This is a genomic window from Enterobacter sp. CP102 (genome assembly GCF_025152625.1).
GTDB lineage: Bacteria > Pseudomonadota > Gammaproteobacteria > Enterobacterales > Enterobacteriaceae > Enterobacter > Enterobacter soli.
Genome location: NZ_CP104014.1, coordinates 572,535 through 630,046 on the forward strand (window position 1 = coordinate 572,535; position 57,512 = coordinate 630,046).

At 54.9% G+C, this 57,512-nt stretch carries 54 protein-coding genes (2 of these 54 cut by a window edge); 11 read left to right on the forward strand and 43 right to left on the reverse strand.

All coding sequences use genetic code 11. The features are described from left to right. On the reverse strand, positions 1–403 hold the 5' portion of the coding sequence (locus N1249_RS02710; protein ID WP_259834324.1) for a DUF445 domain-containing protein. 869 nt of this gene lie to the left of the window's left edge; only the first 403 of its 1,272 coding nucleotides appear in the window; it begins with the start codon at positions 401–403; its stop codon lies off the left edge, out of view. Between the two features lie 171 nt (positions 404–574). Between N1249_RS02710 and N1249_RS02715 the strand changes: the two genes are divergently transcribed. Together N1249_RS02715 and N1249_RS02720 are read left to right on the forward strand one after the other, a co-directional pair. Continuing rightward, entirely contained in the window at positions 575–724 is a 150-nt protein-coding gene (locus tag N1249_RS02715) for a hypothetical protein (RefSeq protein WP_259834326.1), read from the forward strand. Beyond that, entirely contained in the window at positions 711–1,013 is a 303-nt protein-coding gene (locus N1249_RS02720) for a BrnA antitoxin family protein (protein WP_259834328.1), read from the forward strand. The genes N1249_RS02715 and N1249_RS02720 overlap by 14 nt, the downstream gene beginning before the upstream one ends. Before the next feature lie 35 nt (positions 1,014–1,048). Here the strand turns inward: N1249_RS02720 and N1249_RS02725 are convergent, their stop codons facing one another. The 8 genes from N1249_RS02725 to hsdR all read right to left on the reverse strand — a co-directional run bounded on the left by N1249_RS02725 (position 1,049) and on the right by hsdR (position 10,809). Further along, positions 1,049–1,687 (reverse strand): LysE family translocator, encoded by a 639-nt coding sequence (locus N1249_RS02725; protein WP_259834330.1) that lies wholly within the window; start codon positions 1,685–1,687, stop codon positions 1,049–1,051. 47 nt (positions 1,688–1,734) lie between these two features. Beyond that, positions 1,735–2,478: an AraC family transcriptional regulator gene (locus N1249_RS02730; protein ID WP_259834331.1), complete on the reverse strand. Its 744-nt coding sequence runs from the start codon at positions 2,476–2,478 to the stop codon at positions 1,735–1,737. Positions 2,479–2,657: 179 nt separating this feature from the next. Then, a complete protein-coding gene (locus N1249_RS02735) occupies positions 2,658–3,203 on the reverse strand; it encodes a YfaZ family protein (protein WP_259834332.1) in 546 nt (181 codons plus the stop codon). A 487-nt stretch (positions 3,204–3,690) separates the two neighbouring features. Further along, on the reverse strand, positions 3,691–3,825 hold the full coding sequence (locus N1249_RS02740; protein ID WP_259834333.1) for a hypothetical protein: 135 nt from the start codon (positions 3,823–3,825) through the stop codon (positions 3,691–3,693). 14 nt (positions 3,826–3,839) lie between these two features. Beyond that, positions 3,840–4,025: a SymE family type I addiction module toxin gene (locus N1249_RS02745; RefSeq protein WP_259834336.1), complete on the reverse strand. Its 186-nt coding sequence runs from the start codon at positions 4,023–4,025 to the stop codon at positions 3,840–3,842. A gap of 227 nt (positions 4,026–4,252) precedes the next feature. Beyond that, positions 4,253–5,605 (reverse strand): restriction endonuclease subunit S, encoded by a 1,353-nt coding sequence (locus N1249_RS02750; RefSeq protein ID WP_259834337.1) that lies wholly within the window; start codon positions 5,603–5,605, stop codon positions 4,253–4,255. Beyond that, positions 5,602–7,221, reverse strand: coding sequence for a type I restriction-modification system subunit M (locus N1249_RS02755; protein ID WP_259834338.1), 1,620 nt, complete (start codon positions 7,219–7,221; stop codon positions 5,602–5,604). The genes N1249_RS02750 and N1249_RS02755 overlap by 4 nt, the downstream gene beginning before the upstream one ends. Positions 7,222–7,287: 66 nt before the next feature. Then, complete coding sequence (gene hsdR, locus N1249_RS02760) at positions 7,288–10,809, reverse strand: type I restriction-modification system endonuclease (protein WP_259834340.1); 3,522 nt, start codon at positions 10,807–10,809, stop codon at positions 7,288–7,290. A 316-nt stretch (positions 10,810–11,125) separates the two neighbouring features. Here hsdR and N1249_RS02765 point away from each other — a divergent pair, with 316 nt between their 5' ends. Continuing rightward, positions 11,126–11,860 carry a Fic family protein gene (locus tag N1249_RS02765; RefSeq protein WP_259834342.1) on the forward strand — a complete coding sequence of 245 codons (735 nt, stop codon included), beginning with the start codon at positions 11,126–11,128 and terminating at the stop codon, positions 11,858–11,860. 46 nt (positions 11,861–11,906) lie between these two features. Here N1249_RS02765 and yjiA read toward each other — a convergent pair whose 3' ends face one another. The 14 genes from yjiA to hpaG form a co-directional block, all read right to left on the reverse strand. Continuing rightward, complete coding sequence (gene yjiA, locus N1249_RS02770; RefSeq protein ID WP_259834344.1) at positions 11,907–12,860, reverse strand: GTPase; 954 nt, start codon at positions 12,858–12,860, stop codon at positions 11,907–11,909. A gap of 10 nt (positions 12,861–12,870) precedes the next feature. Further along, positions 12,871–13,074, reverse strand: coding sequence for a YbdD/YjiX family protein (locus N1249_RS02775; RefSeq protein ID WP_003856610.1), 204 nt, complete (start codon positions 13,072–13,074; stop codon positions 12,871–12,873). Positions 13,075–13,170: 96 nt separating this feature from the next. Next, a complete protein-coding gene (locus N1249_RS02780; RefSeq protein WP_014068741.1) occupies positions 13,171–15,324 on the reverse strand; it encodes a carbon starvation CstA family protein in 2,154 nt (717 codons plus the stop codon). Positions 15,325–15,532: 208 nt separating this feature from the next. Next, on the reverse strand, positions 15,533–16,432 hold the full coding sequence (locus N1249_RS02785; RefSeq protein ID WP_259834347.1) for a YafY family protein: 900 nt from the start codon (positions 16,430–16,432) through the stop codon (positions 15,533–15,535). A gap of 181 nt (positions 16,433–16,613) precedes the next feature. After that, positions 16,614–17,126 (reverse strand): 4-hydroxyphenylacetate 3-monooxygenase reductase subunit, encoded by a 513-nt coding sequence (locus N1249_RS02790; RefSeq protein WP_014068743.1) that lies wholly within the window; start codon positions 17,124–17,126, stop codon positions 16,614–16,616. Between the two features lie 17 nt (positions 17,127–17,143). After that, entirely contained in the window at positions 17,144–18,706 is a 1,563-nt protein-coding gene (gene hpaB, locus N1249_RS02795; RefSeq protein ID WP_166717783.1) for a 4-hydroxyphenylacetate 3-monooxygenase, oxygenase component, read from the reverse strand. A 218-nt stretch (positions 18,707–18,924) separates the two neighbouring features. Beyond that, complete coding sequence (gene hpaA / locus N1249_RS02800) at positions 18,925–19,815, reverse strand: 4-hydroxyphenylacetate catabolism regulatory protein HpaA (RefSeq protein WP_259834351.1); 891 nt, start codon at positions 19,813–19,815, stop codon at positions 18,925–18,927. After that, positions 19,787–21,133, reverse strand: a complete 1,347-nt coding sequence (gene hpaX, locus N1249_RS02805) for a 4-hydroxyphenylacetate permease (RefSeq protein WP_259834353.1) — start codon at positions 21,131–21,133, stop codon at positions 19,787–19,789. Before hpaX ends, hpaA begins: the two co-directional genes overlap by 29 nt. 21 nt (positions 21,134–21,154) lie before the next feature. After that, positions 21,155–21,952 (reverse strand): 4-hydroxy-2-oxoheptanedioate aldolase, encoded by a 798-nt coding sequence (gene hpaI, locus N1249_RS02810; protein WP_259834355.1) that lies wholly within the window; start codon positions 21,950–21,952, stop codon positions 21,155–21,157. A 9-nt stretch (positions 21,953–21,961) separates the two neighbouring features. Continuing rightward, a complete protein-coding gene (hpaH, locus tag N1249_RS02815) occupies positions 21,962–22,765 on the reverse strand; it encodes a 2-oxo-hept-4-ene-1,7-dioate hydratase (protein ID WP_259834357.1) in 804 nt (267 codons plus the stop codon). 67 nt (positions 22,766–22,832) lie between these two features. Beyond that, entirely contained in the window at positions 22,833–23,213 is a 381-nt protein-coding gene (locus tag N1249_RS02820; protein ID WP_259834359.1) for a 5-carboxymethyl-2-hydroxymuconate Delta-isomerase, read from the reverse strand. Positions 23,214–23,222: 9 nt separating this feature from the next. Beyond that, a complete protein-coding gene (gene hpaD / locus N1249_RS02825) occupies positions 23,223–24,074 on the reverse strand; it encodes a 3,4-dihydroxyphenylacetate 2,3-dioxygenase (protein WP_259834361.1) in 852 nt (283 codons plus the stop codon). A 1-nt stretch (position 24,075) separates the two neighbouring features. Then, positions 24,076–25,542 (reverse strand): 5-carboxymethyl-2-hydroxymuconate semialdehyde dehydrogenase, encoded by a 1,467-nt coding sequence (hpaE, locus tag N1249_RS02830; protein ID WP_259834363.1) that lies wholly within the window; start codon positions 25,540–25,542, stop codon positions 24,076–24,078. Next, on the reverse strand, positions 25,539–26,816 hold the full coding sequence (gene hpaG, locus N1249_RS02835) for a 4-hydroxyphenylacetate degradation bifunctional isomerase/decarboxylase (RefSeq protein ID WP_259834365.1): 1,278 nt from the start codon (positions 26,814–26,816) through the stop codon (positions 25,539–25,541). The genes hpaE and hpaG overlap by 4 nt, the downstream gene beginning before the upstream one ends. A gap of 268 nt (positions 26,817–27,084) precedes the next feature. On the opposite strand from hpaG, the gene hpaR reads away from it, so the two are divergent. Beyond that, positions 27,085–27,528 carry a homoprotocatechuate degradation operon regulator HpaR gene (hpaR, locus tag N1249_RS02840; RefSeq protein WP_259834367.1) on the forward strand — a complete coding sequence of 148 codons (444 nt, stop codon included), beginning with the start codon at positions 27,085–27,087 and terminating at the stop codon, positions 27,526–27,528. A 1-nt stretch (position 27,529) separates the two neighbouring features. Here hpaR and N1249_RS02845 read toward each other — a convergent pair whose 3' ends face one another. Genes N1249_RS02845 through N1249_RS02860 form a run of 4 tightly spaced genes read right to left on the reverse strand, consistent with a single transcriptional unit; the run spans position 27,530 to position 31,065 of the window. Then, complete coding sequence (locus N1249_RS02845) at positions 27,530–28,786, reverse strand: FAD/NAD(P)-binding oxidoreductase (RefSeq protein WP_259834370.1); 1,257 nt, start codon at positions 28,784–28,786, stop codon at positions 27,530–27,532. Continuing rightward, positions 28,773–29,027: a (2Fe-2S)-binding protein gene (locus tag N1249_RS02850; RefSeq protein WP_166717793.1), complete on the reverse strand. Its 255-nt coding sequence runs from the start codon at positions 29,025–29,027 to the stop codon at positions 28,773–28,775. Before N1249_RS02850 ends, N1249_RS02845 begins: the two co-directional genes overlap by 14 nt. Then, entirely contained in the window at positions 29,024–30,127 is a 1,104-nt protein-coding gene (locus N1249_RS02855) for an FAD-binding oxidoreductase (protein ID WP_259834373.1), read from the reverse strand. Before N1249_RS02855 ends, N1249_RS02850 begins: the two co-directional genes overlap by 4 nt. Further along, positions 30,124–31,065 (reverse strand): 4-hydroxyproline epimerase, encoded by a 942-nt coding sequence (locus N1249_RS02860; RefSeq protein ID WP_259834376.1) that lies wholly within the window; start codon positions 31,063–31,065, stop codon positions 30,124–30,126. The genes N1249_RS02855 and N1249_RS02860 overlap by 4 nt, the downstream gene beginning before the upstream one ends. Before the next feature lie 308 nt (positions 31,066–31,373). On the opposite strand from N1249_RS02860, the gene N1249_RS02865 reads away from it, so the two are divergent. Beyond that, positions 31,374–32,189, forward strand: coding sequence for an AraC family transcriptional regulator (locus N1249_RS02865; protein ID WP_166717796.1), 816 nt, complete (start codon positions 31,374–31,376; stop codon positions 32,187–32,189). A gap of 133 nt (positions 32,190–32,322) precedes the next feature. On the opposite strand, the gene N1249_RS02870 is transcribed toward N1249_RS02865, so the two are convergent. From N1249_RS02870 to N1249_RS02880, 3 genes are read right to left on the reverse strand one after another with little or no spacing between them, the layout of a single operon-like run. Next, positions 32,323–32,532, reverse strand: a complete 210-nt coding sequence (locus N1249_RS02870; RefSeq protein ID WP_259834380.1) for a KTSC domain-containing protein — start codon at positions 32,530–32,532, stop codon at positions 32,323–32,325. 8 nt (positions 32,533–32,540) lie between these two features. Further along, complete coding sequence (locus N1249_RS02875) at positions 32,541–34,400, reverse strand: ATP-binding protein (RefSeq protein WP_259834383.1); 1,860 nt, start codon at positions 34,398–34,400, stop codon at positions 32,541–32,543. Next, the gene (locus N1249_RS02880) at positions 34,393–35,601 is read right to left on the reverse strand and encodes an SIR2 family protein (RefSeq protein WP_259834386.1); all 1,209 of its coding nucleotides are present in this window, start codon (positions 35,599–35,601) and stop codon (positions 34,393–34,395) included. Before N1249_RS02880 ends, N1249_RS02875 begins: the two co-directional genes overlap by 8 nt. A gap of 491 nt (positions 35,602–36,092) precedes the next feature. On the opposite strand from N1249_RS02880, the gene N1249_RS02885 reads away from it, so the two are divergent. The 5 genes from N1249_RS02885 (at position 36,093) to tsr (ending at position 43,052) form a co-directional block, all read left to right on the forward strand. Next, on the forward strand, positions 36,093–37,013 hold the full coding sequence (locus tag N1249_RS02885) for a dihydrodipicolinate synthase family protein (protein WP_259834388.1): 921 nt from the start codon (positions 36,093–36,095) through the stop codon (positions 37,011–37,013). 14 nt (positions 37,014–37,027) lie between these two features. Further along, positions 37,028–38,635: an aldehyde dehydrogenase (NADP(+)) gene (locus tag N1249_RS02890; protein WP_259834391.1), complete on the forward strand. Its 1,608-nt coding sequence runs from the start codon at positions 37,028–37,030 to the stop codon at positions 38,633–38,635. Positions 38,636–38,646: 11 nt separating this feature from the next. Next, complete coding sequence (locus N1249_RS02895) at positions 38,647–40,248, forward strand: APC family permease (RefSeq protein ID WP_259834394.1); 1,602 nt, start codon at positions 38,647–38,649, stop codon at positions 40,246–40,248. Positions 40,249–40,259: 11 nt separating this feature from the next. Further along, positions 40,260–41,270: an Ldh family oxidoreductase gene (locus N1249_RS02900; RefSeq protein WP_259834396.1), complete on the forward strand. Its 1,011-nt coding sequence runs from the start codon at positions 40,260–40,262 to the stop codon at positions 41,268–41,270. Between the two features lie 117 nt (positions 41,271–41,387). Further along, a complete protein-coding gene (gene tsr / locus N1249_RS02905; protein WP_259834398.1) occupies positions 41,388–43,052 on the forward strand; it encodes a methyl-accepting chemotaxis protein in 1,665 nt (554 codons plus the stop codon). Between the two features lie 112 nt (positions 43,053–43,164). On the opposite strand, the gene N1249_RS02910 is transcribed toward tsr, so the two are convergent. The 3 genes from N1249_RS02910 to N1249_RS02920 all read right to left on the reverse strand — a co-directional run bounded on the left by N1249_RS02910 (position 43,165) and on the right by N1249_RS02920 (position 46,198). Beyond that, entirely contained in the window at positions 43,165–43,674 is a 510-nt protein-coding gene (locus N1249_RS02910; protein WP_259834401.1) for a GNAT family N-acetyltransferase, read from the reverse strand. 30 nt (positions 43,675–43,704) lie between these two features. After that, on the reverse strand, positions 43,705–45,066 hold the full coding sequence (locus N1249_RS02915) for an MFS transporter (RefSeq protein ID WP_259834404.1): 1,362 nt from the start codon (positions 45,064–45,066) through the stop codon (positions 43,705–43,707). Positions 45,067–45,283: 217 nt separating this feature from the next. Then, complete coding sequence (locus tag N1249_RS02920) at positions 45,284–46,198, reverse strand: GntR family transcriptional regulator (protein ID WP_259834407.1); 915 nt, start codon at positions 46,196–46,198, stop codon at positions 45,284–45,286. A 139-nt stretch (positions 46,199–46,337) separates the two neighbouring features. On the opposite strand from N1249_RS02920, the gene N1249_RS02925 reads away from it, so the two are divergent. Next, entirely contained in the window at positions 46,338–47,360 is a 1,023-nt protein-coding gene (locus N1249_RS02925; RefSeq protein WP_259834409.1) for a zinc-binding alcohol dehydrogenase family protein, read from the forward strand. A 62-nt stretch (positions 47,361–47,422) separates the two neighbouring features. On the opposite strand, the gene N1249_RS02930 is transcribed toward N1249_RS02925, so the two are convergent. From N1249_RS02930 to N1249_RS02975, 10 genes are all read right to left on the reverse strand, one after another. Beyond that, positions 47,423–47,896 (reverse strand): hypothetical protein, encoded by a 474-nt coding sequence (locus N1249_RS02930; RefSeq protein ID WP_259834411.1) that lies wholly within the window; start codon positions 47,894–47,896, stop codon positions 47,423–47,425. 2 nt (positions 47,897–47,898) lie between these two features. Further along, on the reverse strand, positions 47,899–48,639 hold the full coding sequence (locus tag N1249_RS02935) for a helix-turn-helix domain-containing protein (RefSeq protein ID WP_259834414.1): 741 nt from the start codon (positions 48,637–48,639) through the stop codon (positions 47,899–47,901). 131 nt (positions 48,640–48,770) lie between these two features. Beyond that, positions 48,771–49,724 (reverse strand): spore coat U domain-containing protein, encoded by a 954-nt coding sequence (locus tag N1249_RS02940; RefSeq protein WP_259834418.1) that lies wholly within the window; start codon positions 49,722–49,724, stop codon positions 48,771–48,773. Continuing rightward, entirely contained in the window at positions 49,715–52,009 is a 2,295-nt protein-coding gene (locus tag N1249_RS02945) for a fimbria/pilus outer membrane usher protein (RefSeq protein ID WP_311202524.1), read from the reverse strand. The genes N1249_RS02940 and N1249_RS02945 overlap by 10 nt, the downstream gene beginning before the upstream one ends. Further along, complete coding sequence (locus N1249_RS02950; RefSeq protein WP_259834421.1) at positions 51,918–52,694, reverse strand: molecular chaperone; 777 nt, start codon at positions 52,692–52,694, stop codon at positions 51,918–51,920. Before N1249_RS02950 ends, N1249_RS02945 begins: the two co-directional genes overlap by 92 nt. A 2-nt stretch (positions 52,695–52,696) precedes the next feature. After that, positions 52,697–53,194 carry a spore coat protein U domain-containing protein gene (locus N1249_RS02955; RefSeq protein WP_259834424.1) on the reverse strand — a complete coding sequence of 166 codons (498 nt, stop codon included), beginning with the start codon at positions 53,192–53,194 and terminating at the stop codon, positions 52,697–52,699. 12 nt (positions 53,195–53,206) lie between these two features. After that, on the reverse strand, positions 53,207–53,758 hold the full coding sequence (locus tag N1249_RS02960) for a helix-turn-helix transcriptional regulator (RefSeq protein WP_259834427.1): 552 nt from the start codon (positions 53,756–53,758) through the stop codon (positions 53,207–53,209). After that, a complete protein-coding gene (locus N1249_RS02965; RefSeq protein WP_259834430.1) occupies positions 53,759–54,394 on the reverse strand; it encodes an EAL domain-containing protein in 636 nt (211 codons plus the stop codon). It abuts the gene before it with no gap. 183 nt (positions 54,395–54,577) lie between these two features. Continuing rightward, entirely contained in the window at positions 54,578–56,869 is a 2,292-nt protein-coding gene (gene opgB, locus N1249_RS02970) for a phosphatidylglycerol--membrane-oligosaccharide glycerophosphotransferase (protein ID WP_259834433.1), read from the reverse strand. A gap of 269 nt (positions 56,870–57,138) precedes the next feature. Beyond that, positions 57,139–57,512, reverse strand: partial view of a DUF2501 domain-containing protein gene (locus N1249_RS02975; RefSeq protein ID WP_259834436.1) — the 3' portion only. 109 nt of this gene lie beyond the right edge of the window; the window shows 374 of its 483 coding nt (coding positions 110–483); the start codon falls outside the window, past its right edge — the gene reads right to left on this strand; it ends in the stop codon at positions 57,139–57,141.

A 57,512-nucleotide genomic window follows, 5' to 3' on the forward strand; every position in this document is an offset into this window, starting at 1 on the left:
CCTGAATCAGATGCTGCCCCACGCGCTGCGCGTTATCGGGCTTACTGAACCAGGAGCCAATCATCTGCGCCGGCTCATAGCGGCGGATTAACGCCACCAGGGACTGCGTATCCAGGAACTTCTCCTGCACGAACTGGCCGAGATTGTCGCCGATCCGGTCTTTATTACGCGGAATAATCGCCGTATGGCGCGAGATAAACGGGACCGGCACGCGGCGAAACAGTGCCACTACCGCAAACCAGTCCGCCAGCGCACCGACCATCGCCGCCTCGGCAATGGCCTTCACACCCCGCACCCAGAGGGTCTGAGGCAGGAACAGCGTTGTGATAAACGCCGCGCCGGCAATCAGCAGCAGCGACAGCGCCAGCAGCTTGGCGCGCTTGAGTTCAGTCTGTTTTTCCATGGGTTAAGGATAGAGGCAAGCGGGGGGGAAGTGCAAAGTGGGTGAAACATCATCTTATTTGCGATTCTGGAATACGGCTTCAGGAAAGGGATCGTACAGAGGGAAATTTCGTTTAATTCGTCATCGTTTTGTATATTCTTTTTTGTATATACAATCAGGGAAGGGTACACTATGCCTACGGAGTTTGAATGGAATAGCAGCAAGGCGAAAAGCAACCTGCAAAAGCACGGGATCCGTTTTGAAAGCGGCAATGAAATCATTCGTATCATCAGCGCACGTAAGGCAGACCGTAAAGAAAGGAGCCGTTATGAGCATTGTTAAACATAAACGCGGGAGTGCTGCTGAAGTTAGCGTTCATCGCGAGGCCGAACTTCACGCGTTAGCGGAAAAACCCGACGCAGAAATTGACTATAGCGATATTCCGGCAATGGATGAGGCGCTGTGGAACGACGCGGTACGCGGCAAGTTCTATCGTCCCTTAAAAACCCAGGCGTCTGTGCGTATCGATGCAGATGTTATGGAATGGCTTAAACGCCCGGGAAAAGGGTATCAGACGCGACTCAACGCTATTTTACGCGAGGCGATGCTGCGCGATCAGAACAAAAAATAGCGCTTAACGGGCAGCGCCAATGGCTGCCTGTTCGCTCAGAAGGTGCTTCCCAGTAATCGCCACAGTACCCACCCGCCAAATACCATCAGTACTCCACCCGCGACACGCTCAATAATCCAGACCGAGTGGCTTAACTTTTTCTGCACGGCGGGCAGCCCGATCAGTGACACTACGGCTAAGTCCCACACCAGCACAACCATTACCATCCAGATACCGCTCACCGATTGCTGTAGTAAGGTCACGTCTGGCCCCAGTAACGCCGTCATTAACGCCAGGTAGAACAGCGCATTTTTCGGGTTCAGCAAGGCAGAGCCAAGCCCGAGCAGGATCTGTTTGCGCCATGTGGGGATGTGCGGGGTTGTTTCTGTTAGCGAAAGCGGCTGCGGTGCACTGCGCACCAGCTGCGAACCTATCCACAGCAGATACAGCGCTCCGCAAAGCTCGATAAGCGTAAACAGCCACGAAAACTGGCGCAGTGCGCTCCATCCCATAATCACCAGCAAAATATACAGCCCGTTACCTGCGGCAATCCCTATGCACAGCCCGGCGCCGCCGCGCAGAGGGTAGCGTGCGGCGTAGCCTACCAACAGGAAAAAGTCCGGCCCTGGGCTTAACAGGGCGACAAAATGTGCCAGCGCCAGGGCGAGAAATGCGGAGGGGAAGAACAGTTCCATAGTGACCTCATCATAAAAACAGAGGTCAGGTTACGGCTACCCAGAACCTATTTATTGTCTGATATTGATCGGCCCGTTGCGTACTGGCGAGGTGTGGCCGCCGTATAGCTCACGAAGGTTTTGTGGAAATGGCTCTGATCGGCAAAACCGCTCTGGTAGCCAACGTCCGCAATATCATCTCCGGCACGCAGCCTCGCTTTGGCGTACTCCACGCGTGAGATGTTGAGAAAACTGCCCGGCGTTAAGCCAGTATCTTGCTTAAAAGAGCGGATCAACGTCTCTTTACGCAAGGAAAATTGCTGCGCCAGTACGTCCAGCGAGGGCGGGGTGGCAAGGTCAGACAGCAACGCCTGCTGGAGTAACTGGCTGGTGGGTCGCAGTACGTGTTCGTCTTCGTCGCACCGGGGGAGAGCAAAAAGCAGCGCATTAAGCGCAGCGGGCGTCATGTTTTCAACAATATCAAGATAATGCGCGAACAATGATTCATCGCGGATAACCTGCTGCGCGAGAGGCAAACCGGTGTCGATATAGAGCATATGGTAGCTGCGCGGTTGGTCTGCCACTGGGTTACAGCTGTGTGGTACGTAGGCCGGGATCACCACGATGTCGCCAGCTTCCAGAAGGTACTCTTGCCCGTTACATACGCAGCGCGTTTTCCCTTCCACAATGGCGCCGACAGAAAGCTGGACATGGCTGTGGCGTTTATATGCCTGCGTACTCTGCCATGTGCTGCGCAGCTCTACGCCCGGTTGCCGGGAAAAGGTCTGGTGAATATGGCGCGGTGTTGTCATTGGTCTGTCCTGACTTTGTTTTATTTTTTATAGCACAGCTGAATGCAGAGTCGGAGATCAGGATGGTGATAAAGCGATTTGTTTTATGTCACATTTAATATTAATCGTATCAATAATTGGCTGGCCGGGCGTTAATAAAAAACCTGCCATCTGGCAGGTTTTTTTGAACTCTATAAGACTTAGAAGCTCACGCCGCCGCCAACATAGGCCCCGTCGATCAGGGTGTGGTTTGGACGACCGTCTTTGCCATCAACGCTCACGTGGCGGTAACCCACTTTCAGGGTCACAGGTTTGATTGGGGTCCAGCTCACGCCGCCGTTTGCTTCCACGTAGTTTTTCACGCTGTTGTTCAGGCCGTCTGGTGCCACATAGCCTTCACCGAACACGTTAATGCTGTCGGTCACGGCAACGCTCACGCCACCACCGATTGGGAATGCCACGCCGTTATCGCCTTTTTTCGGGCCAACGTAGAGGGCTTTCGCACCTGCGTTCAGCATCACCGGGCCAACTTCGAAATTGTAACCTGCGCCAACACCACCGGTCGTGGTGCCGTCATCGGTATTTTTCAGCCAGCTACCTTCGGTGTACAAACCAGAGGTCGATTTGCCCATTTCAACATTCAGGTTAGTGAAGTTTTTACCCTGCTCAATGCTTCCGCCCATTGCCAGTGCAGAACCCGACACAACAGTCAGAGCAGAAAGGATAAGAACGTTAAGCTTTTTCATGAGTGTTTCCTCGTCATCAAATTAATCTGAGGACACCTTAACAAGCGATGTTTATGACTGCAAATGTGAGGTGGTTCGCAGTTTTATGCTGATTTTGTTAGTTTTTCTTATTTGTATTGTTGTTGAATGGTTGAATTTCCGCAGCGTCAATCATTAGCTTTTTTTACGTTTAGAGAACGTTTAATTTTCTCCCTAAACGGAAACTGAATACGACGGAAATAATGATATGTAGCCTATTTATTATTCAGGTAATAATTTCTGAATATGTTTCGACTGTTACAGATCGCGACATAAATTTACTTTTATGGCCGTAAGATTACCGGAAATGGGCTGGTCTAAAGGGGGCATTATCGCTGACGTAACGTTTTACATCGGCGGGTAATACGTGCCTGTAACGCAGCGAATAACGGGAGAGGCAACTCTCTGGTTCAGTGACCCCGCCCGGCGTTTACCTTCCGGGAGCGGGGGCCGGGGTCAGTCTATTGATTTACCGGAAGGTATTTTTCTTCTGCTCTACCATGGCGATAAAATCCAGGATCTGCTGCTGCTTGCGCCGGGAAAGATGCTCTACGCGGTGAAAAGCATCTTCAAGCGCCGGCTCCAGGGATTTGGTGGTGAGCACGATGCACTCCTCCATCACCCGCACCTCCAGCTTTTTGCCGACGGTAAACCGGCTTTCTCCAGCCACAGGCCTTTTAAAATGAGCGCCGGTAAACGGTCATGCTTCGGATAATTAGTTACATACGACACGGTATAACTGCGCAGGGTGGAAGGAAACATTACAGGTTTAATAAGTTCTGTAATAGAATCAATGTCAGTCATGATCGCTATTCTCCTAAAATAGGGGTTGTGATTAGCGGGACGCTCGTGTTGCAGCACGGGCGTTCTGCGTTAAATACCTGGATATAACATCAGGGAATAAAAGAAAAGTCCAGTTGAAAATAGACTGTAATGGGAGTGTTCCGGAAGGAATTAAATATATTTTTTACAGTTATAGATAGAGTGGAATAATAAAAGGCGCACTGGTCAGATGCGCCTGGAAATAATGCTCAGGATTTTTTACGCGAGGTTTTTTTACCGCCGCTGGCGGCGCGTTCGGCCTTGATTCTTTCCAACAGGGCGGCAGCGCTGTTTTCACCGCTGATTAGATCCGGGTTTTCAGCCCGCCACTGGGCGGTCAGCTCGCCGCGAAACGCTTTCGCCAGGATTGACTGGGTGAGGTTATTGACGCGGGTGAGGGCGCTGTTGACCTGCTTTTCGATGGTGTCAGCGTAGGCGAAGAGTTGTTCTACGCGACGTATGATTTCGAGTTGTTCTTCAATATGTGGTAAATAAACCTCAAGGCTGTTAATCACTTTTTGATTGAGATTAACCATTGTCGAACCGACAGCCTCTTTATTGAAATAGTTAATGGCAGTTGGTGATCTCAATATTAATTCAAGATATTTTGGAACTATGTTTTCCTTAGTTCTGAGAATCATTGACCCAGTGCCGCAAAGCATTTTTGATTGATTGAGATTAACCATAGCAGCTCTGCCCATCTCTCCTCTTCTACCAACAATGATATCACCATCTTGTAAAGACCATGAGCTAAGTTCAGCATATTTTTCATCAGATATTGTCATGCAGAGTGATGGCGAGATTATTCCATCATTAATATGCATTGGATTGATTACCGGAATGCCATTTGAAATATAATCACTTTTATGTAACGCACTTCCGAATGGGCCTGTTTTAATCATTATGCCAACTTCCTTAAGAGTATTTTTTTTATTATTCGAACTTATGTTTTGATTTAAATTTCCGGTAGCAGCCGCGGCTAATACCGCCTGACGAAAACGTTTCAGGATTTGCGGGATTTTCTCAAGACGGGCTTTTGTGCTGTCTACCTGCGCCAGAAGCGTATCGAGTTTTTCGGCGATTATTTTTTGTTCAGCGTAAGGTGGTAGAGATAACGGGTGTTCTTTTATAACTGCTTGAGAAATATTGGGCTGGGCTCCACCTTTGCCTTTTTTTATGAACGCATTTTTCTCATTGAGTAAAAAATAATATAAGAAAATACTTGAGGTAATATCTTCTATGGGCGAGCCAACAGCGCAGGCTTGGTTAGTAGTTGCATCAATTCCTAAGATAGACGTTTTACCAATAGTTGCCCCATACATTGCAATGGCAACAGAACCTTTGGGAAAATATTTAGCACTTGAGTTTTTTACGCCAGCTTCTGTGATGTATTCACTTGCTTCGGTAATTAACCTGGGCCCTAAGTCGCCGGTTTTAATCCAGGGTATATTGCCGTTATAAAATTCATCATGGCTACGAGATGGTGTGCCACCGGAGCCCCAGACTGCAATATTTTGTAGAGTTGTAGCAACCCACCCCTCCGGCAATTTCCCCCCACTCATGCCTTCACCTCACCAAACACTTCATTCATTAACGTCCGCTGTGCATCGGCCTCATCGCCCGCTCCCAGCTCACGCATCAGCGCATCCAGCTCGCCCAGCGCCTGTACTAGCTCGCTCATGGCTTCTGCCGCCAGCACGTCCGGCTCCGGCAGGCTGTCGGCGTCGATGCTGTCTTTATCCTTCATCCAGGAGATATCCAGCGAATCGGATTTGGCGGTGCGGATCCAGTCGCGACTGAACTTGAGCCAGCGGCTGGTAGTCAGGTGCTGCGCGATGTCCTGGTTCTCTTCGCTGTCGGCCACGTCAATTTCGCTGGCGTTAAAGCTCCACTCGCCTTCAGCGCGTGGGCTGTTGCCGTGCGGATCGTCGCCAAATACCTCCTCGAACGCCTTGAGATGCTGCTCGGTAAACGGCGTGCGCTTGCCGAAGCTCGGCATATTGGTCCGCAGGTCATAGACCCAGACGTTTTCGGTGCAGTTCTCTTCCTGGTATTTATCGGCGTCGGTGCCCTTGGTGAAAAACAGCACGTTAGTTTTCACGCCCTGCGCGTAGAAGATGCCTGTCGGCAAACGCAGGATGGTGTGCAGATTGCATTTGTTCATCAGGTCGCGGCGCACATCGGCGCCGACTCCGGCTTCAAACAACACGTTATCAGGCAGCACAACGGCAGCGCGGCCGCCCGGCTTCAGGTTGCGGTAAATATGCTGCAAAAAGGCCAGCTGTTTATTGCTGGTGTTATAGGTAAGGTCGTCGCGAGTAATACTGGCTTCCCCGCCTTTAGAGGTACCAAACGGCGGGTTGGCTAAAATGATATCCGCTTTTGCCAGCGACTGCCCGGCCATGCCCAGCGCATTGCCCTGATGCACCACGCCTTTTTCATCGCCTTCCATCCCGTGGAGCAGGCAGTTCATCAGCGCCAGACGGCGGGTAGACGGCACCAGCTCAACGCCGATAAAGGCTTTGTTCTTCTGGAACACGCGCTCTTTATCCGACAGATCGTACAGATCGTCGGTCCTGGATTTGATGTACTGATCGGCGGCAATCAAAAAGCCTGCTGTACCGGCAGCAGGGTCCTGAATCACTTCGCCCGGCTGCGGTTTGATGCAGCGAACCATGCTGTTGATCAGCGCGCGTGGGGTGAAGTACTGTCCGGCACCGGACTTGGTTTCACCGGCGTTCTTTTCCAGCAGGCCTTCATACAGATCGCCAAGGCCGTCTTTCTGCGCGCTGAACCAGTCGATCTGATCCAGCGAGCGGATCAGCTGCTCCAGGTGGCGCGGCTCGCGCAGGCGCGTTTGTGCGTCGGCATAGATCGCAGCGATCAGCGGGTCGGCGTGAACCAGTTTGCCTTCGGCATCTTTACCGGTAGAGAGCTTCAGCAGAATTTGTTTGTAGTCGTTAAGCAGGTTAAGACCGGATTTGCTGTTTAAATCGCTCCAGCGGCACCCTTCTGGCAGGATGTGTTTATCCAGCGTTTCCGCTTCGGTGTTCTCGTGCACCATCTTGATAAACAGCAGTAATACCAGCTCGGTGACGTAATCGCTGTAGTTGATGCCGTCGTCACGCAGAACGTCACAAAGATTCCAGAGTTTCTGAACGATTTCGTTGTTACTCATAGCTATTCCGGTTTAGGCCGGTTACCCGGCCTGTCTGTAAAAAAAAGATGGGGAAGGGTATCACGATCAGGCGGATTTTGGTGCCCACAACGCATCGCTCATCTGGTCGAGAATGCTGTCCAGTTGGTTATCCAGCAGGCTGTTGAGCTTCTTCGTTCCGCCGTCGGCGGAGAAAAGGTGATTGACGAAGTTTTTGTCCAGCACCACTTCATGCACCAGCTGTTTCGCCAGCCGCTCCAGCCAGCGCTTCTGCACGTTATTCCAGCTGTGCTGGGCATATATTTTGTCCAGCGCCAGCTTAACGCGCTCCTCGAACGGGATAAGCGGCTCGCCGAGCGCGGCCTGGCGGATATGCCCAAGGATGGTGGCGGCAATGTCCTGGCTGCTCTGGGTGCGCACCGCCGAGCGCAGGCTGGCCTCGCTGTAGCCCGCCTCGTCCAGCAAAAGACGGATCTCTTTTAGCTGCTCACGCGTCAGGTCGCGTGGACGGTTAACCACCACCGACAGCGCGGCGGACTGGTTGATTTGCGTGGAGATAAACTCGTTGAAGCTTTGCAGGTAGTCGGCGGGTTTCTGGTAACGCCCGTAGGTCTGCTCTTTGCTGATGAGTTCATCATCATGGTCTGAAATCACCGGGCGGTACTCGCTGCCCAGCAGAACACCGACATCGCTTAACTGGCGGATCAGATTGCGATGCTGTTTAAGGAATGCCGAGGCTTGCTGCGGGCCAAGCTTATGCAGATGCTGGTGCAATTGCTTCGGTTCAACACCCCAGAGTTCTTCCAGTTCATTCAGTTTTTTGCGTACTTCCGGGCGTTTTTCGGCCTTTTTCTCCGCTTTACGCAGGACGCGCATAATTTTCTGGCTGAGCTGATTGAGTAAGCTATCCGCCTGGGTTTCCGTTGGGCTATCGCCCGGATTATTCAGCGCCGTTTCCAGCACATCGTCATTCGATAGCTCTTCGACCAGTTGCTCGATGCTGACGCCGGCGTTTTTCACCAGCGGCTTCATAGTGTTCACCTCCTGAAGCGTGGCGTAGATATCCACCGGATCGTGGATCCAGAAAACGGTTTTACCGATATCGTCGCAGCGACGGGTAGCGCGGCCGATCATCTGCTCATACAGAATGCGGGACTTCACCCGGCGCAGGAACACCAGATGAGTGATCGCCGGAACATCGATACCGGTGGTCAACAGATCCACGGTGATCCCAATACTGGGGTAGCGTTCGTTTTTGAAACGTTTGATAAGCTTGCTGACCTGATCGCTCTTGCCAGTGATCTTCTCAATGGCGGCCTGGTTAAAGTCGGGGTTGACCTCACCCATGGCGTCATCAAGCAGGCGTTTCACCATATCGGCGTGGGCGTCCGTGGCGCAGAAAATCAGCGTTTTTTCATCACCGGATGGATCGATCTCTTTCGCCAGCTCTTCGCAGATCACCCGGTTAAAATCTTCGGTAATCACCTTGCGGTTGAAGGCATCGACGTCGAAATTCAGTTCGTCCTCCAGTTCGCTGGTATCGACTTCTCCCGTTTCTGCATCCACGGCGCTGACGGTGTCACCCGCATCAAAGTGAATGCCGTATTTGCTGAGCTGGGTTTCATAGCGAACCGGTGGCTCGTGGTCAATCAGCCAGTCTTCCGCCACCGCTTCCCGGTAGGAGTAGATATAAACGGGATGACCAAAAATCTCGCTGGTATGTTTGGCTGGTGTCGCTGTCAGGCCGATTTTCACCGCGTCAAAGTAGTCCAGCACCCGACGATAGCTGGAGAGATATTGGGCGTTATCGCGGATAGAGAGCTCGCCCTCGGTCATTTCCTGATCCAGCGTGTAACCACGGTGCGCTTCGTCAATGATGATGCAGTCGTAGGTATCTACCGCAGGCGGCGTACCGGAACGATAGATGCGGCTGACCATGGATTGTACCGTGGCAACCTGCACGCGGGTTTCTGCCTCTGCCGCCATATCGCCCAGTTCGGCGACGTTGTAGATCTGAGAAAGCGTCTGGTTTTGTTCTAACGAGGCCTCTTTAAAGGCATCCTGCGCCTGCTCGCCGAGGGCAGAGCGGTCAACGAGAAAGAGGATTCGTTTAAAGCGTTCAGCCTTCAGGAAACGGTAGATTAAGCCAATAATGGTACGCGTCTTACCCGTTCCGGTGGCCATTGCTAACAAAGCTTCACGCGAGCCCTGTTCCAGGGCTGACTCGACGGCCTTAACTGCGTTGACCTGGTAATCACGCAGGCCAAGGTAGCTAAAAGGCTCCTGATGCAGCCTGGCTTCTGCCTGGGCACGGCTACGATGCAGGCGGTCCAACAGACCTTCTGGTGTGATGAAGCTTTCCAGCGGATAGCGGGTATTGTCAGGTGAGCGAACATCGCGGAACCATGTGCCGGAATGTTCGGCGGACTGTTTGATGTAAGGTCGGCCGTTGCAGGAGAAGACGAAAGGGATCTGATAAACGCTGTTCACGCCATCTTCCCAGCCTTTTACGCGACCTTCTTCAGCCCAGGCGGGGATCATTGACGCGTCAAACTGAAAACCTTTGCTGTAGCGCTCTGCCTGGGGGATTTTTCCGGCGACGTTTTCGTTTTTCTTTTTCGCTTCAACGGTTGCAACGGGCGTGAGACCGCAGAAAAGAACGTAATCCGCTCTGCCGTGTTCGTCATCGGCAAAGGTTGGCCATTCGGCAATGGCTTTGTTGACCCCTTTTTCGGGACGGTGGCCTTTTTTCCAGGTGATTTCCTGAGTATCTGCCAGCCAGCCCCATTCATTGAGCTGCTGGTCAATGAGGATACGGGTCAGCTCTTCAGTGATGATGTGCTTGCGGGCATAGCTGGACTTGCGGCCAAACTCTTTGCGCTGGGCTGTAATCGCTTGCTGTGTTTGCTGAGTAAGCTGTGTCTGCAAGGCGGTGAGCTTAGCTTCGTAATTTTGCTGGAGCGTTTGCAGATCCTGCTGACTCATTTCCAGCAACTGCTGTTGTTCTCTGGCCTCGATATCCATTTCGTGAGCCAGCTGTTCGTATTCTTCTTTTTGCTGTTTAAGTAAAGTCTGAAGCTGCTCGCTGGATTCTAATTTTTGATTCGCTGCCAATAATGTTTGTTTAAGTTGTTCAATGGCAGATTGGGACTTATTGAGCTGTTCGCTCGGGTCATGCGGTGGAACAAAAGGGCCAGGATTAAACTGGCTACCCGCATCACCAAATGTCTGATGGAACCAGATTGCCAGCGCACGGGCGACTTTCAGCGCGTCCATCGCTTCGCGGTGTCGGGTCTGGAATTGATGCGTCGCTTTGTTACCTTCAATTCTGAGCGTATGAAATAACTGACGAATCGCAGGATCGAACTGTAATTCTCTGTCCAGCCTGTAGAGCAACTCTTGCTGACTCGGGTTATCTTCCCGGCCAATATTCAGGCGGGCGGCAATATTCTGCGCCAGGGCTTCACCAAACTGCCGCAGTTTCATAAGCGTCGTATTGGGGTCGCTGGAGAATAGCTGTTCTGCGGTCGCGGTGATTTGAACCAATAAAGGATCGTGCTCTGCCAGGAAAGCAAAGTTTGCTGGCTGGTGTGGGCTAGCAGTTGTCAAAGGGTAAACTCCTTGCAGAAATCACCCGCAGCTCGTTGCTGATGTAGCTCTGGATGAGAAGAGTTGATTTTGCGAAATTTCTCTCAAAATCATAACGCTGTACGTTTTTTTATCAAGCGCTAAAGGGGCAAGATGACGTCTGAAATACGCCAAAAGGGGCTGGAAAAGGAAAGGGTTAGGCATGTTCTACGCGGTACAGCCGCTTTGCCTTTAAAGCATCCCATTCAAATAAATACCCTTTAGACGTTCAGCCGGATTTTAGCGTTCCGCCAGAACTGTGGGATAATGTCACCATTACGGTTGCTGGGGGTGAAAAATGAAGACTGAACTGCTGGGGCTATCCTGGGACGCTGATACGCTTCCTGAAGTCAAAACTCCAGGAACGCGCGTGGCGCTGTTTACCTTTAAATCTCAGATGGCGGGTTTTGTCTGGGACGCCGCGCAGCTGGAAAACAACCCCTACACCTTCGTTGAAGTTAAAACGCTTCTGGATGGCGTGACTGTGGGCGGGCATAAGGTCAGTGATACCGAACAGGTGCTGAACCTGGCAGATAGCAGTAAAAAGCTGATTGAACTGGTGCAGACCGGGCGTTTCGATCTCGACAAAAAAACCTTTACCCTGCTGCACAGCATCATCGCCCGTAACGAAGCACTAGAATGGGGGATGTTCCGCGGGGAAGGGGATGAGGTGCATTACAATGCCCGCGTCCATCTCGGTGAACTGGGCACTCACTTCCCGCCCGCAACAGAAGCGGGCGCGCCTGAACTGAATGATATTTTTGCAAAAGGCGTCTGCCAGATTAAAACAATGCCGCCATTTGAAGGGGCATTGGCGATGTTTTTGTTTGGCGCCTGGTTCCAGTTTTTCTTCGATGGTAATAAACGTACCAGCCGCCATATGATGAATGGCTGGCTGATGAAACATGGCTTTAATCCCATCAGTATTCCTGCTGCGCGTGCACTGGAGTTCAACAGCAAGATGGTTCGGTTTTATCACAGTAAAGATGCCAGCGAAATGATGGCTTTTTTGGTGTCGTGCTATCCGGATTAAGTCGTTTTGCCGGATAGCGATGTAACCTCATCCGGCAATTTCCAGACTACTTACGCAACCCCGCAAACGCCGCCCGGATCTCATCTTCCGGCAGCTCCAGGCCAATAAACACCATCACGCTCCGTGGTGTTTCATCACCCCAGGGTCTGTCCCAGTCGGCGCTGTACAGGCGCTGCACGCCCTGGAACAGCAGGCGGTTTGGCTCACCGTCAATCCACAGCATCCCCTTGTAGCGCAGCAGCTTGTCGGCGAACGACAGCAGCAGGTTTTCCATTACGCGGGACACCTCGCTGATATCCACCGGGTAATCCAGCTCGACCACAATCGACGACACATCGTTTTGCTTGTCGGCCATAAAGTGAAAGCGCGGCTTCGAGGTGACGTTCTCTTCCAGCATAAAACCGTTGGTGTTGAACAGCTGAGACAGGTCGATATCGCCAAAGGTCACGGTATAAACCGGTGCGCGCGAGTTAATGCGCGCCAGGCGCTCACGCAGTTTTTCGCTCTCGCCCGCCACATCGGTTTTGGTCAGCAGGATGCGGTCGGCGTAGCCCACCTGAGACTGGGCGATGGTGAACTGGTTCATCTGTTCGTCGGCGTGTACCGCATCAACCAGCGCAATCACGCCGTCCAGCAGGTAGCGCTGGCAGAGGATCTCATGCGAGAAAAAGGTCTGAATAATCGGGCCGGGGTCAGCCATGCCGGTGCATTCAATCACCAGGCGGTCAAAGTCGATCTCCCCGCGATCGCGGCTGTCGAGCAGGTCCAGCAGGGCGTCTTCAAGTTCGTTAGAGCGGGTGCAGCAGATGCAACCGTTGGTCAGGGTTTTGATCTGCGTGGCGCGATCGCCAATCAGCTGATCGTCAACCGAGACTTCGCCGAATTCATTTTCGATAACGGCGATTTTGAAGCCGTGCTGCTCGTTCAGGATGTGGCGCAGCAGGGTGGTTTTACCGGCGCCGAGGAAACCGGTCAGCAGGGTAACGGCAATCGGGGTCATGGTCTCTCCTTTAGCAGCAGCGGACGCCGCCTTCTCCACTTCCGCCGTAGCGCGCTTCCTGCCGCTCGCGGAAGAATTCGGTGTAGGTCATGTACGGCTTATCCGGATGGTTGGTCTTCATATGCTCAACGTAGTTGTCATAGTCCGGGATGCCAATCAGCATTTTCGCCGCCTGACCGAGGTATTTTTTCGCTTCGCCTAAGTTACCAAACATTGTGGGTTCCAGACAGAAAAAGCCCGGTGGCGCGCAGCGATCCGGGCCTACAGTACCTGTGTAGGGCGGGTCAGCGTAGCGCCACCCGCCATTTTTTTAATGGTGTGAAGACGTCTTCACGCCGCCTTCCGGCACCGGCACGTACGGGGTTTCTTTATCCGTACGACCACTCGCGTTACGCACATTCATCCAGGTTTTGATGCCGTAGAAGATGATGCTGTACACCACCACCAGGAACAGAATACTCAGGCCAGCGTTGGTGTAGTTGTTAACAACGATATGGTTCATGTTGGCAATCTGCTGCGCGGTCAGATCTGCGCCGCCTGCGGCAATCTTCTCTTTGTACTGGTTAGCCATGAAGAAGAAGCCTTCCAGCTGCGGGTTGGCGCTGAACAATTTCAGGCCAAGCGCCCAGGTGGTGCAAAGCAGCAGCCACAGCGCAGGGACTACGGTCACCCAGATGTATTTGGTGCGTTTCATTTTCACCAGGACAACGGTACCCAGCACCAGGGCAACTGCCGCCAGCATCTGGTTAGAGATACCGAACAGCGGCCACAGGCTCTTCACGCCGCCCAGCGGATCGACAACGCCCTGATACAGCAGGTAACCCCACAGGCCAACACAGCCCGCCGTACCCAGCACGCCTGCCACCAGAGAGTCGGTTTTCTTCAGGAACGGCACGAAGTTGCCGAGCAGGTCTTGCAGCATAAAGCGGCCAGCACGGGTACCTGCATCCAGCGCCGTCAGGATGAACAGCGCTTCAAACAGAATACCGAAGTGGTACCAGAAGCCCATATCCGCCCACGGCAGCACTTTGTGGAACACGTGGGCGATACCCACCGCCAGCGTCGGTGCACCACCTGCACGGTTCAGAACCGACGGTTCGCCGATGTCTTTCGCCGTCTGCATGATCTGCTCAGGCGAAATCACAAAGCCCCAGGAACTGACGGTTGCCGCAGCGTGTGCGCTCGCATCTTTCAGCTGCGCCATAATCAGCGCCGCGTTATCACCGCCCATCTCATGCAGGTTTGGCATGGTGATGCCCAGACCGGCTGGTGGGGTGTTCATCGCGAAGTACAGACCTGGCTCGATAATAGACGCTGCCACCAGCGCCATGATCGCCACGAAGGACTCCATCAGCATGGCACCGTAACCAATCAGACGCGCGTCTTTCTCGTTCGCCAGCAGCTTCGGCGTGGTACCGGAGGCAATCAGGGCGTGGAAGCCAGAGACCGCACCGCAGGCGATGGTGATGAACAGGAACGGGAACAGGGCGCCTTTCCACAGTGGGCCAGTACCGTCGATGTACTGGGTCACTGCCGGCATTTTCAGATCCGGGTTAATCACCAGGATACCGATCGCCAGACCGACGATAACGCCGATTTTCAGGAAGGTGGCCAGGTAGTCACGCGGTGCCAGAATCAGCCAGACCGGCAGCAGGGCAGAGATGAATGCGTAACCGATCAGCGCGAAGGTGATGGTGGTGTCTTTGAAGGTCAGCGCCGGGCCCCAGTACGGGTCGTGCGCAATCACGCCGCCGAAGTAGATGGATGCCACCAGCAGTACAATACCAATCACCGACACTTCACCCACGCGTCCTGGGCGCAGGAAGCGCATGTAGATACCCATGAAGAGGGCAATCGGCACGGTAGAGCAGACGGTGAACACACCCCACGGGCTTTCGGCCAGCGCTTTCACCACGATTAACGCCAGCACCGCAAGGATGATGATCATAATCAGGAAGCAGCCGAACAGGGCGATAGTCCCCGGGACGCGGCCCATCTCTTCTTTAACCATCTCACCCAGAGAGGCGCCGTTACGGCGAGAAGAGATAAACAGCACCATAAAGTCCTGCACCGCACCCGCCAGCACTACGCCTGCGAGCAGCCACAGGGTCCCTGGCAGGTAACCCATTTGCGCCGCCAGCACCGGGCCGACCAGCGGACCAGCGCCCGCAATCGCGGCAAAGTGATGGCCAAACAGCACGTAGCGGTTGGTTGGCACGTAGTTCAGGCCGTCATTGTTGATGACTGCCGGAGTGGCACGCGTCGGGTCGAGCTTCATGACCTTTTGCGCGATGTACAGGCTGTAGTAGCGATAAGCCACAAGGTAGACGGAAACAGACGCGACCACGATCCACAGGGCGCTTACGTGTTCGCCCCGGCGTAATGCGACAACCGCCAGACAGAAAGCGCCGAGGATCCCGAGTAAGGCCCAGGGCACGTGCTTCAGTAGTTTTTTAGTATCCATAGTAAGACCTGGTTTTTTATGTAAAGAAAAAAGGGTCAGGGTTCGTTGTGAGGAGGTATTGATTAATGCTGGTGGGATCGTGCCAGATCCTCGCGCATGTAAAGGAAGGTAAATGGGCGAGTGGTTGTAAGTCGTGGGTAAGCGGTCAAAGATGCGGGCGAGTGGTTCAGACTCGCCGCAGACGGTAAAAATTATGTGATTTAGATCACTACGTTAGCGTCTCTGCCTGTTTCGCCAGGTAGCCTTCCAGCGTATCCAGAAGCTTATCTTTCAGCCATTGCGGCTCCAGAACCTGGATGTCGGGCAGCCAGTAGAGAATCAGCGGCAGGATCTGATTCTCGTGTGCCGCCTGGCAACGCAGCGTTGTGCCGCTGTGTTGTTCGGCTATCAGCTCCTGCTCTGGCAGTAAATTTCGGCGTCTGAAGTAGTGTGAAATATTATTGTTTATGAATATTTTCACCTCGAAAGTATCTTCCGAAACCCAGGGTCCAGGGCTTTTTTCCAGCAGCGCAAGGGTGCTTTCTTCAGGGGTAAATGTGGCGCCCTGAATATCAAACCAGCTTATCTGGCTTAGCGAAAAGGATTTCAGCCTGCTATTTTCAGTGGCTTGTAAATACCATATATTTTTTTTGTTAATGAGTTTGTAAGGATTAATTTGCCGTGTTTTGCCTTTATAAACGATCTGGCAAACATTACAGTTTTTAATCGATTTCTCAATATTAGGTAAATGACGGCGAATATCCGTTTTCACGGTATGTTCTGCATTGTTGCCCAGAATCAGAATATGATTGTCATCCACGCGAGTTTCGAGCTGCTGCCAAAAGTCGGCATTTCGCTCCGGGAAAAAGTTATCAGCATTCAGGAAGTTAGCAATGGTGTGATGCAACCCCTGCCCGGAGGGTGCTTGTGGTGAGTGGATCAGGCGATATTGTCCATTTCCGGTGTGCTCAACAATGGGTGAGAGTGCATTCAAATCACGATACACGGTGCGCTCAGTAATTTTAAATTTTTCCATCAGTGCACTTCGGTTTACCACACCGTTTAAATGTAGCTCTACCAGAATATCGACCAGACGTTCAGCCGAGCGGCTCCGCGTCGCATTAGCCATAAGGTATTCCTGTTAATTTAATGGATCTACGCTGAATTATGCGGGCAGCACTGACACGGGATGTCAGTATTCAGGCGCAGTAAATTTCTCTTATGGTTATATAACGGCGTGATTTAGCGGAAACCTTAATATTTTTTGCGGGAAGCCGCGCTGGCCGGGGGATAGCCAGCGCGCAGAGGGGTCAGATGACAGCGTCCATCTCCATCATTACCGGGTGGAAACGGCGTTTAAAATAGATCAGGCCGTGGCCCTCCTGGCTCAGAATGATATTTTTAATTTCAACCAGATAGACCAGATGTGTACCGATGGTCTGCACCTGGCTTATCTCCCCTTCAAGGCTTGCCAGCGCACCTTTGAGCACCGGTTGTGCCAGCGGGCCTTTTTGCCAGCAGGAAAGAGTAAAACGTTCTTCCATCGCCATGCCGGTCATCCCGGCGAAGTGACGCGCCATGATCTCCTGCTCGTGGTTCAGCACGTTAACGCACAGTCTGCCGTTGCCCTGAAAAACCGGATTCATGGCACTGTTGGCGTTGATGCACACCATCAACGACGGCGGCGTATCCGTCACCGAGCAGACCGCGGTAGCGGTAATGCCGCAGCGACCGGCATCACCTTCGGTGGTGACGATATTGACCGCGGCCGACAGGCTGGCCATCGCGTCGCGAAAACGCAGGCGTTGTTCATCTGATTGCATTGAAACCTCCCGCTGCGTTATTTCAGCAGCTTGTCCAGCATGTTGATATCGGTGTTGTTGTGCAGGTGCGGTACCGTCCAGCCGTGCTGGTCGTACTCAGACATGCAGCGGTCGACCATCGCCATCATTTTGTCCATGTTGCCGGAGCTCTGCGCCTGACGCAGACATTGCAGGCGAATTTCATCCTGGCTACCGGAGTAGTTGATCTCATACAGCTCATGGCGGCCGCCAAACTCGCTGCCGATGGCATCCCACATCAGTTTTAAAATCTTGATGCGTTCAACGTGATCCATACCGTTAGAGCCGCGCACGTACTTCGCCAGATACTGGTCGATCTGCGGGTTATTCAGGTCACGGGCGCTGGACGGGAGGTAGATCAGGCCGGACGTCACGTTACGCTCGATGATGTTTTTGATCTTCGCATAGGCCATCGGCGCCATCACGCGGTAGGTTTGCAGCGCGGCATGATCTGGCAGATACGCGCCGTTCACCCACGGGGTTGCTTCTGAACACATGGAGTCGCTCAGCGCCCAGAACATATTGCGCCAGGCTACCACTTCACCCAGGTCTGCCTGCACGCCACGGAATTCCAGCGTCCCGGTGCACTCCAGCGATTTCTTCAGCAGGGCGGTGATAAAGTCGAGCTTCACCGCCAGACGTACGCAGGCTTGCAGTGGATACATGCGGGCAAAACCGCCTTCCATGGTCCAGCGGCGGCAACGGTCGAAATCGCGGTAGATCAGCACGTTTTCCCACGGGATCAGTACATGATCCATCACCAGGATCGCATCGTTCTCGTCGAAACGGCTGGAGAGCGGGTAGTCATACGGCGAACCGGTTGCGCCTGCCACCATCTCGTAAGAGGCGCGGGAGATCAGCTTCACGCCTTCGGCATCCATCGGGGCGACGAACATCAGCGCGAAGTCCGGGTTTTCACCCATCACCTGCGCCGAGCCAAAGCCGATCATGTTGTAGTGGGTCAGCGCCGAGTTGGTTGCCACCACTTTCGCACCGCTGACGATGATCCCGGCGTCGGTCTCTTTCTCCAGCTTGATGTAGACATCTTTCACTTCATCAGCGGGTTTGTGGCGATCGATCGGTGGGTTAACAATCGCGTGGTTGAAATACAGGCCGGTTTCCTGAATACGGGTGTACCAGTTGCGGGCGTTCTGCTCGAACTGGCCGTAGAAGGCCGGGTTAGCGCCAAGCGCGCAGCCAAATGCGGCTTTGTAATCCGGCGTGCGTCCCATCCAGCCGTAGCTCAGGCGCGACCACTCGGCGATGGCGTCGCGTTGCTGGCGCAGATCGTCGGCGCTTTTCGCCACGCGGAAGAATTTATGGGTATAGCCGCCACTGCCGGTGTCGGTGCCCCAGCACAGTGTGTCCTGCATGTCCGGTTTGTGCAGGGCGTCGTACATCTGCGCGATGGATGCTGCCGCATTACGAAACGCCGGATGGGTGGTGACGTCTTTGACGCGCTCGCCGTAGATATAAATCTCACGGCCGTCCTGGAGGCTTTTTAAATACTCTTCGCCGGTTAATGGACGTTTGGTATCAGCGCGGAAATCTTCAGGCTTCATAGGGACCTCGTATCGGAATAGGGTTGTTAAATTTATGTTTTGTTTTTGTTGTTTAATTGAAGCGTGAGAGAGGGGCGGCGTGAAGGGACGATTGGGACAACAACAGGTACTTTTCGGGTGGGTTTGGGTTTTGTGATCTGTGCTGCTTTTCGGCGGGTGGCGCTGCGCCTACCCGCCCTACGAACGTAGCCACGGTAAGCGCAGCGCCACCGGGGAACTTACGACACCGGTACTTTCTGCGCCCGGTAGCTGCTGGGTGAACATCCCACTAAACGATTAAAAAATCGTGCGAAATAGGCCGGATCTTTAAACCCCAGCTGCCAGGCAATCTCGTTTACCGGGTTATCGGAAAAAAGCAGCAGCCGTTTGGCCTCGCGCAGTTGCCGGTCGAAGATCAGCCGCTTCGGCGGGCGGTTGGCGAAGCGGCGGCAGATATCGGTCAGGCGAGATTCGGTGAGATGCAGTTCGCAGGCGTAGTCCGGCACCGTCCAGTGCTGGTGGTAGTGGGTATCGATCATCTGGTTAAAACGCTGGAACAGCTTCAGCTCGCCGCGTATCCCACTGGCGGCGTGGTCGTCGAGCTTTGCATTGCGCAGCAGCAAAGTGAACACCGCCTGGGCCAAAAGTACCAGCGTATGTTCCCGTCCGGGCAGCTGTTCCGTGGATTCGCGTTCAATCAGCCGCCAGTAGTGTTTCAGCGCCGCCAGCTCGTCCGGTTTGTCGGCCAGGGACAGGCAGATCCCCGGCAGGCCGAAGGTTTCTCGTGTGCCGGGGTAGAGCACCTCCAGCAGCGGCCAGATCAGATCTTCGCGTACCGTCAACACATGCCCGTCGCTGTCGGATTCGGTGATAAACGCGTGCGGCACCGACGGCGGCGTGAGCACAAACAGCGGTGCCTGCACCGAATAGCGATGATCGTCGAGCTGAAGCTCAATCTGCCCGGTATCAAGAAAGTGCATCTGAAAGAACTGGTCGTGGCGATGCGCCTGCATGTCGCGGCCAAAAAAGGCCGCCATGCGGGCAAACGACTGATAATGTACATCATCAGTGCCCAGACTTTCGTCGTACTCCTTGCTGATATCAATGTTGGCGATGGGGCTCTGGCACATGATCGTTCCTCTGTTGATCCCGCTGCGTCATCGGAATGCGCGTCAGCACCAGTGCGCCCACCACCAGCAGCCCGGCCACAAACCACAGCCCTGAACTAAAGCTGCCGGTGGTATCGCGTAAGATGCCGATCAACAACGGGCTGACGGCCGAACCCACATTCCCGATGGCGTTGATCACCGCCAGCGCCACCGCGCGGGATTGCAGGCTAATAACCTGATCCGGTGTGGTCCAGAATATCGCCATAGCGGTAAAGGATCCGGTTGAGGCCATGATGATGCCAAGCAGCTGGATCAGGCTGTGGTCGGTCGCCGAGGCCAGCATCCATCCCGCCGCCGCGAACAGATACGGCAGGATGGTGTGCTTTTTTCGCTCTTTCAGCCTGTCGGAGCGGCGGCTCCACCAGATCATCCCGAGGATGGTACAAAACTGCGGGATTGCCGCCAGCAGGCCGATCACGATATTGCTGCTGTGGCTGTTAAAGCTTTGCAGGATCTGCGGCGTCCAGATGTTGATCGCACTCAGCGTGTTGGTCAGGCAGAAGTAGGCCAGCGTGTAGAGCAGTACCGCCGGGGTCAGCACTTCACGCAGCGTTGATCGCGGGGTCGCGGCGTGCGCAATGGCGTGCTCCTGCTCGCGGGCGATCATCGTTTTCAGGGTCTGCTTTTCTTCATCATCAAGCCAGCTGGCCTGATCCGGCGTGTCGTTAAGGAAGAACCAGGTCACGACACCGAGCACCACCGACGGCAGCCCTTCCAGCAGGAACAGCCACTGCCAGCCTTTCAGGTTCCACAGCCCGTCCAGCGCCAGAATGTAACCCGAGAGGATCGAGCCGAGCATCATGGTCACCGGCATGGCAATCATAAACAGGGCGTTGGCGCGGGCGCGGTGATAGGCGGGGAACCACCAGGTGAGATACACCAGGATCCCCGGCAGGAAACCGGCTTCGGCAATGCCGACCAGCATTCGCAGCACGTAGAGCGTCTGCGGGCTGGTGGCGAACATGGTGCAGGTGGATGCAATACCCCACACTACCATGATCCCGGCGATCCAGCGGCGCGCACCGACTTTCGCCAGCATGATGTTGCTCGGGATCCCGCACAGCACGTAGGTGACGTAAAACAGCGTTGCCGCCAGGCCAAACATGGTGGACGTCAGGCCCAGATCTTTGCCCATCGTCAGCCCGGCAAAGCCAATGTTAATGCGGTCAAGAAACGAGAAGACAAACAGGATAAAGAGAAACACGATCAAACGACGGAACAGCTTGTTAATCACGCGATGTTCTACAGCTTTATTATCTTGCAGGGTAGAGGTCGTCATGTTGCGCTCCACATCGTCCGTTCAGTAGACGGATTTATTGTTATTGACTGATGTAACAGGTCTGTCGATAAAACGGGCTGCCAGCGCTTCGGCGCTGCGGGCCAGCAGGGTGGTATCTACGCCAACGGCGACAAACAGCGCGCCGAGGCCGAGATAGCGTTTTGCCAGGGTTTCGTTAGCCATCAGGATGCCGGGCGCTTTACCCGCGCTCAGGATCTGCCCGATGGCCTGTTCGATGGCGGCCTGCACCTCCGGGTGCTGCGGATTACCCGCAAACCCCATGTCGGCGCTGAGATCCGCCGGGCCGATAAACACCCCGTCGACCCCTTCCACGTCCAGGATCTGCGGCAGGTTTCTCAGCGCCTCGCGGGTTTCTATCTGCACCAGCACGCACATGGCATCGTTCGCCTGTTGCAGGTAATCAGGAATGCGGTTCCAGCGCGACGCGCGGGCCAGTGCGCTGCCCACGCCGCGGATCCCCGCAGGGGGATAACGGGTGGCGCTCACCGCCAGACGGGCTTCATCGGCATTTTGTACCATTGGCACCAGCAGGGTTTGCGCGCCCACATCCAGCAGCTGTTTGATCTGCACCGGATCGTTCCACGACGGGCGCACCACCGGCTGGCTGGCATAAGGGGCAATCGCCTGTAACTGCGTTAAGACGGTTTGCACGTTGTTTGGCGCGTGTTCACCGTCGATCAGCAGCCAGTCGAAGCCCGCGCCAGCCAGCAGTTCTGCGCTGTAGCTGCTGGTCAGCCCCAGCCACAGGCCGATTTGCGGCTTTCCGGCTTTCAGCGCGGTCTTAAATGCGTTTTCCATGGTGCACTCCTACACAAAGCGGCAGCTAATCGAGCCCATGTTGCCGTAGTCCACGTGGAAGGTGTCGCCCTTGCTGGCTGCCACCGGGCGGGTAAACGAACCGCCGAGGATGATTTGCCCCGGTTCAAGCTGCACGTCGTATGGCGCCAGTTTGTTTGCCAGCCACGCCACGCCGTTCGCCGGATGGTTGAGCACGCCAGCGGCGACGCCGGTTTCTTCAATCACGCCGTTGCGATAGAGCAGGGCGGAGATCCAGCGCAGATCCAGTTCGTCGGGTTTAATTGGTCGTCCGCCGAGGATCACCCCGGCGTTGGCGGCGTTATCGGAGATGGTGTCGAACACTTTGCGCGGACGCTGGGTGTCGGGATCAATGTTGTGGCAGCGGGCATCGATCAGCTCCAGCGCCGGGATCACATAGTCCGTGGCGTTGTAGACATCGAAAATCGTGCAGTTAGGGCCTCGCAGCGGTTTGGCCAGCACGAAGGCCAGCTCCACTTCAATGCGCGGGACGATAAAGCGATCGACGGGAATATCGCAGCCATCGTGGAAAAACATGTCGTCCAGCAGCGCGCCGTAGTCCGGCTCGCTTATCTGCGAGCTGGCCTGCATCGCTTTGGATGTAAGGCCGATTTTATGGCCTTTCAGCACGCGGCCTTCGGCGATTTTCAGGCTTACCCATTCGCGCTGTACGGCGTAGGCGTCGTCGATGGTGATCGTCGGGTAATCCAGCGAGATCTGGCGGATCTGCTCGCGGGATTGTTCCGCCTGATGCAGACGATGCGCGATCAGGGTATGGGTGTGTTTATCGAGCATGGCGGTATCCTGTTTTATGTTTGTTTTCTCCCTCTCCCCGTGGGAGAGGGGACTGGCCGTGCCGGTATTATTTAAACAACGCGTGCACATTGTTCTGTTTGTAATTGAGCGTCGGGTGCAGCTCATCGAGCTCAAACGACAGCGCCAGATAGCGCGCCGCCATCAGCTCGGAGAAATGCGTTTTGATCAGCGCAAACAGCATCTCTCCCACCGCCTCGCGGCTTTCCAGGCTGCGCCCGGCGCCGATTTTCAGCGTCATATGCACGAAGGCGTAGTCGTGTTTGCCGTCGGCCATCTGCCAGGTGTCCAGCCAGTGCGCGCGGCTACGGATACCGCCGAGCGGGAAAATGCCCGTGGCGGCGAGCGCCTCGTTCACTTTGGCAAACAGACCCGGCAGGTCGGCCTGCTCGCGGATATTGTCAGTACATTCAGCAATAAAATGCGGCATGGTGGCTCCTTACGCGGGCAGCGGGAAAACAGCGTTGACCTGGCCGGTACCGGAGCTGGCGAACAGCTCGGTGAGAAACTCCACCTTGCCGTCGTATTTATCCCAGCCGAGCATCCCCAGCAGCATCACCGTGTCGTGCATATTGCCCTCGCCGTAGCAGTAGTCGGCGTACTCCGGCAACATGCTGCAAAACTCCCTGAACTGGCCTTCGCGCCACAGCTTCACCACGCGCTCGTCCATCTGGCGGTCGAACTCGCGGGTGTAGCTGTTCATTCCTTCTTCCGCGCGCTGGTCGTCGATAAAACGGTGCGACAACGAACCGCTGGCCAGCACCGCCACCGTGCCGTCGTACTGCTTAATGGCGCTGACGATGGCCTCGCCCAGCTTGCGGCTGTCGGCAAAATCGTGAACCGTGCAGAACGCCGAAATGGAGATCACTTTGAAGTGCTTGTCGCTGTTCATGTAGCGCATCGGTACCAGCGTGCCGTACTCCAGCTTCAGGCTTGGGATGTTGTGCGCTTTGGCCCGCACGCCGAGCTTCACCGCTTCGTCGGCAATCAGCTGGCCGAGCTCCGGGTTGCCGTCGTAGTCGTAGGTCATGTCACGGATAAAGTGCGGCAGCTCGTTGCTGGTGTAGATGCCGGAAAAATGATCCGCACAGTTAATGTGATACGCGCTGTTCACCAGCCAGTGGGTGTCGAAAACGATAATGGTCTCGACGCCCAGCTCGCGACAGCGCTTGCTGATCTCTTTATGCCCGTCGATGGCCGACTGACGGCAGCCGTGGTTTTTCCCCGGGAGTTCAGAAAGATACATCGACGGTACGTGGGTGATTTTTGCCGCTAGCGCTAAGGTGCCCATGTCAGACTCCCCATTTTGGAATCGGATGGTTGCCCATCGAGATGCAGACGTTTTTCATCTCGGCGAACACTTCAAAGCTGTACTCGCCACCTTCGCGCCCGGTGCCGGAGGCCTTCACGCCGCCAAACGGCTGGCGCAGGTCGCGCACGTTCTGGGTATTCACAAACACCATACCGGCTTCGATATTGCGCGCCAGGCGCAGCACTTTGCTGACATCCTGGGTCCAGATGTAGGACGCCAGACCGTACTCCACGTCGTTGGCCAGGCGCAGGCCTTCCGCTTCGTCTTTAAACGGCAACAGGCAGGCGACCGGCCCGAAGATCTCTTCCTGGGCCACGCGCATCCGGTTGTCGACATCTGCCAGCACGGTCGGGCGCAGGAAGTTACCGCCTTTCAGGTGCGCAGGCAGGTCGGTGGGTTTGTCCGGCCCGCCCGCCAGCAGGGTGGCACCCTCTTCAATGCCGAGGCGGATATAACCCGAGACTTTTTCCCAGTGTTGCTGGCTAATCAGCGCGCCGACCTGAGTATTTGGATCGGTTGGGTCGCCCACGCGCAGGCGGTTCGCGCGCTCGGCGAAGCGTTTGACGAATTCCGGGTAGATGCTCTGCTGAATGAAGATGCGCGAGCCCGCGGTGCAACGCTCGCCGTTGATGGAGAAGATGGTGAACAGGGCGGCATCCAGCGCGCGCTCGATATCGGCATCTTCAAAAATCAGCACCGGTGATTTGCCGCCGAGCTCCATCGAGTACTTTTTCAGCCCGGCGTTTTTCATGATGTTGCGCCCGGTAGCGGTACCGCCGGTGAAGGAGACGGCGCGCACGTCGTGATGACGCACCAGCGCATCGCCCGCTGTCGCGCCATAGCCCTGCACCACGTTCAGCACGCCCGCCGGAATACCGGCTTCCAGCGCCAGCTCGCCCAGGCGATCGGCGGTCAGTGGGGAGAGTTCAGACATCTTCAGCACTGCGGTATTGCCCAGCGCCAGACACGGCGCGACTTTCCAGGTGGCGGTCATAAACGGCACGTTCCACGGCGACACCAGCGCGCACACGCCCACCGGCTGCACCAGGGTGTAGTTCAGCATCGTGTCATCGACCGGGTAGGTTTTGCCGTTCATCTGCTGGCACACTTCGGCGAAGAACTCGAAGTTGTGCGAGGCGCGCGGGATCAGCACGTTTTTGGTCTGATGGATCGGCAGACCGGTGTCGGCAGTTTCCATCGCGGCGATCTCAGGCACGTTCTGGTCAATCAGATCGCCCAGGCGGCGCATCAGGCGCGCGCGCTCTTTCATCGGCAGGTTGGCCCATTTCGGGAACGCCTCTTTGGCGGCTGCAACGGCCTGATTTACCTCGGCTTCACCGCCGGAGGCCACGTCTGCCAGCACCTCGCCAGAGGCTGGATTGGTGGTGTGGAAGTAGTCACTTCCCGCCACGTTTTTACCGTTGATCCAATGGTTTATCTTTTTCATTTTGTCGTCTCCTCACTGACAATTCGGTTTACCAGGCGGCCCACACCTTGCACTTCCACCACCACTTCGTCGCCAGGCACCACGTCGGAAAGCCCTTTCGGCGTGCCGGTGGCAATCATGTCGCCCGGTTGAAGGGTCATAAATTCGCTCAGGTACGCAATCAGGAACGGGATGCTGAAAATCAGGTCTGCCGTGGTGCCTTCCTGGCGTAATTCGCCGTTTACGAAGGTGCGCAGGGCCAGGTTGTGCGGGTCGGGAATGGCCGCTTTCGGCACGATGTTGGGAGAAATCGGCGTCAGCCCGTCGCGGCTTTTTACCCGCAGATTCGGGCGATAGTAGTTTTCGAGGTAGTCGCGGATGGCGTAGTCGTTACAGACCGTATAGCCCGCGACATAGTCCATCGCATCGGCTTCACTCACCTTGTGCGCGGTTTTGCCGATGACCACCACCAACTCCGCCTCGTAGTGCATGTATTCAACGTTGTCCGGGCGTACCGACGTCTGGTTATCACCGTTAAAGGTGTTCGGGGCTTTGATAAACACCAGCGGCTCGGTAGGCGGTTTGAAGTCCAGTTCGCTGGCGTGATCGGCGTAGTTCAGCCCCAGGGCAAACAGCGTGGGGTGTGAATGCGGGCCTTGTGCAGGGGCAACATCGCCTTCGTTGACGACCGGGTTTTCCAGTGCCGGGAAACCTTCGGCCAGAATGCGCACCCGATCCCCCGGACGCAGCGCCACGCGGGCCTGCGGTGTGCCGAGCAAAATGGCATCGCCAGGGTTCAGGGTGGCAAATTCGCTCAGGGCACTGAGCAGTTCGGCGGCGCTGCGCTGTAAATCTGCGGTGTTCCAGTGGTCCGCTTCGCGGCCATTGATTTCGGTAATGATGGTCAGGTTATCGACGTTATCAACGGCGACAAGTTCACCCAGAGGGCAGAATCCGTCACGGCATTTGGCTTTGATGGCCGGGCGGTAGAAGCTCTCTTCCGGCAGGCTCACTTCGTTGGCGAGTGCGTATCCGGCGATGTACTCCGCCGCGTCTTCAGCCTGTACCTTGCTGGCGGTTTTCCCCACCACCAGCGCGACCGTGGCCCCGCTTAACACCGTTTCACCTTCCGGGAACGGAATGGGTTCGCCGGCACGGATAACGGTGTTGCCCGGTTTAATAAACCAGACGGCGGTTTTCGGCGGGGTGTTATAGGGGGCTTTTTCAAACGCTTCACGCCAGGTTTCACGCTGGCTTTGATGATTCAGCGCGACGGCAAAAACAGTACCTTTCATTGACTACTCCTCAGGCCGGAGGTCCGGATTGCGATTTCATTAATATGTTAATGATCTCGTTTTATGCTTTTGCTGTTTGTTTCGCAATCAGAAGTGAAAATTTTGTGATAGGAATAACAATAAATTTACATATAAAATTAAAATTGTATGTTTATCAGTGTGTTAATAAAAATACGTTGTTTCTGTTAGACTTTTCGGCAGAAAACGTGTTGTTTATAAAAACAGCTTTTTTGAATTGTTTACTTGTTAATGATTTCCGGGAGTGGCTATGCATGACTCATTAACCATCGCGTTATTACAGGCGCGGGAAGCGGCGATGTCTTACTTCCGCCCGATTGTGAAGCGGCATAACCTGACCGAACAGCAATGGCGCATTGTGCGCGTGCTGGCGGAAAGTCCGTCGATGGATTTTCACGATCTGGCGTTTCGGACCTGCATTCTGCGCCCGAGCCTGACGGGCATTCTCACGCGCATGGAGCGCGACGGGCTGGTGCTGCGCTTAAAGCCGGTGAACGACCAGCGCAAGTTGTACGTGTCGCTGACCAAAGAGGGCAACGCGCTGTATGAACACGCCCAGGCGCAGGTGGAAGAGGCTTATCAGCAGATTGAGGCGGAATATACGCCGGAGAAAATGCAGCAGCTGACGGCGCTGCTGGAAGAGTTTATCGCGCTCGGCAACCGCCATATCGCCGAACGCGGGGAAGAGGAATAACTCAGCCTTCCGGCTTTGCCAGATGGATAAGCGTGTCGATACGCGCAGGGGAAAGCGGCTCGCGCGGCTGCGGCAGCGGCCAGCCGTACAGCCAGCGGGCGCTGGTGGCGCAGGTTTTCCCCTGACAGGCACCCATGCCACAGCGCGAGGCGAGCTTCGCCGCCTGCCAGCTTTCGGCATTTTGCACATCGCCACAGCGCACATCTTCGCAGCGACAGAGCAGGGTGTCGGCAGTGGCAACGTCTTTTAGCGATTCCGGTAAGGCGAATGTGGCATAGAGCGCCCGGGCAAAACGCTGCCAGCGGGTACGGGCGGCGATAGCTTTTTCTGCCTTCCCGGGGTTATCCGCCGCGATATAGCCCGCAATTTCCCCCTCGGCCAGCGCCAGCTCGCTGCCGCCAAAGCCGGTGCATTCTCCCGCAGCATAGATATCCTCCACGCTGGTGCGTTGAGACGCATCGACCCGGATTGCCTGATTTTCGGTTGCGCAGCCGAAGATAAGACCCGGCTCGAGATTGGGCACCAGTCCGTAGCCGATCGCCAGCCTGTCGCAGGCTATCTCCTGATTTTTCCCGCCGTGGCGTACGGTCACGGACTGAAGATGTGCATCTCCCCGGGCATGGATGACCTGGCTTGCCGGGCGATAGTGGGCCGGAAAAAGCTCGCCGAGCTGGAGCAGTTTTTCCGGCCAGCGCCAGAGCCCAGCCGCGAACCGTGCCAGCGCGCTCACCGGCGCCTGTTCGATGATGGCAACGATATTCCCGCCTGCGCGCTTCACCGTACTGGCAACCGCCAGCAGCAGCGGCCCGCTACCGGCGATGACTACCCGCTCGCCGTTGAGCGGCAGGCCGTGTTTAATCTGCGCCTGTAGCCCACCGGCACCCGTTACGCCGGGAAGCGTCCAGCCCGGAAACGGCAGGGAGAGTTCCCGCGCGCCGCAGCATAAAATTAACCGCTGCCAGCGGATCGCACCGCAGCTGTCTGCGGTTTCAAACACCACGGAATGCGGTTCAGGGCGGGCAATCAGCCGCGCGCCGTTAAGCAGTGTAATGGCTGGCTGTTCCGCCACCGCCTGACGCAGGCGTAAGGCGCGCGGAGGCAGTGAAACCTGCGGGCCATCGCGCCAGATTTGCCCGCCTGGACGCGGGTTGTCGTCCAGGACGATAACCGATTTTCCGCAGCGTGCGGCGGCCAGTGCCGCCGACAGCCCGGCTGGACCTGCGCCGAGGACGAGGATCTCGCAGTCAAACGTTCGCATGTTGGCTCCTTTCTATCACCATGTCGGGCTGGCATTCCGTCTGGCAGGCCAGCACCCGCCGTCCATTCACCGTGACGCGACACTCCTGGCAAACGCCCATGCCGCAGAAGGGGGCGCGCGGCTCTCCGCTGACCGAACGGCGCGTCACGCCATCGCCCGTCAGTGCCAGCGCCGCTGCGACGCTGATGCCCGCAGGAACGTCACAGGGTTCGCCTTCGATAATCAGGTTCAGGGTTGTCATGCGATGGCCTCCTGTTTTTGCAGCCGCGCGGGGAGCCAGGCATCCGGAGAAACGGCCGGACGTTCGCCGAGGATCTGCGCGCAGAGCAGTTCGGCGGTTGCGGGGGCGGTGGTGACGCCCAGCCCTTCGTGCCCGAGCGCCAGCCAGATCCCCGGGCGCGTGGGATGCGGGCCGATGAGCGGATTGCCGTCTGCCGATGCGGCCCGAAAACCGCTCCAGCAGCGGATGATATTCAGGCTCTCCAGCGAGGGTAAAAAATGACGCGCGCGCGCCAGCATGGTTGCCAGAAGGGGCAGATCTATCTCGCGGTCGGTGTTGTCGAACTGGCGGGAAGAGCCAATCAGCAGTTGCCCGGTTGGGCGCGGCTGGATATTAAACGCCACCGAGGTGCCGCCCGCATGAGCGCTGGCACCGTATCCCAGCTCAACCAGCTGGTGGCTGAGCAACGGACCGTAGCGATCGGTGATCGCCAGCTGGCCTTTTTTCGCCCGCAACCAGTTTTCATCCAGCAGCCTGTTGGCACCCAGCCCGCAGGCGATGACGATGGCGCCCGCGCGCAGGCGTTTGCCGCTGTGCAGGGTGACGTAAGGGGCATCGACCGCAAGGGCGCGGTCATGAAGATGCGTAACACCGGCATCCTCAATAAACCAGTGGGCGACGTTCGGCGCGTAAACAATTCCGTCTCCGGGCACCCACAGCCCGCCGCTGAGCCGGGAGGTGAGCAGGGGTTCACGCGCGGCAAGCTGGTCGCGGGTCTGCATATTGCTGGCGACCTGGTATTGCGCCATCCGCTGTTGTTTTTCCTCTGCCAGCTCAAGCTCCTGCGGTGTTTCCGCCAGCCACAGCGTGCCGCATCCTCGCCAGGCGCAGCTTTCCGGCATCCGGGGCGTCAGTTCCCGCCAGCGCGCCAGCGACCAGGCTGAGAGGGTCAGTTCGGCGGGATCGTCATCCATACACACCAGATGGCCCATTCCTGCCGCCGTTGCGCCCGCGTTGCCGTCGTCTACCAGCGTGACCCGCTGCCCGCGCTTTGCCAGTTGCCAGGCGCAGGCGGCGCCGATGATCCCGGCACCAATGACAATGACGTCGGTGTCGGTCACAACGTGATCCCCCAGCGGAACGGATCGTCCGGATTGAGGATCAGCCGGTTATCGCCGCAGACCCATGCCTCACCGCGGATCGTCGGGATTACCTTGCTGCCCTGCGGCACGAAATGGGCGGTAAATTCGCTGCCGATGATGCTCGCCTGCCGCCAGTTTTCCCCGGGCCGCAGTTTGCCGTCCCCGGCCAGACAGGCCAGCTTGGCGCTGGTGCCGGTGCCGCAGGGTGAGCGATCCCAGGCTTTTCCCGGGCAGAGCACAAAGCTGCGGCTGTCTGCGCGATCATCTTCTGCGAAGAGTTCAATATGGTCGATAATGCCGTCATGTTCGCCACGAATGCCCGCACGTTCCAACCCTTCCCGGATTGCCCAGGCATACTCCGTTAACTGCGGGATCTGCTCCGGTATCACGGCGAACGGATGATCGTTGACGAGGAAGAACCAGTTCCCGCCCCAGGCGATATCGCCCGTTACCGTGCCGTGCGTGGTTTCAACCTGCACCTGTTTGCGCCAGCGATACGCCGGGACGTTTTCTACCGAAACGCTGCCGTCTGCGTGCAGCGTGGCGGTCACATCACCCACCGGTGTTTCAATTAGATGTTTACCCGGCTGAATGCGTCCAAGCCAGGCCAGCGAAGCGATAAGGCCGATCGTGCCGTGGCCGCACATGTTCAGAAAACCGCTGTTGTTGAAGAAGATAACCCCCGCCGTGGCCTGCGGTGATACCGGCTCACAGAGCAGGGCGCCGACCAGGACGTCGTTGCCGCGTGGCTCAAGAATGATGGCTTTGCGCCAGTCGTCATAGTCGCGGGCGAAGCGATCCCGGCGCTCGGCCATGTTTCCTGTGCCCAGATCCGGAAAACCGTCGATGACCAGACGGGTCGGTTCGCCGCCGGTGTGGGAGTCAATTACTCTCAGTTCGCTGTGCTGCGCTGTCATGGGATCTCCGGAAAGTTAACACCTTGTTGCTAAATGCTGGCGTAAGGCTGGCATTCCTGCTTGATCGCTTTCGCCACCAGAAATGACGAAATCAGCACAGTGACCGGTTTCATTCTTAAGTGAAATTCATATTTATTTCTTATTAATCATTCTGTTGATGGTGTGGTAAACCAAAAAAGGCAACAGCGCCAGTGGATGAAACAGGGTAAATCATAAACCTGTGGCAGGATCGCAAAACGCGGTAAGGGCGCTTGATGAGTTAACGAAAAGTTAATAAAGATCCAGCTCACTAATCGGGAGGAAGCGTTATGTCCTGTGTTATTGATGATGTGCTGGCACCGTCGCCAGCGCTGGAAGTGGCTGAACTGAGCCAGATTTGTGAAGGGCTGGCGCGTCAGCGTCCGGACAATATCCAGACGTTGCTTCATGCAATGGCGTTGATTGCGCCGCTGCTGAATGCCATTCCTAATGTGGTGTTTTTTGTCAAAGACGTGCAGGCGCGTTATCTGATGGTCAATATGACCCTGGCGCGTCGCTGCGGGTTTAAGACGGTGGTTTCTCTGCTGGGGAAAACCTCCGCCGATGTGTTCCCTTCCGCGCTGGGGCAGGGCTATACCGAGCAGGATATGCGGGTGCTGCGCGAAGGGGTGACGCTGCGCGACCAGCTGGAGATGCATCTCTATAACGGCCGCGAGCGCGGCTGGTGTCTGACCCAGAAGCTGGCGCTGCGGGATGCGCAGGGCCAGGTGATCGGCATGGCGGGTATTTCGCACGACCTACAGGAAGCGCAGGCGCGTCACCCGGCGTGGCAGCGGCTGGCGATCGTCGACGATCACATCCGCAATCATTACCACCGGCCGATCGCGATGGAGGAGCTCACCGCGCTGAGCGGCATGTCGGTGGCGCAAATCGAGCGCTACTGTAAGCGCATTTTCCATCTCACCCCGCGTCAGATGATCCACAAAGTCCGGCTGGAAAAAGCGACTGAATTGCTGGCGGGCGATACGCCGATTACCGATATTGCCCTGCAATGTGGCTATACCGATCACAGCGCTTTTAGCCGCCAGTTCAAGGCCATGACCGGCTCTACGCCGCGTGATTTTCGCGTCACGCTGGTCGGGTGAAGTAGTTTAAATAATTAGAATAAATACAAATAAAATAGAGGGGTATTTTGAAAGGATATAATTATTTATGATAATTCATCAAGAGATTCATAAATATTAAAGGAAGGGCTGTTAAGCCCTTCTCCGAAAAATACTAGATACGAGAAAATCTGAAATGTCCTTTGACATTTCTTGCTAAGTACCCACCTATGGATTCTGCAACCATTATTTCTTCATGAATATGTTCTGGAACATCAAAGTACTGATAGATAGCACCATTATTAAATTCAACCTCTAGGACTGAATCATCATTATCGTAGCCAATACTGCTAATATTACTCGAAACAACCGATTGCCTTTCCATATGACTCCTTATTTTTTCACTTTTGAAATAATAGGGTTTTGTGATCTCCAAACTTCAACCATTTCTTTGTAATTTGGATCGTCTTCACCTTTAATATTCCATCCGCCCGGGTGAATTGATTCAGGCTGAGGGACCGTATCAAATACAATGGGATCTTGGCTGTCTGGTCTCCTATTTTTATTGGGAGGGGTAATTGTAGTCTTCATTGGTAATTTAACTGCCTCTCCTAAAACGATGCACTCTCCAGTTCTCAATATTGGGAGCATACTTGTCAAACCATCGAGATTATCTGACATTGCCGAGGTAATGTGATTTCTGTCTGCCGAATTGTTTAGACGTAATGAGAAAAATGTTCCGCACTGAGATAATATTGTTGAGTCTATTTCTGATGGCCTTTGAGTTACAATCATCGAGCTAATACCATATTTTCTTCCTTCTTTCACAATCCTCTTAACCATTCTGGTAGCCATACTTTCATTCTTACTATCTAAATAGTTATGAGCCTCTTCCATGACCAATAAAAGTGGACGATGCCTCCCTCCTTGAGAAAGGTGTCTTGCCCAAAACAGTGCTTCATAAAGTATGCGCAAGACGGCTCCAATTATTGTTTGAAGAATGTCAGATGGAACACCAGAAAGGTCTAAAATTGACACAGGTTTTTGACCAATCCATCCTGCAAGTAATTCATCGAGATCCTTTTCTGTTACACCTTCTTCTGTTGGACTCCATCCTCCAGGTTTAAATATGAAATCATATCGTGGGATTCTAAGCTTTGCTCCAAGAACTTGGAGCTGCTTACCTATACTTAATGAATTTGGAAGATAGTTAACTTTTAGGCCACCGGCATCATTGGAAACATTTTTGAATGTAGGAGGAATTCCTAATTTAGCATTCCCCATCATTTTTGTTCCGTCATCTAGCTCTTCATAACAAAGAGTTTCTAAAGGTTGCTTTCCAGTTGTTTTAATATATGTACCAAATGTCTCAGTATAAAGTTGATGCCAAAGTTTGTGTATATCGAAAGCTATTGGCGAATCTGAGCTTAAGGTATCATGTGTGGCTCCAGACTTCGGTGTGGTAGATAAAGAATCAGCTTTTGCTTTTTGTATTCTTTCAAGAAATAGGTTGCGGTCTTTTTCGTTATCTATTCCACCGAAACAAATCTCAGTTAGTTCATCAAAATTTAACGCCCAATATGGTATGAGTAATTCTTTTTCAGTTTTATCCGTAGGGTTAATTTTGAATATATTAGCACGATCTTTGAAACTTCGACTATATTCCCCATGTAAGTCAAGCATTAATATTCTTGCTGAGGGGTATTTTTTACTATCTGATAATGCAGAAATTAAGCTGGCAACGGTGGTCGACTTGCCAGAACCCGTTGTACCTACAACAGCAGAATGTCTTGTTATTAACTTATTTATATCAACCAATGCTGGGATAGAATCCGCGTTAGATATATGACCAATTTTTACAAAGTAACCTTCTGAATGTTGACCATATATCTGTTTTAACTCTTTTTCTGAAACTAAATGAACATTATCGCCTATCGTAGGGTACTGAGACAATCCTCTTTGGAATGATCCATTTCTGGGGGCTTCACCAATAAGTTGAATTTTTAACCATCTATTTTCTGCAATTGCAGCCTCATTCAAAATAGGAGACGCACTAGCTCCCACTTGGCTTATAATTCCATATAGATTATTAAATCCGATAGGAAGCCTAACGAAACTCCCTATTTGACCAGCCCTATAACCTTGACCATCAATATATATAAAGCCACTTAAAGAATCATCGGATAGAGCAACACTCACAGACGTTCCATTAACATCATGAACTTTTCCAAGGAAAGTTTCTTTTTCAGCCATGATTCATCTCCTTGGCGGTACCTATTATCCTTTGCAAAAAAGATGTAAAATCATTAAAATCTCCGAAATTTACATATGCATTGCAATCTACCTTACTTCCATTATTTAGAGCTTCGATGAAGCTTAATATTTCCTTGTCATCTTCATTGCTATCGGCGTTCAGATGCCATGGGGCGAAGTTTGTGCCAATAATTGCATGGTCTTTTGTCCAAATGTTTAAGTTATGTTGATTACTTGCTAATTTATAAGCCTGTGGGTATTTTTCTTTATCATTTTCTTTGTAGTTTCCAAACATCAAACCCAATACCATCGCTGTTGGATTTGCTTTTAAGGCACTAATAATTACATCATTTAAATGACCGTCATTGAATGAATAACCAGAAATTACCAGGAAAGAAGATTTTTTCCTGATAAATCTATTTAATTGGTCTAATAGTGCCAAGTAAGGCATTTTTCTACTTTCTTCATATTTTAGATGTGATGGATATATCAAGTGTGAATCGTTATTATGATCTGGGTGAGATCTATATACCTTCTTTTGAGTGCCGTTGTCTTGTTGGCACCAATTTATGGAACCATGAATTTTCCATAGTCTTGACCAATGCCCTGGTATTAAGTCATCTTCAAGGGCTCTAAGATCAAAGAATGGTTTGTTAGCCCCAACAAAACCATCAAAATATGGTATCTCCATATCTTCCAATGATTGTTCCATTAACAAATCATAATTTGTTGTGTATATCTCAATAGCAGTTTTTCTATCGATTGAACGAATCCATTTTGAAAGCTTGTGGTATGGAGTGTTGTGATTGGGTAGTTGAACGTTAATTTTAGAAACGATTATATTACAGATGTTTTTCTCAATTTCTTTTAATTGTGCTTCATTCAAACCTCGAACACTCCCTCCTGTTGATACGGAAATAAGTGCTCTTAGGAAACTTAATATTTCTTCAATATTATTAATGTCTTTTTTAGCTAAAGCCAATTCTTTTATAAGTTGAGTGTAAGAGCTATTACCTTCCAATTTTGAATTAATATATTTTGTTAAATTAGTCACGTCAGGTATTAGAGGCCATTTATCGGAGGGAAGCTCCACAGACAGCGGGCAACCTGCTGATAGAAAAAAACCAATTGGCTCACTATCTTGAGATAATGATTGCCTTAGATATTTCAAATGTCGAACAGGATCATGAGTAACCATCATTTTTAACCTTTCTGTTTATAACTTTCTTGGCATGGATAATCAAATTTGTTTAATTGATATCTCAGGAAATAGGTTCATTGTCAATTATATATTTACTTATTTGCAGTATTGGTCAGGTTTTTCTATCGCTATAGATTTCTTATAGGCTTATTAAAACGATTACTATAATTTAATTTATTATTTACGCTTGCTTAAATTAAGAACATTTAGTGTTAATAATAACTCTGAGTTATTATTAACATATGACACAAAAGATTTTCATAAGTATAGATTAAATTATTGTATATGTTTCAGTTGGTTAACTTAAAACTGAATCTCATTTTTCCGTTAAAAACTAACAATTCAACCTAGTTTAAATTTGCACTGTGCTAATTTCGTCATCAAAGGGGAGGAAAACCACCAAGCCGTCGGCCGCCTGAAACGTCAATCTGTCAGTGAATATTCACCATTCATTCACTTTGATTTAACAAATTGACGACAAGGAACCGAACATGAGCAAGAAAGCCATTCACTGGAGCGGTGTATTCCCGGCAGTCAGCACCCAGTTTCGTAGCGACTACTCTGTCGATCTGGATGCCACCCATGCGGTGATGAAAAACCTGGTCAAGGATGGTGTTTCCGGCCTGGTGGTGTGCGGCAGCGTGGGCGAGAACACCTCTCTGACCACGCAGGAAAAGCTGCAAATTATCGAAGTGGCAAAAGATGCCGCGGGCGGCCAGATCCCGGTGATTGCCGGTGTCGCCGAATTTACCACCGCCTTTGCGCAGAAGATGGCGAAAGAGGCCGAGCGCGTGGGTGTGGACGGCATTATGGTGATGCCTGCGCTGGTGTACTCGTCAAAACCGCATGAAACCGCGGCCCACTTCCGCAGCGTGGCAACCGCCACTGACCTGCCAATCATGGTCTACAACAACCCGCCAATTTACAAAAACGACGTGACGCCGGACATCCTGGCGACGCTCACTGACTGCGACAACATCGTCTGCTTCAAAGATTCTTCCGGCGATACCCGCCGTTTCATCGACCTGCGTAACACCGTTGGTGACCGCTTTGTACTGTTCGCCGGGCTGGACGACGTGGTGGTCGAGAGCATTGCCGTGGGAGCGGAAGGCTGGATCTCCGGGATGTCGAACGCCTTCCCGCGTGAAGGGGAGACGTTGTTCCGCCTGGCAAAACAGCAGCGCTATGAAGAGGCGATGGCGCTTTATCGCTGGTTTATGCCGCTGCTGCATCTGGATGCGCGCCCGGATCTGGTGCAGTGCATCAAGCTTTGCGAAGAGCTTCTCGGTCGCGGCAGCGCTATTACCCGTCCGCCGCGCCTGGCGCTGGAAGGGGAAACCCGTGCGGAAGTGGTGGCGATTGTCGAGAAGGCGCTGGCGACCCGACCGCAGCTGCCTGACGTCGGCCTGTAAGTAAAGGAGTGACGATGACTTTACCTCTCTCTGTAACAGGCCAGCAGTTTATCGCCGGACGCCGCGTGGCAAGCGGTGAGGCGACGCTGTCGGGCCTGCGTGCCGCTGACGGTGAACCCACCGGATACCGTTTTTACCCGGCCTCCCGCGAGGAGGCCGCCGCTGCGGCACTGGCGGCTGAACAGGCGTTCCCTGTTTATTCGCAGACCTCGCCTGAGGTGCGCGCCCGCTTTCTCGATACCCTCGCCGACGAGCTGGATTTACTCGGCGAGGACTTTTTTGCCATCGCGCATCAGGAGACGGCGCTGCCGCTGGCACGCTTGCAGGGAGAGCGCGCCCGGACCAGCAATCAGCTACGCATGTTCGCCGGCGTGCTGCGTCGCGGGGATGCCTTCGGCGTGCGTATCGATACCGCGCTGCCTGCGCGCCAGCCGCTGCCGCGCCCGGATTTGCGCCAGTACCTGACGGCGCTGGGCCCGGTGGCGGTCTTCGGTGCCAGCAATTTCCCGCTGGCGTTTTCCACGGCGGGGGGCGATACCGCCTCCGCGCTGGCGGCGGGCTGTCCGGTGGTGGTGAAAGCCCATCCGGGGCATATGGCGACGGCGGAGCTCACCGCCCAGGCCATTGTGCGTGCGGTGGAAAAAGCCGCCCTTCCTGCGGGCGTGTTTAACATGATTTTCGGCACCGACATTGGCGCAGAGCTGGTGCGTCATCCGGCGATCCAGGCGGTCGGGTTTACCGGCTCGCTGCGCGGGGGTAAGGCGCTCTGGCAGCTTGCGCAGCAGCGTCCGCAGCCGATCCCGGTCTTTGCGGAAATGTCGGCCATTAACCCGCTGCTTATTCTGCCGCAGGCGTTAGCCACCCGGGCAGAGGCGCTGGCGAAGGAGCTGGTGGCCTCTTTTAACCTTGGCTGCGGGCAGTTTTGTACTAAGCCCGGGCTGATCCTCGTCCTGCGGGGCGAAGGTATGGCCTGCTTCACGCAGACGCTGAAACAGGCGGTGGATCAGGCTCCGGCGCAGACCATGCTCAATGCCCCGACGCTTGCCCATTATCAGGAAGGCGTCAGCGCGTTTGAGGCACATCCCGACATGCAACGGCTGGCGGGCAATGATGAGGCGGTTCGCGGGCAGGCGCAGGCTCGTCTGTATCAGGCTCCGGTTTCGCTACTGCTGGCGCAGGATCCGCTGTTGCAGCACGAGGTATTTGGCCCGCTGGCGGTGCTGGTGGAAGTGGCTGACGAGGCTGAAATGCAGGCGGTTCTGCGCGCCATTCAGGGCCAGCTGACGGCAACGGTTCACGCGGAATCTGACGACGGCCCGCTGGCACAACGCCTGCTGCCTGCCCTGAGCGAAAAAGCCGGACGGGTGTTGTTCAACGGTTACCCGACCGGGGTGGAAGTGTGCGATGCGATGGTGCACGGCGGCCCGTGGCCTGCCACTACCGATTCACGCGGGACCTCCGTCGGAACGAAATCCATCGAACGTTTTCTGCGTCCGGTGTGCCTGCAAAATGTGCCCGCCGCACTGCTGCCGCCTGCTGTCCAGGATGCTAACCCTCTGAACCTGCTGCGCCTGATTAACGGGCAGTGGACCCGGGAAGCCATTTCCCCCTCTGTTGACTGAAGGGCATGACCATGACGATTCACTCTACGCATCAAACATCGTCCCGCGTTGTTGAGTCGGGGAAATTTAAAAAGCAGCTGACGTTAACCGACCTGACGTTTATTGGTCTTGGGGCGATCTTCGGCTCCGGCTGGCTGTTTGCCGCAAGCCATGTGGCGTCTATTGCCGGGCCCGCGGGGATTGCCTCGTGGGTCATCGGCGGGATTGCCGTGCTGCTGCTGGGGATTGTCTATTGCGAGCTGGGGGCGGCCCTGCCGCGTGCCGGGGGGATTATCCGTTATCCGGTGTTTTCCCACGGCGAGCTGATGGGGTATCTGCTGGGCTTTATTACGCTGATTGCGTTCTCAAGCCTGATCTCCATTGAGATTGTTGCCGCGCGCCAGTATGCGGCAGCCTGGTTCCCGATGCTGACACAGCCAGGCTCAAGCGCCCCGACGCTGCTGGGCTGGGTAGTGCAGTTTTTGCTGCTCTGTTTCTTCTTCGGCCTGAACTACTACAGCGTCAAAACGTTCGCCCGCTCTAACAACATCATCAGTATTCTGAAGTTTCTGGTGCCGCTGGCGGTTGTCGTCACCCTGTTTACCTTTTTCAGGCCTGAAAACCTGCACGTGCAGGGGTTTGCGCCGTTTGGGATGTCCGGCGTTGAGGCGGCGATCAGCGCCGGGGGGATTATTTTTGCCTACCTGGGGCTGACGCCGATTATCTCGGTGGCGAGCGAAGTGCAAAATCCGCAGCGGACAATCCCGGTGGCGCTGATTTTATCGGTGGTGCTGTCGACGATTATCTATGTGCTGCTGCAACTGGCGTTTCTTGGCAGTATCCCAACCGGGATGCTCGGCAGCGGCTGGGCGGAAATCAGCAAACAGTTCTCGCTGCCGTACCGCGATATCGCCATTACGCTCGGTATGGGCTGGCTGGCGTTTATGGTGGTGTGCGATGCGATTGTCTCCCCAAGCGGCACCGGCAATATCTACATGAACGCCACCCCGCGCGTGATTTACGGCTGGGCGAAAGCAGGGACCTTCTTTAAGGCGTTCACCCACATTGATAAAGAGTCGGGTATTCCGCGTCCTGCGCTGTGGCTGACCTTTGCCATGTCCATCTTCTGGACGCTGCCGTTCCCGTCCTGGGAGCAGCTGATTAGCGTGGTGTCGGCCGCGCTGGTGCTGAGCTACGCCATTGCCCCGGTCACGGCGGCGGGGCTGCGTCGTAATGCGCCAGATCTGCCACGTCCGTTCCGCGTGCGTGCTTTCGGGATTATCGGCCCGGTGTCGTTTGTGATTTCAGCGCTGATTGTCTTCTGGTCTGGCTGGGGTACGCTGTCATGGCTGCTGGGATTACAGATTGTGATGTTTGTGGTCTACGTGCTGTGTAAATCAAAAGTGCCTGTCCACACCGTGAGCCTGGCGCAGCAGGTGAAATCGTCCCTGTGGTTAATCGCCTTCTACGCGCTGATTATGCTTTTCTCCTGGCTTGGCAGTTTTGGTGGCTCAGGGGTGATTGGTCATCCGTGGGATACGGTGCTGGTGGCGGTGATGTCGCTGGGAATTTACTACTGGGGCGAGCGAACCTGCCTGCCACAGGCTAACTTTACCGGAGACGAAGAAGAGTAGAGGAGTAGGTAATGGAGATGGTAAACCTCTCGTTAACAGAGGCTTATGCGCTGGCACATAAGGTGCTGCGCGGGAACGGATTCAGCGAGGCGCACGCCGCCGCGGTGGCAAAAAACGTCACCCACGGCGAGCGAGATGGCTGCGCCTCGCACGGTTTGTGGCGGTTGCTGGGCATTGTCGAAACGCTGCGCAAAGGGAAGGTGTCGCCAGACGTGGAGCCGGTTATCACCGATACCGCGCCCGCCATTGTGAAAGCGGACGCTGGTGGGGCCTTTTCCCTGCTGGCGTTCGAACGTGCGCTGCCGTTGCTGATGGAAAAGGCGCGGCACAGCGGGATTGCCGCGCTGGCTATAAACCGCTGCGTGCACTTTTCCGCCCTGTTTGCGGACGTCGAACCGCTGACTGAAGCTGGCCTGGTGGCGCTGGCGACCACGCCGAGCCACGCGTGGGTGGCTCCTGCGGGCGGCACGCAGCCGCTGTTTGGCACCAACCCGATCGCCTTTGGCTGGCCGCGTGGTGATAAACCGCCGTTTATTTTTGATATGGCCACCAGTGCAGCAGCGCGCGGTGAGATCCAGCTGCATCAGCGAGCGGGTAAAGCGGTGCCGGAAGGGTGGGGTATCGACAGCGACGGCCAGGCCACCACCGATGCACAAGCGATTCTCGACGGCGCGATGCTGACCTTCGGCGGGCATAAAGGCTCGGCGCTGGCGGCGATGGTGGAACTGCTTGCCGGGCCGCTGATTGGCGATATGACCAGTGCGGAATCGCTGGCGTGGGATAACGGCGCAGGCGGCCTGCCTTACGGCGGTGAGCTGATCCTGGTACTCGACCCGACGCGTTTTCTGGGGGATGACGCCGCAACCCATCTGGCCCGCGCCGAAACACTCTTTAGCGGGATGCAGCAGCAGGGTGCGCGATTGCCGGGAGAGCGTCGTTACCATTCCCGCGAGCGCGCAAATCGCGACGGCGTGGAGATAACCCGTTCACTTTTCAGGGATATATCCGCACTGCTGAAATAATCATCGGGTTCATCAACATAACAAGGGGGATTTTGTCCCTCTTGTTAGTACGTTTTTCGTAAAGTTTTCCTTTTCCAGGCCGAAAATTCTGTTATCTGTCTGATGGAAAGAGAAAACATGTTAAACCGTATCAAGATTGTCACCAGTTTATTGCTGGTCTTAGCTATTTTTGGCCTCTTACAACTCACCTCCGGTGGTCTTTTCTTCAATGCCCTCAAGCATGACAAAGAGAACTTCACCGTCCTGCAAACCATTCGCCAGCAACAATCCACGCTGAACGGTAGCTGGGTGGCGTTGCTGCAAACCCGTAACACCCTGAACCGCGCGGGCATCCGCTACATGATGGATCAGAGCAATATTGGCAGCGGCGCGACCGTTTCTGATTTAATGCAGATTGCCTCTGCGTCCCTGAAACAGGCGGAAAAAAACTGGGCGGATTACGAAGCCCTGCCACGCGACCCGCGTCAAAGCGATGCGGCGGCGATGGAAATCAAACGTAACTACGATATTTATCACGGTGCGCTGGCTGAGCTGATCCAGCTGCTGGGTGCGGGTAAAATCAACGCCTTCTTCGACCAGCCGACCCAGAGCTTCCAGGACGGTTTTGAGAAGCAGTACGTCAACTACCTGCAACAAAACGACCAGCTGTACAAGACCGCCGTTGAGGACAGCAACAGTTCTTACAGCCAGGCTATCTGGGTGCTGATTAGCGTGCTGATTGCCGTGCTGGTGGTGATTGTTGCCGTCTGGCTGGGTATCAAGCAGGCGCTGATCTCCCCGCTGAACCGTCTGATCGACAGCATTCGTCATATCGCCAGCGGCGACCTGGTGAAGCGCATCGACGTGGAAGGCACCAACGAGATGGGCGAACTGGCCGACACGCTGCGTCATATGCAGGGTGAGCTGGTGCGTACCGTGGGCGATGTGCGTAACGGCGCGAATGCCATTTACAGCGGCGCGAGCGAGATCTCAATGGGCAACAACGATCTCTCTTCCCGTACTGAACAGCAGGCGGCTTCTCTGGAAGAAACGGCTGCCAGCATGGAACAGCTGACCGCAACCGTTAAGCAGAACGCCGAGAACGCCCGTCAGGCGAGCAACCTGGCGCTGAGCGCGTCTGAAACCGCGCAGAAAGGCGGTAAAGTGGTGGATAACGTGGTGCAAACCATGCGTGACATCGCGGGCAGTTCGCAGAAAATTGCTGACATCATCAGCGTGATCGACGGTATTGCGTTCCAGACCAACATCCTGGCACTGAACGCCGCAGTAGAAGCCGCGCGTGCGGGTGAACAGGGCCGTGGTTTTGCGGTTGTTGCCGGTGAAGTGCGTAACCTGGCGCAGCGCAGCGCCCAGGCGGCGCGTGAAATTAAGAGCCTGATTGAAGATTCTGTTGGCCGTGTGGAAGTGGGCTCTACCCTGGTAGAAAGCGCCGGTGAAACCATGGGCGAGATCGTTAATGCGGTCACTCGCGTCACCGACATCATGGGTGAAATCGCCTCTGCGTCTGACGAACAGAGCCGCGGTATCGACCAGGTTGGCCTGGCGGTGGCAGAGATGGATCGCGTAACCCAGCAGAACGCCTCGCTGGTGGAAGAGTCTGCGGCGGCCGCTGCGGCGCTGGAAGAGCAGGCGAGCCGTCTGACTCAGGCTGTTGCGGTGTTCCGCATTCAGCAGGAGCAGATGAAAGCACGCGAGTTTGGTTCGGCAAAAACCGTTGCGACCCCGGTGATGGCGCGTAAAACCGCGACCGCCGATGCGGGCGATAACTGGGAAACGTTCTAATACTGCACGCTGTGCCGGGTGGCGGCTTCGCCTTACCCGGCCTACGAATCAGGATGTTTTGCCGGGTGGCGGCTACGCCTTACCCGGCCTACGGTTCGGGGATTCGTTATAATTAACTAAGAGGCAGGCGCATGGCGCAGCGGGAGTCATACGCGAAACCGTGCGCGGCCTCTTCTTCCCTTTTTTGACGCAGTTCAGGCGTTAACGCATCTACCCTTTCAAACCCCAGCCGCGCATAAAACGGGGCATTCCACGGCACGTCACGAAATGTCGTCAATGTCAGAGACTTCAGCCCCAGCTTGTGGGCATGTTCTCCTGCACAGGCAATGAGCTGGCGACCCACTCCCTTTCCCTGCCATGCCAGATGCACCGACAGTTCCACAATAAACAGCGATGAGGGATGCGCTTCTGCAAGAAGAAAGCCAACAGGCTGCTCGTCTGCCAGCGCCAGCAGGCTCAGCCCGCGCTCTGCAAAATCGAGATGCTGCTCAACGGACATACCGTCACCGTCTGCAAGCCAGGCGAGTTCAGGGTAATCACGAAAGCGCTGGCCTGCCGCACGCTCGATGGCGGGCAGGCAGGCAACGTCATTCTCTGTGGTTGGGCGGAATGTCATTTTCATGGCGGCAAGTATAGCGGGATTTGCCTGCGCTTAATGGTTTCCCGGATCGCTAATGGGCTGGCGTACAAGAAAGATATAAGCCAGCGCCCCGAGGGCCGTAACGCATCCGCAGATGATCAGCGCCAGGCGGAATGAATGCGTGGTATCTACGATAAAACCGGTCACGACAGGGGCGAACGATGCACAGATAAAGCTCGCGAAATTCTGAATACTCCCGACGGATGCCGTCATGCGGGAAGCCACGGCAACGTGGATCAGCCCCCAGCAGGAGGTGCCGGCAAAGTGGATGCAAAACAGCGCCATACCAATCAGCAGCACCGCTCCCATTGAGGTTGTGGCATTGGGTACGACAAAGGTAAATGCAGCCGAACACAGCATCCCGGTGATGATGCAGATTTTACGGCTCCTGACGGGGGCCATGCCGCCTTTTACCAGCCAGTCGGTGACAAAACCGTTTATCAGCATCCCGGCTGCGCCAAACAGGAACGGGATGGCTGCCATCAGGCCGGTGCTTTTTAAATCCAGGTTATAGGCGGTTTGCAGGTAGCCCGGCAGCCAGGCCAGATACAGCCAGGCGGTGTAGTTAATGCCGCTGAAGCCCAGCATCATCCCCCACATGGTGCGATTACGAAACAGGCTGCGCCATTCGGCAAAACTCAGCGGATCGCGGCGGGTATTCACGCTGCCGGCATTCAGATATGCCTGCTCAACGCCCGTGAGGTCGATTTGCTCACGGTTGCGGTAGAGCATGTACCAGCCAATTGCGAGAAAGATGCCCAGCACACCGATGGTGATAAACATGCCGCGCCAGCCCATCACCAGCATCATTGCCGCCAGGATCGGTGGGCTGATTGCCACGCCAATGGTGGATGCCGCATTGAACAGGCCCATCGGGCGACCGCGCTCTTTGATGTTAAACCAGTCGTTGATCACCTTGACGCCGCACGGGTTCATCGGCGCTTCACCGATGCCCATCCCGATACGCACCAGCACGAACTGCGTAAAGCTGTGCACCAGGCCGGAACAGGCCTGAAACAGCGACCAGAAGAACATCCCGAGGCCGAGCATAATCCGCGGGCCTTTGCGATCCAGCAGAGGGCCACAGGGCAGCTGGGCTATCCCATAGGCCAGTGAGAAAACGGACAGCAGCACGCCGATTTGCGTTGCGCTGAGCCCGAGCTCATCGCGAATGGTTAAATTCGCCACCGACAGCGAACTGCGGTCGAGATAATTTATGACAGCCGCAAAAAATAACAGGATCATGGCGGTTGTCTGAATGCGTTTTATTCTGCTACTGCGTTGAACCATTCCCTCTGGCGGGACGGGAATATCGCTTGGTGAGGCCGCATCAAACGACGACCGTGGATCCAGGGTAATATTGTTCTTTTCCACGCCGGACTCCTGAATGTTATCTTTTTATTGTTCGGGCAATCTGTTTTTGCCCGAAATGGATTTTAAAAATCAGTAGTGAAATAACTTTCACCACCGCTCACGAAATGTTTTTAAATTCAGTCGACTGTTCGTGAGCATAGGTAAGGGATATTTATCCGGCGTTTTAAATTTGATGAAACCGTGCGGTTGATAGACATTTGCTGTTTTTAATCTGTTCTTAATGCGTACCGGCAGTGCTTTGGTTGATCGACCGAATCATCGATTGTTTGGCTGTATTCAAATGGTTACACAGCGCCAGGGTGGCATCGAGGTCGCTGCGGCAGATCAGGGCGCTGAGAATGGTCATGTGCTCGTCTATCGCGATGATGTTGCGCTGTTTGAGATCGCTTTCGTCCCACTGATAGTGGAAATGGAAGATTACCGAAATTATCTCAAGAGACTGATTGAAAAAGATATTCCCGGCAGCGGAAAGCAACAGGGCGTGAAAGTCGCGGTCGAGCTGGGAGAACATGCGAAAACTGCTGCCGATGCTGTCGCGCAGCATCCGGTGGCGTTCCAGCAGGGTTTTCGCTTCCAGCCAGCGGGGGTCATCGTCGGGCAAATTGAGAAAGTGCTGCAAGGCATGGGTTTCGAGCATCTCCCGCAGCTCAAACAGCTGTTCTGCATAGGCCTGGTCAAACTGCTTCATGCTCCACTGACCGCGTTTTTCACTCTGGATCAGATTGTAACGCCCGAATTTTAAAAGGTATTCTCTCACCACTACCGGGCTGACGCCTGCGGCCCTGGCCAGCTGTAGCTCCGAGAATGTCTCACCTGCCCGCAGCTGACGCTGATTGATCATGGTGAAAAAAGCCTGTTCAAACAGCCGGGTCTGTTCGGTGAGTGACTGGCTGGTGCAGGCAAAACCATCGTCATGATCGGGTTTGCGGGTGATGACGTAGTCGCTGCCCACCGGGGTCAGCACCCCGCATTCGTGCAGATGGCTCAGGATGTGGCGCACTGTGGTGCGGCTGATGTTGTACATTTCTGCCAGCGCGCTCTGGGATGGCAACGGCGAGGGGATATGGCCGCGGGCCATATCGTCAATCACCTGGTTAATCACATTGTGGCGTAAATTTTGTGAACGACTCATGCTGGCCTCCGTTTTTGGGTATTAAAACCCGATTTAAAACATTTTTATGAGTGGCTTTTCACAATTTATGTTTTCGGTTTCTCCTGCGTTTTATTTTTCATCGATATCTGAGGCAACAGAAAAACGGGAGAGAAAAACCATGTCCACAATGAATGTGCTGATTTGTCATGAGCCAAAAAAATTAATCTGGAAAGAAAGAGAAATTCCAGCGCCTGGCAACGGCGAGGCATTAATTAAAATAAAAACGGTAGGCATTTGTGGCACGGATATACATGCCTGGGGCGGTAATCAACCTTTTTTCAGCTACCCTCGGGTACTTGGGCATGAAATATGTGGTGAGGTTATTGCACTGGGTGGAAATATTAAAAAAATTAACCCCGGGCAGCAGGTTGCGGTTATTCCCTACGTCGCCTGTCAGCAGTGTCCGGCCTGCCTCAGCGGGCGTACCAACTGCTGTGAGAAGATTTCAGTGATTGGCGTTCACCAGGATGGCGGTTTCAGTGAGTATCTGTCTGTGCCGGTTGATAATTTACTGGTTGCAGATGGCATTGATCCCCAGGCCGCGGCGCTGATTGAACCCTACGCCATCAGTGCTCATGCGGTGCGTCGGGCCGCTATTGCCGCGGGTGAGCAGGTTCTGGTGGTGGGGGCCGGGCCGATTGGCCTGGGTGCGGCGGCAATTGCCAAAGCCGACGGCGCGCAGGTGGTGGTGGCAGACACCAGCCCGGCAAGGCGGGAACATGTTATTGCCCGGCTGGGCGTGCCGGTTATCGACCCGTCCGCCGATGATTTTGATGCTTTGCTGCGCGCGCAGTTTGGCGGTTCGCTGGCGCAAAAAGTCATTGATGCCACGGGCAACGCGCGGGCGATGAATAACACCGTGAACCTGATCCGCCATGGGGGCAGCATTGTTTTTGTCGGCCTGTTTAAAGGCGACTTACAGTTCTCCGACCCTGAGTTCCACAAGAAAGAAACCACCATGATGGGCAGCCGAAACGCCACGCCGGAAGATTTCGCCAAAGTGGGACGACTGATGGCCGAAGGCAAACTGACCGCCGAGATGATGCTGACCCACCGCTACCCGTTTGCCACCCTTGCTGAACATTATGAGAACGACGTGATTAACAACCGCGAGCTGATAAAAGGGGTGATCACCTTCTAGTTGCCATGCAGCGCCCGGGGGTTGGTTGGGCGCTGTTTTTTTCTTTTGCCCGTCTGCGCGGCTTAGTCTGCGCAGATCAGCAGTGGCGAATAGAAGTTGCTGAGCACCACCGCATCTTCAGGCGTGCGATCCAGCGTGATCAGCCGTTTATTGCCCAGCGTTAACCCTGCAATGTACTTCTCAAAAATGCCCGCCGGCAGTTCGTCATGACCAAACTTTTCAATCTTCAGGATGGTGATTTCATAAACCGAATTTTGCATTCGCTGCCAACTGAACGTTTCCTGGCGGGAAACCTGCCACTGATGCTGGTCATTGAGGACGTCTCCGTTGAGGGTGAAATACCCGGTGCCGTCGGTATGAAAACGCAGGGTAACGCCCCCTTCAAAGCGGAATGGGCTGTTCACACGCAGGTCCGAAAAGGTCAGATTCCCCTGACAGACAAGGGAAAACGGCGGGGTGTGGCGATACCAGAGCAGCGCCACAACGGCCAGGATCAGATTGAAGGCGATAATCAGCGCCATTTTTTTGCGCGTCATGGTTACCACTCGAAAGAGTAAAGCGTGCGGCAGGCGCTGGCTTTACCCCGTGTAAGAGAACATTGAGAAAGCACCAGCCGCCCTTCGTGACCATAGAAAAGCGTATTTTGAATGTGCAGGTAAAAGATGGAGTTCTTCAGACAGGGAAGATTGCCATCGTGCTGGATCTTCCGGGCAAGCGATATGGCTTTGCTGTGAAACACATCTGCCAGCGGGGCAAAGGTGTAGACCGGGCACTCGCCAATGTGGGTCAGCAGGTGCATTTTCGCGTGATCCTGATTTTGCTTTATCACGAACGACCAGATGCAAAGCGCCAGCACGCATAGGGTCAGCGCGCTGCAAAACAGCAGTTCATAGCGCCAGCGGCGCGGTTTTTTAACCGGCAGACTCTGCGTTTCGGCACTGCGTAGCGGGTTGACCGGAATATCTGCACTCAGCATAAACCCCATTTTGGGCACGGTGATGATGAAGCCGGTATCAGGGACAAGGCTTGCCAGCATTTTGCGCAGGATGCTGATGTACTGGTTGAGCGAATTATTTGAGCCCTGAAGGCCACGTTCGTCCCAGACGTCGCGCAAAAAACCTTCGCGCTCAATGACATTACCGTGATGGGCGACCAGCAGTTTCATGATGGCGTTCGCCGTGCCGGTGAGCATCTGAGGCTCTTCTTCTGGCGTACCGATAAGAGAAAATGATCCGTCTTCGTCGTTATAGACGAGGACATCAGCAAGCAGGTATTTCATAGATAATGGCAAAACAGACAGAGAGAATGGAATACAAACGGTGAGTGTTGAGCGCACAGTTCATCAGGTCAGGTTGTTATTTTAACTGACTTGTTACCGATAACATTGATCCAGGCTGGTTTTTATTCAGATTAATAAGTGAGCGTCACCACCACGTCATCGCTGAACTTCCCTGTGCCGGTCAGAGGCTGTGCGGGGATCACCCCGTAGATGCTGTAGCTCTGAGTTCCTCCTTGTTCGTTTGACACCTTCATCGTGTTACCGCTGCTCTGATCTCCCCAGCTTTGTGTGGTGCTGGCATCCTGCCACAGCCCGTAACGCAGGCACTGTCCTGCGTTGTTACAGACCTGGCGCTGGCTGCCGCTGGCGTGTGCGCCCGTGCTCAGGCCAAGCGAAAAGGCGGTTCCCGCCGGGCAGCGAGCCGTAAGGGTGGCGGTCGAACGGCTGGCGCTGAGTGTTGCTGAGCTGGTGAGCGTGCCAAAGTTGAGGGGGGTGACGCGCTGAATGAAACACCCGTCGGTAAGGGTCGCTTCTGCCCGGCTGGAACCCTGGATTTGTTCGCCGTCGGCAGAGCCGTCCTGGCAGCTTTTTAACGTTTCCTGCGAGCCGGAACTGCGCCAGGCGATACGCAAATCCATGTTGTATTTGAAATAGCTGCGCGCCGGGAGCTGGCTCTGCCCGCCGGGAATGGTGGCGATTAACGGGAAACTGCCGCTGACGGTGGTGTTGCTGGCCGCGACCAGGGTTTGCTGCATCAGGTTGCCGCTGGTGGGCTGGCTGAGCTCCTGCGCACGGTCGGTGGCGCTGAATATCCGGAACAGCAGGGTGTATTGCTTTCCCTGGTCATCGCCTACCGACATCATCTGAAACGGCGGGGTCTCGGTACTGCTCAGGCAGACATTGATGTACTGCCTGGTGCCGTAGTCGGCCTGGCAGCTGAATTTCACTTTTGTACTGGCTGAGACGGCTTCCCCTGCCACCATATTGCCGAAGTTTATGTCCGCCCCGGATGTCATCCAGCAGCTCATGGCCAGGGTGTGGAGCGGCGTGAACAGTATCAGGAAAAACAGCATTTTTACCGGCATGGTTGTTCCCCGAGGTTGAGGCGTGATGTCGATAACTGCGTTGGGGGAAGGGCGACGCGGCATGTCCCCTGACGCGTTCTCACAACCAGTTCGCCGGGGAGCGGGGGATCTTCGAGCCAGATAAAGCCATCGCGACCAACGATAGTTGCCCCGCGTGGCGTTGAGACAACGCTCCCCATCGGCAAAGGCTGGTGTCGGGCGTTGACCAGCCGGGCCTGCACGGACACCGCGTGATGCACATCGAAATCGACTTTCACCGCCGTAGCCGTGCCGGGCCGGGCGTAGATGTTGGTCACCGGCGTCATCACATCCGCAGGCAGGCTCAGCGGATCGATGGTCACTTTACTGTTGTGGTAGCGAGGCAGGTCGGTCAGCAGCAGATAGCCTTCGTCATCGGTTTCACCTGCGGGTCTGTTTTCCAGCAGCACCGGGACATGGCCGATACCGCGCGTGGAGATCAGCGCCAGCCCTTGCTCGTTGTAGCGCAATGCGTGAAGGGTGTTATCAAGCAACGTCAGGCTGCCTTCGCCGGTGGCGTACTGGCTGCGGGTATGGTCGCCTCTCTCCATCCCGATGTGCCATTCACCGTAGCGGCTCAGGTTACCCACATCGGCATACTTCTCACCGTTTTCGCCAAAGGATTGTCCCGCCTGCCATGACCAGCCGCCGGTTTGTTCGTTCGGTTGATGGCGATAATCCAGCCGGGGAGTATTCCGGCTCGCCTGCACAGAGAGGGTGTCGTGGCTGCCAAACGGAATGGTCATCATCAGCTGCACGGTATGGCTGGCGTCTGAGAGAGAGCGGGTGTAGCTCAGCGTGGCCGAGATTTGCAACGGGAGCGTTGCGGACCAGGAGGCATTGAGATAGCGCTGCTTGCTGCCTTGCAGGTTTTGTTGCACCCAGCCAGCCCCCAGCGTTCCCGCGTGGAGAAACGAATGACTGACCCACAGGGTATCACTGCGTCTGGCGGGCAGAGTCCCGCTCATGCGGGCATTATCGGCAAAGGTTTTTTCACTGCGAACGGTGCTGGCAGAAATGCCCGTGCCGTTGCCGTTCCATTGCCAGCTCATCCCCCATTTTATGCCTTGGCCGTACTGACTGTCGCTGTAGGCAATATGCTGGCTGACAATGCCAGCCCTGGGGGAAATCAGCCAGTCGCTGCCGATACCGGCGTTATGCAGTCTGCGCTGCAGCTCGGTATGCAGCGCCAGCGTCAGATGGTTGTTTACGCCGTAGCGCCAGCCTGAATCGAGCATTGGCGAAGCGGCATAATCGTCTGAGCGTACCGCGTAGTTTTGCCGGGCCCAGCCAAGATCCAGTGCGCCGCTGCTCAGCCCTTCGGCCAGCATTCCCGGCGCGCCATACAGATCGAGCAGCACGGTACGGCGCTGCCCGTTGATATCGGTGACCACAACCTGCGCCTGCCCGCTACCGGTAAACGTGGGAAGGGTGTCGAGGAGGTAGTCGCCCGGCGCAACGTTCTGGCTGCTCTGCTTTAGTCCGTCAATGTAGAGATCGACCGTTGAAGGTAACACCACGCTGTCGCTGTATTGCGCGCGTGGCGCGGTGTTGAGCTGCGGATTGAGCTGGAAGTTACGTGCGAAATGAAGCCCGCCAAAGCGGACCTGGCGGCTCCAGCTTGTGCCGGTGGTGATGCTATCCCCAAGCGTCAGGCTGGTGAGCGACGCCGGGTTATCCCATTGCCATTGTGTCATTAGCCGCGTATGTGCGCTGCTGCTCTCATCCCCCGTGCGGCTGGAAAAACTGCTGCTCAGTACGCCGGGCACCACGCCGGTGGCGGTGATCGTGGTTTGTGCGCTGACCTGGCGCGAGGTATCGGTTTCGCTGGCATACAGTGAGTAAGCCAGGGTCAGGGCGCTGATGGGCTCGGCCAGCGGATAGCCGGACACATGCTCAGGGGCTTCGCTGACCAGATATTGTTGATTATCCAGCGCGCTGGCGCTCGCCAGGATCGTGGCCTGTTGCGCCAGCGCATCCACGCTGACCTGCACTCCGGGCAGTGCCGACAGCTCAATCCACTCGTGATTATCCGCCGGTGCCCGCAGCCCCAGTTTTTTGATATCGCTGCGGGCTATCCACAGCGCATCACCCGCCACGCGGCAGGCCCAAAGCCCGTCGCGCTCTGCGTGATTCAGAGTGATGGCCAGCCACTGCGTTTGCTCAGCCGGGGGCTCAGCGCGGGCTGAGTGCACGATCGCGAGCCAGAGAAGTAACGCCAGCAGTGAGCGGGCGTAAATCAATCTTGCTGGGCTGGTGGTTTTCATTGACCCAGGCGCGCAACGCGCTGAGCGGATGGCGTGGAGTCTTCTTGAGTGTAAGGACATACATCTGCCCCGGCAGCACGTAGCCTGCCAGGCCTTTCAGTGTTTCGACGACCTGCCCATCTGCTGCCAGAGCCTGCACGTTGCTGAGACGAATATGGTGGTCACTTGTGTTATGGCACTGGATTGTGGCGCCAGAGCTGGCCACTTCGCAGCGCAGGGCGCTGTCGTTGCTGCCGGGTGCCTGAGTCCCGGCAATAAACACCGGGATGGAGTAGCGCAGCATGAAGTGCACCGCATTGTGGTGCGACGCATCTGGCGCCCCGGCCGGTAGCTCATCAATCACCAGGCGATAGCTTTGCTCCTGCGCGCGTGCGCCAGGCTGCAAAACAATGATGCGCACTAGCTGCTGCTGGCCGGGCGCCAGGCTGGTCATGGCCGGGCTGCTGACCACGGCATCCGTCTGGGTGAGGCGGTCCAGGCCGTTTTCCTGCGTCCAGTCATAGACGCGGATCTGTGCATGGATGGGGGTGTTACCACTGTTGGTGAGGTACACCGCCGTGGCCCGCTGATCGTTGTCCAGATCCAGCGTCACCGGCGCAACCTGAAGGGTTGCGGCAAGCGCGTAGCGTGAGAGCAGTATCAGCGTCAGCAGCCACAGGGCTACCAGAAGAAAAGGGCGTCGCATGTTCAGTACACCAGATTCAGGGTGATGTCATCGCTGTATGAACCTGCCTGAGCGGTCGCGAGTGCGCCTGCCTCAATCACGCCGTACAGGGTTTCCGATTGCTCCTGACCGTTACCGGTTCCGGTGATCCCCTCGCTGCTGGTTATCTGGGTCTGCTTGTTTTCGTCAGCGTAAAGTTTCCAGGCGATGCTCTGCGCGCCGCTGCCGGAGTCATCCGGTTTCAGCCAGAAAGTGCCGTTTTCGCTGGTGTCACGGCTGAGGGCGGAGAGCGTAAACGGCGTACCGTTGGTACAGGTGACGTTAAGTTGTGTACTGGCCTGAATCTCAGCGGTTTCATCAGAACTGTGACGCGAAAAATTCAGGTCGTTGGCGTTAATGGTGCAGGATTTCACGACTTCGAGCGTGACGTGCATGGTCGCCGTGGTGGTGGTATCAGCAGACATCACCGTGGCAGGAAGTAAAAGCGTGGCGCAGCAGAACAGTGCGGGGACAAGTTTCATGGTCTTTATCCGTTAAAAATAGAGCGACTGCTGTTCCAGCAGGCAGATTTTGCGGTGAAATTCCGCCAGGGTGTGGCAGTGGAATTTCGTCATCGCATTACGCTTGTGCGTGTAGATGGTTTTGGGCGATTTGTTCAGCAGCTGTGCGATACGCACCAGGCTTATCCCTTTGCTGATAAGCGTGCAGACCCGCAGCTCTGAACGGGTCAGGGTGGCGTTGGGTACGCTTGCGTTGGTGAAATTTTCAGTGCTTAAGCACAGGATCAGCTGCGACACCGACAGGTTGGTCGGCATCACTTTCACCCGCTCAGAAGGCAGGTAGATCTGGATGTCATTGACACGCGAGGCTTCGGTAAAGACCAGACTGTGCTTATGGGGCGAACTTTTCATGACCTGTTCGCGCATTCGCAGAATGCTTTCCGGGCTTACGCCATTGCTCCAGAAAATATCTGGCCGGGGGGCCATCATCGTCGAAATGAGCGCTTTAAGGCCGAGCCACAGGAAATAGTTGTCGCTCAGAATGATGATTTGATAATCGGCGTGTGCGGTGTGAGACATGTTCATTTACTTATTCCACAGGTAACCCTGGCCGTAATCCGCCGCACTGGCGCGGGCAAGTGCGAAATCGGCAAAGGTTTCAATGCCTTCAATCAACACCTTGTTGGCCAGCGATTTACAGCGCTGCGTCAGGTGCAGGAAGTGTTCTGTTTCCGTCCTGCCGGACCAGAACGCCTGTTTGTCGATTTTTACGCCGTAGAATAAAAACTGGCGGGCCAGCAGCTGCGGCAAAATGGCCTCAAAGACGTCGTCCGCCCACACCTCAACTCCCCACTGGCGCAGGGACGCTATCCGCTGGCGCAGGGTGCGGGTGTCCTTCGCACTGAGCTGCACAATCTGTTCAAGATCGGTCACCTCGATGGCAAGCTGCTCCGGGCGCGGGGTTTCCAGGATCAGGCGGGTGAAGAAGCTCTCTTCCAGCAGCAGATCGGAGGTGGCATTCAGGTAATATTTCCCTTGCGCGTTGCAGCTCATGGCGTGGCAAAGTTGCGCAAAAAAATGCTGTTTACGCTGGGCAAAGGACATCGCTCTGAAGTAGTGCTCAAGATTGACGTGCGGTTTTGCCGTGGACAACATTTCCCAGGCAATCACATTTTCAGTATGTAATGCCCGGATGGATTCGAATTTGTAGCCAGTTAACATGATGGGATTGCGTGAGTTCTCGTCGTGAATTGATGAGTTACGCAGTGTAGGGATGGGTTTTCTTTCAGGATATTTATAAATAAATTTATCTTATATAAAGTGTTTTTATCTAATTTATAAACACTTTATAGGGTTTTGGTGTGTGTTTTGTGCGCCCGACACGATGTCGGGCGCGGAGTGTGATTAACCTTCGTTGCTCACAATTTTGATTTCTACCATCCCGATACCCAGCTTACGCGGCGAGTGGCCGAGGATATTGCCTTCGTTAGTGGACTGCGGGTCTGGCGGCACAATCACCAGGGTATTGCTGCGCGACGGGTTGTCGAAATGCAGCGTGGTGGTGGTGACATCATTGCCGAGCGTCAGCGCCTGAACGGTGTCACCGACCCGAACCGGGATTGGATGATGGGCGTTAGGACCAAATGCCTTGGCGGTGATCACCAGATCGAATTTTTCCGGTAGCGGGTGGGCGTATTCGATTTTCACTTCGTCACCCAACTGGGCATTGGACCAGCGACCCCAGGATTCAGGGCGCGAGATCCCGCTGAACTGCTTCACCTCTTCCGGCGCGCCAGCTACGTTAAAGATAAAGCTGTCGGCTTTATAACGAATATCGTTGTCGACGATTTTCAGCATGTCGACGTTGCGCTGGTAGCGGGCTGTGTCGATGACCGTATCTTTAAAGGCGGTTTTACCTTTCCACTGGGCTTTATCGACGTGCTGAACGATCTGTTCCCCGCCAAGCTGCCCCTGGGAGACGCACCAGTCGGTTGAGAGCGACAGCGGCTGCGACCAGAGCTGGCCCATTTTGTAGCATTGGTCTACCCAGACGAAGTTATCGCGTGGGGCGAAATCGGCCAGCTGGTAACGCAGTGGCGCAGAGTATTCACTTTCCGGCAGCGGCTCTACGCGGTTATCCGACACGCGAAGCAGCAGCGGCAGGCGGAAATGGCTGCCCGAGAAGGCAATCATGCCTTTCTGCTGATCGATGGTGAAGTCTTTCATCTCTTTCGGGAAGTTCCACAGGCGGATGATATCCGGCTTCCACGCGAGGATTTTTTCCTTCATGTTGAGGAACACTTCCGACAGCGACTGCCCGGACAGGGTGCTGCGGCCCAGGCCAATAAAGTTATCGCCGCCCAGGATATCCAGCACGGTGGCGCCGTTATCCATCGAGTTACGTTTGGTGGCAATCACCTCCTGCTGCGGCTGGTCGCCACGCAGAATGAAGAACAGATTGCTACGGTCCTGTTTGTTGAGCTCATCCCATGCGCTGTTTTTCATCGCCAGATGGTCAGAAGAGACAACAATCACCGTATTTTTAAAATAGGGTGAGGCTTTGATTTTATCGACCAGCGCGGCGATATGTTCCTGGCTGCACGTTACGGCGCTAAAGGACTTATTGTTTTTACCGTCGATTTCGTAGCTTTTGCGCTGACAGGTGCGGGACACAAATCCGTCAGGATGGTGTGTATCTACCGTCAGGGCGAATAGAGAGAAGCGTTGGCCTGAGCGGGAAAGTTCTTCGAATTTCTTCCAGGTTTCATCCAGCACGGTGTCGTCGTAGAAGCCCCAGTCGTTACGATAGGTGGGGTCAGCTACCGTGGTTTTTAACTCTTCTGAGCCATAAAGATGATCAAAACCGTGTGATTTCAGGAATACGTCTTTCCCGGCAAAACGCAGGTTAGCGCCCTGCACGAAATAGTTTTCGTAGCCGGAGTTTTTCAGGATATCGCCAAGACAGATGTTCTGCGGGAAGAAGCTCGACATGGATGCCGACGCGTTGCCTTCAAACGGGGCAAACAGCGGAATACCACACTGGGAAGCGACCATCCCGGCGATGGTGTAATCGGTGCCAGGTAACTGCATGGTGTGGCTGAAATCAAGACCTTCGTCTTTCAGCGGGCCAAGGTCGGGAGTCAGGTTCGGGAACGCGTCGTTATCAAAGTAGGTCCGCTCCAGGCTTTCACCGTAGATGTAGACCAGATTGAGCTTCGGACTGGCGATTTTCTTCGACGGCTCTTTATAGTAGGCAGCAAAATCAGGATCGCCATCGCGCGACTGGGATTTGACCAGCTCGGTGATTTGGTGGAAGGCCGGGCTGGCATCCACTGAGGCCAGTGCCAGGAACAGCGCCAGCAGGCTGTAGCCAAAATGGTGGGGATGATGCCGGCGACGACGCAGCACCCAGGCAAGCGCACTGAAGATGACGACCAGCGATACCACAATACCCAGGCCTGGAAGTATGTACTTACCAACACCAGCGCCGGTCAGGCTGTTCGTCAGAGTATAAAGCACCGCGTCATTAATGCCGTCGCCCGTAAAGTAATCGCTCGCATATAAGGTAATGTTGAGAACAATAAAAATACCAAGCACCACCAGCGTGGCGATAAACCACCAGGTGTTGCGTCCGGCTTTCCAGGCGTAAACGCCCACGGAGGCAAGAAAAAGGGTTAGGGACATTAACTCTGACAACAGCATATCCTCATGACGCCAGGCGCTTAGCTGGCTAACTGGTTATTTTTTGGTAATACAATGTAATTGCGATGTCGTTTAGCTGCAATTTTAGTGTCACTAAAATGTGCTGTTGTTAGGATTTGGTTTAGAAAACCAATTTTTTGAAGGCAGTCGCATCCTGGCTGGCGGACGCTGAGACTGTGGCAGGTGGTGAAAATGCTCATTTAGCGCCGCGTTGTAAGACTAACGTATTAAACACGGCGTGTTGTGGCAGAAAATGGGGTCGATCAGGAGATGAAATTCATACCCTGTTTCAGCACCAGATCGCAGGCTTTGGTTTTCACTTCTTTCGCCAGCGAGGAGTTACCGAGGGTGCTGAGGTTAAGCTGCTGGCCGTTTTGCGCATTCAGCAGGCCCTGAATACCGTCCATATAGTTGGTATCTTGTTTCTGCTCCTGCGTATCCAGACCCAGTTTGCCAAGCACCTGGTTTTTAATGTTCTGGGTGTCGGTCACGGAAGCCAGTTTTTGCTTCGCGCAATATTCCAGAATACCTGCCGCGTTGTTCATGGTGCCCGCGCTCAGGCTCTGGCTGCTGCTACCTAACAGGCTGGTGAGGGAAGAGGCGGACAGGCCACCCTGAGAGCTACTGCTCTCTTTAG

Coding starts and splice junctions, on each gene's coding strand:
- hpaX (WP_259834353.1), bottom strand. CDS start 21,133: ATGACGACCTCTACCCTGCAAGATAATAAAGCTGTAGAACATCGCGTG.
- N1249_RS02960 (WP_259834427.1), bottom strand. CDS start 53,758: ATGAACATGTCTCACACCGCACACGCCGATTATCAAATCATCATTCTG.
- N1249_RS02865 (WP_166717796.1), top strand. CDS start 31,374: ATGTCCTGTGTTATTGATGATGTGCTGGCACCGTCGCCAGCGCTGGAA.
- yjiA (WP_259834344.1), bottom strand. CDS start 12,860: ATGACCCCGATTGCCGTTACCCTGCTGACCGGTTTCCTCGGCGCCGGT.
- N1249_RS02715 (WP_259834326.1), top strand. CDS start 575: ATGCCTACGGAGTTTGAATGGAATAGCAGCAAGGCGAAAAGCAACCTG.
- N1249_RS02910 (WP_259834401.1), bottom strand. CDS start 43,674: ATGAAAATGACATTCCGCCCAACCACAGAGAATGACGTTGCCTGCCTG.
- hpaR (WP_259834367.1), top strand. CDS start 27,085: ATGCATGACTCATTAACCATCGCGTTATTACAGGCGCGGGAAGCGGCG.
- N1249_RS02930 (WP_259834411.1), bottom strand. CDS start 47,896: ATGACGCGCAAAAAAATGGCGCTGATTATCGCCTTCAATCTGATCCTG.
- hpaA (WP_259834351.1), bottom strand. CDS start 19,815: ATGTGCCAGAGCCCCATCGCCAACATTGATATCAGCAAGGAGTACGAC.
- N1249_RS02765 (WP_259834342.1), top strand. CDS start 11,126: ATGAAGACTGAACTGCTGGGGCTATCCTGGGACGCTGATACGCTTCCT.
- hpaH (WP_259834357.1), bottom strand. CDS start 22,765: ATGCTCGATAAACACACCCATACCCTGATCGCGCATCGTCTGCATCAG.
- hpaB (WP_166717783.1), bottom strand. CDS start 18,706: ATGAAGCCTGAAGATTTCCGCGCTGATACCAAACGTCCATTAACCGGC.
- N1249_RS02940 (WP_259834418.1), bottom strand. CDS start 49,724: ATGCCGGTAAAAATGCTGTTTTTCCTGATACTGTTCACGCCGCTCCAC.
- N1249_RS02745 (WP_259834336.1), bottom strand. CDS start 4,025: ATGACTGACATTGATTCTATTACAGAACTTATTAAACCTGTAATGTTT.
- N1249_RS02890 (WP_259834391.1), top strand. CDS start 37,028: ATGACTTTACCTCTCTCTGTAACAGGCCAGCAGTTTATCGCCGGACGC.
- N1249_RS02955 (WP_259834424.1), bottom strand. CDS start 53,194: ATGAAACTTGTCCCCGCACTGTTCTGCTGCGCCACGCTTTTACTTCCT.
- N1249_RS02900 (WP_259834396.1), top strand. CDS start 40,260: ATGGAGATGGTAAACCTCTCGTTAACAGAGGCTTATGCGCTGGCACAT.
- N1249_RS02895 (WP_259834394.1), top strand. CDS start 38,647: ATGACGATTCACTCTACGCATCAAACATCGTCCCGCGTTGTTGAGTCG.
- N1249_RS02850 (WP_166717793.1), bottom strand. CDS start 29,027: ATGACAACCCTGAACCTGATTATCGAAGGCGAACCCTGTGACGTTCCT.
- N1249_RS02845 (WP_259834370.1), bottom strand. CDS start 28,786: ATGCGAACGTTTGACTGCGAGATCCTCGTCCTCGGCGCAGGTCCAGCC.
- N1249_RS02875 (WP_259834383.1), bottom strand. CDS start 34,400: ATGGCTGAAAAAGAAACTTTCCTTGGAAAAGTTCATGATGTTAATGGA.
- N1249_RS02730 (WP_259834331.1), bottom strand. CDS start 2,478: ATGACAACACCGCGCCATATTCACCAGACCTTTTCCCGGCAACCGGGC.
- N1249_RS02820 (WP_259834359.1), bottom strand. CDS start 23,213: ATGCCGCATTTTATTGCTGAATGTACTGACAATATCCGCGAGCAGGCC.
- N1249_RS02945 (WP_311202524.1), bottom strand. CDS start 52,009: ATGAAAACCACCAGCCCAGCAAGATTGATTTACGCCCGCTCACTGCTG.
- N1249_RS02725 (WP_259834330.1), bottom strand. CDS start 1,687: ATGGAACTGTTCTTCCCCTCCGCATTTCTCGCCCTGGCGCTGGCACAT.
- hpaG (WP_259834365.1), bottom strand. CDS start 26,816: ATGAAAGGTACTGTTTTTGCCGTCGCGCTGAATCATCAAAGCCAGCGT.
- N1249_RS02870 (WP_259834380.1), bottom strand. CDS start 32,532: ATGGAAAGGCAATCGGTTGTTTCGAGTAATATTAGCAGTATTGGCTAC.
- N1249_RS02750 (WP_259834337.1), bottom strand. CDS start 5,605: ATGAGTGGGGGGAAATTGCCGGAGGGGTGGGTTGCTACAACTCTACAA.
- N1249_RS02965 (WP_259834430.1), bottom strand. CDS start 54,394: ATGTTAACTGGCTACAAATTCGAATCCATCCGGGCATTACATACTGAA.
- N1249_RS02790 (WP_014068743.1), bottom strand. CDS start 17,126: ATGCAATCAGATGAACAACGCCTGCGTTTTCGCGACGCGATGGCCAGC.
- N1249_RS02860 (WP_259834376.1), bottom strand. CDS start 31,065: ATGACAGCGCAGCACAGCGAACTGAGAGTAATTGACTCCCACACCGGC.
- N1249_RS02935 (WP_259834414.1), bottom strand. CDS start 48,639: ATGAAATACCTGCTTGCTGATGTCCTCGTCTATAACGACGAAGACGGA.
- N1249_RS02780 (WP_014068741.1), bottom strand. CDS start 15,324: ATGGATACTAAAAAACTACTGAAGCACGTGCCCTGGGCCTTACTCGGG.
- N1249_RS02950 (WP_259834421.1), bottom strand. CDS start 52,694: ATGCGACGCCCTTTTCTTCTGGTAGCCCTGTGGCTGCTGACGCTGATA.
- N1249_RS02920 (WP_259834407.1), bottom strand. CDS start 46,198: ATGAGTCGTTCACAAAATTTACGCCACAATGTGATTAACCAGGTGATT.
- hpaI (WP_259834355.1), bottom strand. CDS start 21,952: ATGGAAAACGCATTTAAGACCGCGCTGAAAGCCGGAAAGCCGCAAATC.
- N1249_RS02735 (WP_259834332.1), bottom strand. CDS start 3,203: ATGAAAAAGCTTAACGTTCTTATCCTTTCTGCTCTGACTGTTGTGTCG.
- N1249_RS02755 (WP_259834338.1), bottom strand. CDS start 7,221: ATGAGTAACAACGAAATCGTTCAGAAACTCTGGAATCTTTGTGACGTT.
- N1249_RS02785 (WP_259834347.1), bottom strand. CDS start 16,432: ATGGCTAATGCGACGCGGAGCCGCTCGGCTGAACGTCTGGTCGATATT.
- N1249_RS02880 (WP_259834386.1), bottom strand. CDS start 35,601: ATGATGGTTACTCATGATCCTGTTCGACATTTGAAATATCTAAGGCAA.
- N1249_RS02885 (WP_259834388.1), top strand. CDS start 36,093: ATGAGCAAGAAAGCCATTCACTGGAGCGGTGTATTCCCGGCAGTCAGC.
- N1249_RS02720 (WP_259834328.1), top strand. CDS start 711: ATGAGCATTGTTAAACATAAACGCGGGAGTGCTGCTGAAGTTAGCGTT.
- N1249_RS02775 (WP_003856610.1), bottom strand. CDS start 13,074: ATGTTTGGTAACTTAGGCGAAGCGAAAAAATACCTCGGTCAGGCGGCG.
- hpaD (WP_259834361.1), bottom strand. CDS start 24,074: ATGGGCACCTTAGCGCTAGCGGCAAAAATCACCCACGTACCGTCGATG.
- hpaE (WP_259834363.1), bottom strand. CDS start 25,542: ATGAAAAAGATAAACCATTGGATCAACGGTAAAAACGTGGCGGGAAGT.
- tsr (WP_259834398.1), top strand. CDS start 41,388: ATGTTAAACCGTATCAAGATTGTCACCAGTTTATTGCTGGTCTTAGCT.
- N1249_RS02925 (WP_259834409.1), top strand. CDS start 46,338: ATGTCCACAATGAATGTGCTGATTTGTCATGAGCCAAAAAAATTAATC.